Here is a 57,671-nt window from a genome sequence, read left to right as displayed (position 1 = left end):
CAGTTGGTTAGATAAGCTGGGAATCGAACCACAATTTAAGAATGGTTTGCGAGTCACTGATGCTGCCACAATGGATGTGGTGGAAATGGTTTTAGTTGGTCGAGTTAACAAAGAAATTGTCGCGCTAATTAACCAAGCTGGTGGATTGGCTGTAGGACTTTGTGGTAAAGACGGTAATCTATTTACAGCCCGTCCCCAAGGTCAAGAAGGCATCGGTTTTGTGGGGGAAGTCAGCAATGTGAATATCAAGATTTTGGACACCCTCGCTAGCAATGGTTATATTCCGGTAGTGTCCAGTGTCGCGGCAGACGAGACAGGGCAAGCTTATAACATTAACGCCGATACTGTAGCTGGAGAAATTGCTGCTGCACTAGGAGCAGAGAAGTTAATTTTACTAACCGACACCAGTGGAATTTTAAAAGATTACAAAGACCAATCTACTTTGATTCCGAAAGTAGATATTCGTGAAGCCCGCGAGTTGATTGTCAATGGTATAGTCAGCGGTGGGATGATTCCGAAAGTGAATTGCTGTGTGCGATCGCTTGCTCAAGGAGTCCGTGCAGCACATATCATCGATGGTCGCATTCCCCACGCCCTGTTACTAGAAATCTTTACTGATGTTGGGATTGGGACGATGATTCTCGGTTCGCAGTTTACATCGTAGAGGAAGAGGAGCAGGGGAGAATGATTTGTAACTGTAATTTTGTGTAAATTAAGATTCGTTTTTTGCTCGCAGGCAAGTCTTTTTTACTCGTGAGCGAGTCTTTGATACTGGTGAGCGAGTCTTTTTTACTCGTGGACGAGTCTTTGATACTCGTGGACGAGTCTTTGATACTGGTGAGCGAGTCTTTTTTACTCGTGGACGAGTCTTTGATACTGGTGAGCGAGTCTTTGATACTCATGGACGAGTCTTTGATACTGGTGGACAAGTCTTTTTTACTCGTGAATGAGTCTTTGATACTCGTGGACAAGTCTTTGATACTCACCTCCCCTGCCCCCTATCCCCTGCTCCCCCTGCCGCCCCTGCCCACTGCCCCCCCCTAGCGGGGATAGGTAATAATAACCCGCGATCGCCCACTGCTAAATGGTGTACGACGCCATGAATTATTTATAATCACCGGATTAACTACAGTTGAGTCTCGAATTGTCGGATTAATCAAAGTTGGATTAATCAGGGTGGAATTATCTCACGTTCTGCCTTACCTGGGAAAGTAAGAATCGGGCTGCCTTACCTGGGGAAAGTAAGAATCGGGCTGCCTTACCTGGGGATAGTAAGAATCGGGCTGCTTTACCTGGGGATAGTAAGAATCGGGCTGCTTTACCTGGGGAAAGTAAGAATCGCGCTGCCTTACCTGGGGATAATAAGAATCGCGCTGCCTTACCTGGGGATAATAAGAATCGCGCTGCCTTACCTGGGGATAGTAAGAATCGGGGAAATTATTGCGTTGTGGCATTAGTCCCGTTGCTGGGTCTACAGGCATAGGTGTGGGAATCGGACTACCATAAATAAAAGAACCGGCAGCAGGCGATGTCTGACGACAAGCTGCTCCGCAGCTACGCCTGACTCCATAACCACCATCAATCACTCTCACACGCTGGGCAGAAGCTGGAGCAATGCTTACACCCATAACTGCTAAAGTTATACCTGCTAGGAGCCAATTCAGTTGTGAATGCTTGATTTTCAACATATTTTGCTCACCTGCATTTGATAGCGAAATTTTTAATCAGAAAATAGTCACAGCTACTTAGTTAAAATTTTAGAAGTTTATCCACTTTCAGATTGCCAGCTTTTGAAAAGATTCCAAAAAGATTGCTGGCATTGGCAAAATTAAAACAGTGCTGATTTTTTATAGAAGACGTGAGTGCAGAAAGTTTAGAAATTGCTAAAACCCGCTACCAAACTGGTAAAATTGCCTTTGAAAATGGGCAATACCGCGAAGCCGTAGAAAATTTAGAAAAGGCTAGCGCCCTGTTAGCTCGTAATTCTCGCCTTGGGGGCGAAGTAGAAATTCATCTAGTGACAGCTTATGAAGCGGCTGGACGCACGGATGATGCGATCGCTCTTTGCGAAAGACTCAAACGCCATCCCTATTTTGAAACCAGCAAACAAGCGCGACAGATGCTTTACATCTTAAAAGCACCAAAGCTGAAAAGACCGAGCGAATGGATGACCCAAATCCCTGATTTGGGCACATTACCCGATAATGAACTCAAAATTTCTATTGCTGCTAAACCTACTAAATCTTCTGTGCAGCAGAAGCCTAAACGTACGGAGCCAGAATTTGTTGACCTCAGTCAGGTCAATACCAGAGATAATCGCTTTATCTGGGTGGCGCTAATTGCCATTGGTTTAACCATCTCATACTTGGTTTGGTTGAGTTTTTCAGGAACCCCTGTCTGATACCAATTTTGGATTTTGGATTAAAATTCTTTACCAAAATGGTGTTCCAGGAATCTCAAACAATACGAATAAGTCAAGATTGGTTAAAAACTTTGACTTTGGGGAGATTTATAGTTATGAATTCTTCAATTTTCGGAAAGATTTTCTTGTGGTTAATCAGACCATTTAGTTTTGTGTTGGCAAAGATTAAATTTCTCTCACCACTGAATGGTCGAAATCGAATCAACCGCGTTTTTCCCATCCGAAATCCTACTCTGTGGCTAGTCCTGTTAACATCCCTGCTACTGTCTGGCTGTGTTAAGTACGATGTGGGGCTTAACTTTGATAACTCAAATAGTGGTGAACTAGTACAGCATATTAAGTTGGGAGAACGGCTAACCAGTTTTAGTGGCGATTCTGTGTACGAATGGATAAACAGCATAAAGCGCCGCGCCCGTAAACTTGAGGGTAAAGCACAGCGAGTTTCCACTGAAGAAATCATCGTCACAATTCCTTTTAGTAGTGGTAGTGAATTGCAAGAGAAGTTCAACGAATTTTTTAACTCCCGTGTTAATCAATCATCTGAGTCTGTGCAGAGCAAATCTGACTCAGAACTGCCGAAAATTGAATCAAACGTCCTCTTGGAGGAGAACAATTTTTTACTTTTAGTCCGAAATCGGTTGATTTATGATTTGGATTTGCGATCGCTTTCTCTAATTGCCAGCAAAGGTAACGTCCTGGCTAATGCTGGTTCAATTCTCGACTTGGAATTTAGTTTGAAGACTCCTTGGGGAGCCAAAAATATTCAACTAACTGAAACTGCGATTGCGCCTGAAAAAAATGGCAATCAACTGGTGTGGAAACTCCAGCCTGGTGAGCTAAATCACATAGAAGCTGTTTTCTGGCTTCCTAGTCCCCTTGGTATTGGTGCATTGTTAATTATCTTGTTTGTCTGGGGAGGATTGTACTTGAGATACAATTTCATGCCAGATCCCAGAATTCAGTTTCCTGCTAAAGCAGCAGCGATCCAGGAACAGTAGATTATTCATCTGTTTAATATTGTCAGCGAAGCCGATGCATTCTCCATCGGCTTTTTTACACAGAAGCGCTGCGGAATGCGGAAGCGATCGTGGACTTCGTAATTTGCGTAATCTGGCGCAGAAGTACACAAGACAAAAGCCTTGAAAAAGCTGGTATTCAAAAACTTTCTCTGTTTGACATGGAAGAACTTTCGGTGTGGATGGAACGTTCGCTTTGAATATTGCTATGTTCTCGTTGTTCGCTGCCATACCAGCGTTCAGCTAGTGCATTGAGTTGATGAAGCACATCAATTAATTCTTGACCACGTTCTGTCAGACCGTAAGTTACTTGGGGTGGAACAGTTGGTTCATAGTGGCGATAAATAATTTCTGCTGCCTCAAGCATCCTCAGTCTTTCCGTCAGAACTTTCGTGGAGATGCCCTCGACTAGATGCTTCAATGCACCAAAGCGAGTAGGCCCACGATTACACAACACCCACAGTATATACATTGTCCAGGGCCCTGATAGTAAAGACATCAGTATACTGACAGGGCAAGCATCATGATTTTTAGAGACAGACATCGATAAGTTAGCCAAAATTTTCCAACAGTTACTTTATGGTAACTACTTTACTTTAGTAACTAGTTACTTTTAGTATAGAATGTGATGCTTTGAACTTTAGACTCAAAAAAAGTCAAAGCAGTAAATCCTAGCTAATCAGGAGATATTTGGTGGTAAACATTCTACATATTGATTCCAGCCCCCGTGCTGAACGATCGCACTCAAGAGAACTATCTAAGGAATTCGTCAGTGGTTGGAGGGCAGCGCATCCTGAAGACGCGATCGCCTATCGAGATTTAGGGCATTATCCGGTTCCTCACGTTGATGAAGCTTGGATTGCAGCGGCATTTTCACCACCAGAAACCCATACCCCAGAGTTAACTGAGGCAATTAGGATTTCTGACGAGTTAGTAGATGAATTTTTCGCTGCCGATCGCTACGTCTTTGGAGTGCCAATGTATAACTTTAATATACCTTCCACTTTCAAGGCTTACATTGACCAAATCGTTCGGATTAACCGGACTGTTGCTTTAAATGATCAAGGTTTTAGAGGATTAGTCGAGGGTAAAAAGGCAGTTATCATTACAGCTAGCGGCGGTGACTATAGTGCAACATCCCCTGCTGCTGCCTATAACTTCCAAGAACCATACCTGCGGGCGATTTTCGGGTTTATTGGGGTTACAGACATTCAATTTATTAACGCTCATAGCATGAACAATAGTGATGATGCCCGTACCCAATCTCTATCAGAAGCACGGGCAGCAATTCAAGATGCGATCGCCCAGTGGTAAGCAGGATAACTGGAAAAGGGAGCAGGGGAAGTAAATTCTCCATTGTCTCCCTCATCCCCCTCATCCCTTCACGGTGACAACCGCTCAATATTCCAAGTGCCATTATCTAAACGGCTATAGAGCAAGCGATCGTGCAGACGACTGGGGCGGCCTTGCCAAAACTCAATTTCTGTGGGGATCACTCGTAAGCCTCCCCAATGAGGCGGTCGGGGAATCTCCTGATTTTCATATTTGCTCTTAAACTCCTGCAAGCGTCGCTCCAGAACTTCTCGGCTTTCTATCGCCTCGCTTTGATTAGATACCCACGCACCCAGGCGACTGTTGGCAGGGCGACTGTCAAAATACTGGTCAGACTCAGTTTCGGAAACTTTCTCCACATACCCCGAAATTCGGACTTGACGTTCCAGTTCTGCCCACCAAAAGACTAAAGCCGCCTGGGGATTTTCTGCCAGTTCTTGTCCTTTGTGACTGTTGTAGTTGGTGAATAAGACAAAACCCCGTTGATCAAAATCCTTGAGCAGCACCATTCTCGCCGAGGGCTTACCGTCTGGGGTGGCGGTAGCAATGGTCATCGCATTGGGTTCAGGAAGTTGTCCTGCTAGAGCTTGATCGAACCATTTTTTAAATTGGATAAAAGGATTGAGGTCTACTTCGAGTTCGCTTAAACCTTCCAAGGTGTAATCCTTGCGAAGCTCGGCTACGGTTTTGTCCATTGTGATTTGTTTCCTTGCGATCAGTCTTTGTTAAAAATATCTATGATGATGATCAGTGCCATCAAGAATTTTATAAATTCTCTCAAAAAATATATAAAATAGGTTGCATAAGATGCGCCGTTCGGCCTCCCTTCAACGCCTGTTAATTTATGGTCTAAGCGGTCCAATTATCGCTCTCAATGTCTGGCTACTGTCGGTGCTTTTTCGCTATTTCCAGCATCCGATTACCGTCTTGAGCATTGCGGCGATTCTGGCTTTTCTACTAAATTACCCAGTTAAGTTCTTTGAACGGGCTCGGATCACGCGCACTCAGGCGGTGATCATAGTTTTACTTGCAACCTTAACCCTGTTTGGGATTCTGGGTGTCACCCTAGTGCCGTTGGTGATTAACCAAACAATCCAGCTATTAAATAACATCCCTGATTGGTTAGGTGCCAGTCAAGCAAACTTGGAGCAGTTTGAGATGCTGGCAAAACAACGACGTTTGCCAATTGATCTGGGGGTTGTGACCAGTCAAATCAATGCCAACATTCAGAATCTGGTGCAACAGCTAGCTTCTGGGGCAGTGGGATTTGCTGGAACACTCCTCTCAGGATTGCTTGACTTAGTGTTAGTTATTGTGCTTGCATTTTATATGCTTTTATATGGCGATCGCGTCTGGTATGGTCTGATCAATCTTTTGCCCTCTAATATTGCAGATCCTCTTACCACATCCTTGCGCCTAAATTTCCAGAACTTCTTCCTCAGCCAGTTGTTGCTAGGATTGTTCATGATGCTAACCTTGACGCCAATTTTCTTAGTGATGAAGGTACCCTTTGCCCTGTTATTTGCCATATTAATCGGTATCTCAGAACTGATTCCCTTTATCGGGGCGTCTCTAGGCATTGCTCTGGTGACAATTTTAGTACTGCTGCAAAATTGGTGGTTGGCAGTTCAAGTTGCCATAGCGGCAATTATCATGCAGCAGATCAAAGATAACTTGTTAGCTCCCAGGTTACTAGGCAATTTTATCGGACTGAATCCGATCTGGATTTTTGTGGCTATTTTGATGGGATTTGAGATTGCTGGGTTGTTGGGGACGCTTGTTGCTGTTCCCATTGCTGGTACTATTAAAGGCACTTTCGATGCGATTAAGAGCGGCAAGTCAGGTGACTTTCTCTCAACTGTGATCATTGCTCGTGACTCGCCCCACGATTAAGACGGCAGGGGGGCAAAGAGGCAGGGGGAGAACCCCATAAATAAATTTAGTTGCTCTGAAAACTTGGACGTATTATTTAGGAGTGTGTTGCATCTCGAAATAAATATTTTTCTTTTGAGGATAAATAAATTTAGGCGCTTGAAAAGACAGTGATTGCTGGGGAATTCCAGAATCTTTCTCCCCTGCCCCCTGCCTCTTTGGTCACCCACAAGGGATGAAAGCGCGTAGCGGGACGTTAGTCCGGTATGAACCAAAAGATTTTTTAATCTAAAATATAAAATCTAAAATCTAAAATTGGTATGGTCAAAAGTTGCACATTCTGATCTCACAATTCACAATGGTGATTGATTGCAAATTTCAGGGGATACTGCCAGCAGGCAATTCCTGAATAAAAGAAGCGCAAGGGAATTCATAAAGTACACGCTTTGCCAATAGTCAATGAGTTTACTGTTGAATTTACGGTCTTTTGATTCTCATTAATTAACTTAGAACCTGTTGATGGAAGCTTCTGAGCTATTAGAAACAATCACACTCCTGATTTACCAAGCTGAACAGGGAGAAATTGACCCTTGGGATGTCCAAGTGATTGAGGTGATTGACCGTTACTTAGAACTGATGGCACCGGAGGCAATAGGAAGAGGTTATGAAGCGGACTTGTCTCAATCTGGACAGGCCTTTTTGTCAGCATCAATGCTGGTATTATTCAAAGCTAATACATTGATGCAATTGTCAACAGTAGGAGATGTCCAGGATAGTGTAGTAGATGATGCCCTACTGGAAGATGAAGACGGAATATCACATCCGGGTCATCGTCTACCATTAGAACGGCAATTGCGTCGTCGTCCAGCGGCAATGCCGCCACCAAAACGTCGAGTGACTCTGCAAGAGTTAATCGAGCAATTGCAGATTATGGCGAACCAGCTAAAACTAGTAGAAAAAGTCAGTAAACCTATCCGTCTGAGACGTCAGCCTAGCGTCCAAAGTATGCGGGAGGCGCTGGAGTTAGCTCACCAGGAAAATCTGACGGAAGTAGCTAGGGAACTTGAGCAGGTATTGAATTTATCGGCAAGGGAGCTAAATTTAGAACAAAATTGGTTGAATCTAGAACAACTTGTAGAGTTGTGGACTCACACAAAGCTTCTCAATCAAAATGGGTCTGGACATGAGTCTAAACACAGTCATTTAGTTAGCGTTTTCTGGGCGCTACTACTACTCTCGGCTCAATCGAAAGTAGAGCTATTTCAAGAGGAGTTTTACCATGAGATTAAAATTCGCTTACTTGCAGATTCAGCTAACTCCTGCAAACCTTTTGAGCACCCGATGAACTAAGAAAGCCAAAAGTAGCCCTACAGATAATTTACAGATTTTTGATTCAGCCCCAAAATCCGAGTAAATTGAAAAGATAAGCGATCGCTTGTCATCTAAGTATACCTATGGTTGCAATAACCACTAATTCCTGTTATCCCTGTTTTGAGGGATAACTTAGAGCAAAAATAAAAACTGATGATTAAGTATCACTCGATAAAAGTAAACTGGCTTGTGGTTGAGGAATAAATTTTTATGAAAGCGATGATTCTCGCGGCTGGCAAGGGGACTCGCGTGCGTCCGATTACCTATACAATTCCCAAACCGATGATTCCCATCCTGCAAAAGCCAGTGATGGAGTTCTTGCTGGAACTGTTACGCCGACATGGATTTGACCAGATTATGGTCAACGTTAGTCATTTGGCTGAGGAAATAGAAAACTATTTTCGTGATGGTCAACGATTTGGGGTGCAGATTGCCTATTCCTTTGAAGGCAAAATTGATGACGACGGGAAACTGGAGGGAGAAGCAATTGGTTCAGCTGGAGGGATGCGCCGCATCCAAGACTTTTCACCCTTTTTTGATGATACCTTTGTGGTTTTGTGCGGTGATGCTTTGATTGACTTGGATTTAAGTGCGGCGGTTAAATGGCATAAAGCTAAAGGGGCGATCGCTACTATTATTACGAAATCTGTCCCCAAGGAAGAAGTTTCTAGCTACGGTGTGGTTGTGACTGACGAAGAGGGTCGTGTCAAAGCTTTCCAAGAAAAACCTTCAACTGAAGAAGCCCTTAGCACCAACATCAACACAGGTATTTACATCTTTGAACCAGAGGTGTTTAATTATATTCCCTCTGGTGTCGAATATGACATTGGTAGCCAATTGTTTCCCAAATTGGTAGAAATCAAAGCTCCTTTCTACGCCATTCCTATGGACTTTGAATGGGTAGATATTGGTAAAGTACCAGACTATTGGCGGGCGATTCGCGGTGTACTGCTGGGTGAAATCAAAAATGTGCAAATTCCTGGTCATGAAGTCGCCCCTGGCATCTATACTGGCTTAAATGTTGCCGTAAATTGGGACAAAGTGGATATCACAGGTCCAGTTTACATTGGCGGTATGACCAGAATAGAAGACGGAGCTAAAATTGTCGGCCCAGCGATGATTGGCCCCAATTGTTGGATATGTAGTGGCGCAACAGTTGAAAACAGCGTGATTTTTGAATGGTCGCGCCTGGGGCCAGGAGTCCGGTTAGTCGATAAGCTGGTGTTTGGACGTTATTGCGTGGATAAAACTGGCGCTGCGATCGATGTTCAAGCGGCTGCTTTAGACTGGCTGATTACCGATGCCCGTCAGACGGTGCCATCACATACCCCTGTTGAACGACAAGCGATAGAGGAATTATTGGGGACAAACGCAAATTAAAGTTATGAGTTAGGAGTTAGGAGTTAGGAATTATAAGTTATAACCTTTATTCCTAACTCTAGCCCGGGTTTTGGTGGTTGCAAGTATGCTGAAACCTTTGTTATGAAGTTCAATTTGGTTTTGCAAGTCCCATATGTATTTTTTTTGACCGCCCAAAAACTATTAACCTCTCGTTCCTATTGCTCTGCATAGGAATGGATTTGGGGAGGCTCTGCCTCCTTGGACTATAGGCAGAGCCTCGCTTATAAGCATTCCCATGCAGAGCATGGGAACGAGATCATGTCATATTGACAGGGTTACTCTTAACTCCTGACTCCTGTACAGACGCGATTAATCGCGTCTCTCCTCACTCCTAACTCCTAACTATTTAAATACGTATATCTTCTGAGACTCTGCTCGTAGGTTTGCAGCAGTCGCTGAGATTCTGCTAGGGTGATGCGCTTTTCTTCTAATGCTTGCTCGCAACGCTGGCGAATCTTTTCCACCATATCTTCGGAGTCATATTGGACGTAGCTCACCACTTCGCTCATGGTGTCACCTTTGACAACGTGTTCAATTTGGTAGCCTTTGGGCGTCAATTGAATGTGAACGGCGTTAGTATCGCCAAATAGGTTGTGCAAATTGCCCATGATTTCTTGGTAAGCTCCATTCAAGAACATCCCCAAATAATAGGGTTCTCCGGGCTTGTGGGTGTGCAATTCTAAAACTGACTTGACATCGCGCAGGTCAATAAAACGGTCGATTTTACCATCACTGTCGCAGGTGAGGTCTGCTAAAATTCCTCGCCGCGTTGGTTCTTCATCCAAGCGGTGGATTGGCATGATCGGGAATAGCTGATCGATCGCCCAGCAATCTGGTGCCGATTGAAACACTGACATGTTGACGTAGTAGATGGAAGCCATAATTTTCTCTAGGTCTTCCAGTTCATCGGGTACGTATTCTTGCTGTCTAGTGATGTTGAGAATTTTTTGACAACAAGCCCAGTAGAGGCGTTCGGCCTTGGCTCGTTCTCTGAGGCGTAAAATTCCCAAGTTGAAGCGGCTGATGGCTTCTTCTTTGAATTGTGCAGCGTCATGGTACAACTCTTGGTAATTTTCTTGGTTGATGGATTGGAAGCTTTCCCAGAGATAATTAATAATTGGGGATTCTCCCTCTTGTGGAGGTTCTGGGGCGTCGAGGGGGACATCGCTAGTACTGAGAACATCAAAAATTAGCAGCGACTGATGGGAAGCGAGCGCTCGTCCACTTTCGCTAATCAGTGTTGGTACGGGAATCTGCCGTTCAGCACAGGTATCTTTTAACTCTGCCACGATGTCGTTGGCATAGTTCTGCATGTTGTAATTTTTCGATGCATAGAAGTTGGTTTGGGAGCCATCATAATCTACACCCAAGCCGCCACCAACATCAAGGTATTTCATATCTGCCCCTAGCATCGCCAATTCCACATAAATGCGGCTGGCTTCTTGGATGGCATCTTTAATCACATTAATGGCAGAGATTTGTGAGCCGATGTGGAAGTGCATCAACTGCAAAGAATCGAGCAGGTTAGCTTCCCGTAACTTGTCAACAGCCTCGATTACCTCAGGCATAGTCAAACCAAATTTAGCGCGATCGCCACTAGAGGCTCCCCAACGTCCCATGCCTTGGGTACTGAGTTTAGCACGAACCCCCAAAATCGGCTTAATACCTAACTGGCGATTGGCATCAATCACCAAATCAACCTCTTCAATCTGTTCTAGGACGATGATTGGTGTTTGCCCTAGTCTTTGGGCTAACATTGCCGTTTCGATGTATTCTCGGTCTTTGTAGCCGTTGCAAACTAACAATGCTCCTGGTGTATCCAGGACAGCTAGAGCAATCATTAATTCTGGCTTGGAACCGGCTTCTAAACCAAATTGATGAGGCTTGCCAAATTTCACTAAATCCTCAATTAAATGCCGTTCTTGGTTGCATTTAACGGGAAACACGCCCCGGTAGACGCCAGGGTAATTGTAGCGGGCGATCGCTTTGGCAAAACAAGCGTTCAACCGCTCAATCCGGTCTTCCAAAATATCGGAAAAGCGAATCAACATGGGAAGTCCCAAGTTGCGCTGCTTCATGGCGTTGACCAATTCAAACAAGTCTAGAGAACCCCCGCGATCGCCCTTGGGTGCAACAGTAACGTGTCCAGCAGCGTTAATCGAAAAATAGGGTTGTCCCCAACCTTCAATCCGGTATAAGGCTTCGCTATCCTCAATTTTCCAGGAGTGAGGTAAATCTCCTGTGGTAGTAATAGGTGGTAATAGCTTTTTCTGTTTATGATTTTTCACTTCAGATTTATGTCCATTGGCCGGTACTTGTACCACCTCGTCAGATGTAGCAGTTGGCTCAACACCCATTTCTTCCTAACCTCAGTTTTTCTACCCACGAATTAACAATTTAGCGCATTCATCTGAGAACGGATATGCACCCAAAGATAAATTCTGAGATAAACTCTGATTGGTCAGTAGTCAGGAGTCACGAGTGCAAAACCCTTGCACAAAGGACTATTGAGTAGATAAAAACTTTATTAAGCTTTGGGAGATGACAATGGAGCGCACATTCTTAGCAATTAAACCTGATGGAGTACAGCGGGGATTAGTGGGGGAAATTATCCGTCGCTTTGAAACTAAAGGTTTTACCCTAGTTGGTTTGAAGTTCTTGAAAGTCAGTCGAGAATTGGCTGAACAACACTATGATGTTCACCGGGAACGTCCCTTTTTTACTGGTCTAGTTGAATTTATCACTTCTAGCCCAGTGGTGGCGATGGTATGGGAAGGTGATGGTGTCGTTGCATCTGCCAGAAAGATTATTGGTGCGACGAACCCCTTAACAGCAGAGCCAGGAACGATTCGAGGTGATTTTGGCCTGAATATTGGTCGCAACTTGATTCACGGTTCTGATGCTCCAGAAACCGCGCACCAGGAAATAGCCCTATGGTTTAAAGATGAAGAATTAGTCAATTGGCAACCACACTTAACGCCTTGGTTGCACGAGTAATTGAGAGTTAGGAGTTAAAAGTGAGGAGTTAGGAGTTAAAAATTCATAACTAACGCTGTGTGCAACTTTTACTCAAACCTAACCCCCAACCCCTTTCCTACAAGGGAAGGGGAGCAAGAATCAAAGCCTCTCACCCTGTGGGGAAGAGGAATGGAAGCGGGGTTTTAAGAATTAAGTTGTACATCGCGTTAATTAATAACTCCTCACTCCTCACTCCTCACTCCTCACTTACTTCGAGACTTCGCTCTTTTCCGGTTCTACTTGGGGCAATTCAGTGCCAATACGTTTGGAAAATCCCCAGCCTAAAATTAGGAAGATGGCAGGAATCATTATCCATTCTGGTGGAACTAAACTATCGTTCACCACTTTCAACAACAAGCGCAAGCCTACCAACGCTACAGTTACATAGCCTGCATCTTCTAGGTTTTCATATTCGTCTAGCCAACGGATAAACAATCCCGCCATGAATCGCAGCGTAATAATCCCAACTGTTGCACCCGTCAGCACCAGCCATTTTTCTTGAGAAACTGCGATCGCAGTTGTCACGCTATCCAAAGAAAATGCCAAATCTGTAAATGCAATCACGGGTATCGCTTGCAACAATGAATTAAAACGTGGTTCGTGATGCTGCTCGTCTTCATCTTGTTGAGAGGTAAAGTGTTGCAATACCAACCACAGCAGGTAAGCAGCACCCAATAATTCAAATTGCCAGAATTGTTGTACCCAAGTAGCCGTGAGAATCAGGGTAATTCGCAGCACATAGGCAACGACTAAACCAAAGTTGAGGGCCTTACGCTCAAGTTCTTTGTCTTCCAGCCCTTGAGCGATCGCAGCCAGAGCGATCGCATTGTCGGCAGATAACACCGCTTCTAAAAATATCAGGATCAGCAGAACTATTGGGGCTTCAACGCTGAAATGAAAGTTGAGGTAATCAAAAATTTGGTCTAGCATTCCGGGTTTCTCAAGCAGAAAAAATTAAAATTTGACAAGAACAGAGATTTGCATGTTAAAAAGCGCAATAAATTGCTACTCTAATTCAGCTTAACGTGGTTGTGGTGGATTTTGAAGGGGGTTGATATGTGTGCGATCGCCCTACAAGTGGGATAATTTGCGTATAAGTCAATACACCAATATTTTTAACATCTTGCTCAATGCGATCGCAATGGACTGTTGTCAGTTCCCATCTAGAATTAGCTTATGAGAACAAAAATATGGTAATAGTTTATGAATATTTACTTAACTACCGAGCTTGAGGAGTTCATTCAAAGTCAGGTTGTAAGCGGGAAGTACACCTCATCAGAAGAAGTGATTCTTGCAGGTATTAGGCTGTTAGAGGAACGGGAAGGTATTTATAAGGGTCGATTTGAGGAACTGCAAAGGGAAATTATGATTGGGGTTGAGCAACTCGATCACAAAGAACGACTCGACGGTAGAGAAGTAATCGAGCAACTGCGTCAAAAGAACCAAGCTTTGAGAAAGACTCAGGCACAATAATGAGTTTATATTTTCTATCACCCTCCAAGCGCTATAAGCTCAATTAGGTGAACGTAACTTTTCTGGATTACTGATAGTATGGATAACACACTTCTACAACGCATCACTCATAACCCTGATATCTGCCACGGCAAACCCTGTATTCGAGGACTTCGTTATCCAGTTGAGTTTATTTTGGAACTACTCAGTTCTGGTATGAGTACTGAAGAAATATTGAAAGATTATGACGATTTAGAATCTGAAGATATTTTGGCTGTCTTGTTATTTGCTGCTCGACTCAGCCAAGTCAAAAGCATTCATCGAATTGCCTCATGAAATTTCTTGTCGATGCTCAGTTGCCAGTTCGTCTTACCCGTTTTCTGGAAGCTTCAGGTTACGACACACTCCACACCAGAGACTTGCCAGGGGAAAATGCTACACCAGATATTGAGATTAATGCTGTATCGATTAAACAAAATAGAATTGTAATTACTAAAGATGTGGATTTTGTCAACTCTTTTTTAACAGTTCAGCAGCCTTATAAACTACTTTTAATTACGACAGGCAATATTAAGAACTCAGAATTGGAATCCTTATTTATAGCTAACTTCCAATCTATAGTTGAATTGTTTAAGCAGCATTCCTATATTGAAATAAGTCGAGATACTATTATTGTACATCAGTAGCAACCGTAATAATCCTATTTAATTTGTGTAAACTACGAACCATAAAGATGATTATTTAATATTTTATCGCCCAATTGCAGAGGGGATGGAAATTGTGCGAGTAGTGAGTGGCTACCGCGATTTAGAAGCGCTATTTTTAGATGATGATTCAAGGTAATAATTTTCAGTCTATTAAAAAACAAATTTTGTTACAGTAGGCTTTAGCTTCCCGTTCTAGACGTTTAATCTCTCTTTGCCACGACTCAAGCCTGTGTTCTCGCTGTTGCAATTTATCTGCTGTCGAGTTTCTGGAAGGCTGGGTATTTGGATTAGGCAGAATTCCATGATTTTTAAGCCAAGTGGGGGAAAATTCCTGCCAAAGATAAACATGATCGTGTCTATCGCCACCCAGACAGCGAATCCGTTTGACTGAAAGTGTAGATTCACCAAAAAGGATTTGCTCATTTCTGGAATTTTTCGGAAACAGGCGCGTCTCACTACCGCCTCCACGAAAGAATTCAACTACAAACCACTCACCAAAATCGAATATACAGACCTCTGTCGGGTCGCTACCATCATCCTCTAACAGATCAACATCACCTTGGATTTGATACCCGATGGCAATTTGTGATGTTTTAGGTAACAAGATGCGAAGCCGTTCAAAGCGGTTACTGTAATTAGCCCAAAAGTCTCTGCGTCTACGTAGCTGATTTGACTCAAAGTCTTGTAAATCGAGCTTGTTCAATATTAGATTTACTAAGTTTTGGAAGTCACCATAATTGATACCTCCAATCCACTCTCGAAGTTTTTGCCTTGCTGGATCTGAAATTTTATACCAATTATTCCCATTTCTATAGTTATTTCGCAACCAATCAACCAGTAAAGAATGGTTGGTTGCTATATTATTGGAAACCTTAGTGAGTAAATAATTCACAGCTTTTATTTGCTGACTATCTAACATTTCATCCAAACATAGTAATAGCCATTGTACCTGCTGATGATTTGGAGAAGTAATTGTAGTAAAATACGGGGTTATATCTTCTATGAATTGGCTAAATAATGGAAGATAAGCAGGTAAAATGTCTCGGATGTTGTTTAGCAATCCAGTTCGATTAACACGCTTTTCGCAAGCAATTTTTGCCAATTCTCTACCGACTTGTGTACTGCGAAGCGCTCGAATAATTTTAACTGGTAGTAGGTGACTAACTAAGTCAGAATTAGTAAAAATATCAAAAGATTCAGCTATAGACTGTGCTAACATCTGTTCTTGCCGATCACCATAATAAAGAGCTAAACGCCACAATAAGTGATGTTGCAACCATAAATTAGAAATTGCTACGTTCCAAATAGCTGCTGATGTTTTCCCGGATCGGTCAATATTTTGCTGATCCCACTGTGCTTTAGCATGGATGCAGTAAATCCAGTCTAACTTACTTACTTGATCAGCCTTACCCTGTTCAATAGCTTCCAATACTTTATCAACACTTGGTATTGATATTGTTACATCTGGTAAGTTACTTGCAAGCTGAATAAGTTGATTAGGACTACACTGGGGAGTTTCAGGTAGGGAAGGAATGGAAAACTGAAAATTCAAGATTGTTTCTCCTTTAAAGAGATGTTTTAGCGATATCTTTTTTTGACTCATCACTGCGAAACTGAAAACGGAAAACTACCTTGCGATCGCCTGGATTGTCACGTTTCTTGTCAGATTCAATTTCTCCACGACCAGCAGCTAATATTTTCTGGCTCAAAGGTGCCTTGGTAGGGAAATTCATGTCATAAAAAATATATTTATAAACTGATGCTGATCGCAACAAGCTTAGTTGTAGATTAGTTTTATCGTCTCCATCTGAGCTAGTGTGACCTTCTATAACTACGCGACTAATTTCCTGCTCAAATTCTGGTTTTGAGAAAATAACCCCACTGTAAACGGGAATAAAGCGGTGTAGAAAGGCTTTACCGTCTGGTTTAAGCTCGGTACTTCCCTTGGCAAAAAGAATTGATTCTTGGATACTTACATCCCCAGTTTCTGGGTTAACTTTGACATTGATATTGTTGCTTTTCATTTGTCCGACGACATTACCAATTACTACCCGTTTTGGTACATCCTTTTGTGCAAGCTGGAGTAGTACAGTGATAAATAGTAAAGCAAAAAACATTAGTAAACTAGACATCAGATCGGCAATAGACAGATAGAGACTAGAGTCATCATCCTCTATAATCTCTGCATTAATTTCACCTTTGATAAAATCATCCATGATTGATTCCACCATTACTAAATTGGTGGTTATCAAGTGCAGCACGCAGCACTTCTGCTGTCTGTAGTAAACGTCCGCAAACCCTAGACATAGAAGTATCTGCTTCTTGGAAAAAGCTTAACTGTGAATCAACACTCCTTTGCATAGAAACTTCAAGATGACCCTGCCAAGACTGAAGGCTATGGTCAAATTTTTGATTCAAATCCCTGTATGAATTGTCCACTCTTTGGACTTCCTGACCAATACCACGAGCAAGATTTTCTAGTTGAATTAGTCGGTGTGCATCGTTAAAAGGTTCCTAAAAGGCCAATAGCAGTACACAAGGTTGTCACAAAACGCAGGGAACTTCGAGGTATTGGACGGGCTAAAATAGATGGATAATTTATAAGTACGAACTTGCCATTCTTTTGCGCTTGTTGATTAATTCTGCTTAGATCATCGGTTCCTAAATGGTCTCTTAACCAGGAGGAAACTTTGTCTAAAAGCTTTACATTTTTACCCTTTTTCATCAAAAATTTAATTGCGGCTTCAGTTGTGCCACACTCTGAGCGCCAATACTGCCATAATGTGTAAAACTCGATGATAGTTGCGACTATTAACACAAAAGCAATTGCCCAATGAAAAGGTTCGTTATGCCAAATAATGTTCCAAACTTTTGCCATTTCGACGCTGCACCCCTCTTGTTTATCTTGGTTATATCTTTTTAAATTGCTGTAATTCTTTATCCGCAAGAACCTCTTGAGCTACCCGCATTGGCAGATGTTCTGCATCCAGGCGGTCTCCTATAGGTTTTCGGAGACGTAAGCTGTAAAGTGGTTCACCTTCTGATTCTTTATCCTCAATTAAATAAACCTGTTCTGGTGCATAGCTTCGCAACAAACGCACCTGCAAACAGGTTTTTAAATCCCGTGAAGAAATAGATAGGGGTGAATCTTGTCCAAATAATTCACGAGCGACTTTCCAAGCGTGGTTAACCGCCACTATTTCGTTAACCAATTTTTCCACTGAGGGATACAATAGTTTCGCAGTTTCACTAATCAATGCTTTTGACCTACTTGCCTGAGCTTCAATAGGTCTATAGTTCCCAAAACTGAAACTTATTTAACTTTTCTTGGTAAAGCTATATTGAGAAAAGTAGTTTTTGATGAAAAACTACTCTTTGGGCGTTGAAAAGTTGGCAGTATCACTAAATGTATTGGCACATTCCATATTTTACTGTTTATGCCTGTAAAGAAGAAAACAAAGCCTGCGTAAGCAGGCTTTGTTTCTAAACCAGTAGATTATAGTTGAAGGGCAATTTAATCTCCCACTACGCAACTAGAAATGTCACAAAATCTCTGCCAATTTTACCAGCAGATTATTTGCTAAATCCACTAACCTAATATCATCTGCATCAACACTATTCCCTTCACCAGCTAACAACCTTTTCACAGCAGATAACCTGTCATTGGTTTCAAAAATTCTCCAAGATTCTTCTAAGTTTACTGCGAAATCAAATAGCGATCGCTCTCCTAAATGCTGTCTTACCTTAACAGCTACACTCTCATCACTTACCAAAAATTCTTTAATAGCATCTAATCGAGAATTACCTAATATTTCATCATGTCCCCAGGTTTCTAGCCAGTCTCCATCTACATCTTCAACGTAAAAATTTACAAAATTAACCCCGTAAGTTAGCCAGTTTTGCTGCATTTGTCGCGCTGTTGCTAAAGCTTCAGCAAATGCATCTACTTGATTGTTGCAGCTGTGAGTTTCTCTTTTATTAACCATAAAAGCTGTAATTAGCAGGTAGGTATGTATGCTGGAATATAAATCTGGAACATCAAATGGAAGTTCACGAAAATTTTAAATATTTGCCACCAGAAAGATAATCACTGTTATACAGTGCCACGTTGACTAACTGGTTAACAAAATTAGCATCCTTGGGATTGTAACTTAAGAACAGTCCTCTCTCTATTTCCCACGATCGCAGTGTATTTTGCCAAGCTTGGTACTTTTGGTAATTAAGTTCTTCAGAGACACTGGTAACTTGAATGCACAGTGGTTGATTGTTACGACTAACAATTAAATCTGTTGCCATTGAAAGGTCGGCAATATAACGCTGCCAAAAACTACCTTCACGCTGAACAATATCTTGGGCTATTGATTTAATTATATCATCATCAACCTGATTAAATTCGCCTCCCATCAATTTTTGTTTCCAAATATAAAATTTGGAGTCACTTGCATTAATCCATCTAGGAAAAAGATAACTATACCAATATCTTTCAATCGGTGTCATTTGATCGAACTTTGCTTTTTGTTCTTCTTCCGAAGGTAAGGATTTCACTATCAGCCAAATTGTAGAATCCGTAATCACCTCTAAGAGAAATGCAATCACAAAAGGTTTTGCAGTCAGGGAACCTGGCTTGATATTCTTTACCCAACGATTGATTTCGTCTAATCTTCTCGCTAAATCAGGATCTATCGAGGAGGCTTGCAGGGTAAGGGACTTTAGCTTATCCTTAATCTCTTTTGCTTGCAAACGATGCCCTACTTTCAGAAGATAATGCTTTTTTCACACACTTATAACTAGATTTTAACTTGAAAATGTCTTTAGTTAATTTCCTGATGTCATTAAATATTCTTTGGTTCAATGCCCTGTGTAAGTAAAACCTCCCGCAATCGAACAATTTCTTGCTCTGCTTGTTGGGCACGTTCTTCTGCCCATTGGGCACGTAAACTTTCTTGTTCAGCTAGTTCTTCAGATGATAATATTAATTGATTTTCAGTAGTGAATAATCTTAATTTACCTTCATAAACTCCCAAGTAAAGTTCTAACTGCTAGCTCCACAAACGTCCATCAGTGGTGGGTTGAATTTCTTGATACTTACCATCAACTAGATGAAATCCCTGAAACTCCATTGTTACAGAGTCAAACCAGAAATAATCTGGTGTACGGAAGGTATCCTGGTAAACTTGTTTTGTTAAGCTTTTATCAACTGCTGCCGTTGAATTTGACAAAATTTCCCCAATTAAGTTTGGATATTTGCCGTCTTCTTGCCAAACTACCCAACTTCATACGGTCTTTTTTCTGAGTTCGCAAAACTATAAAAAAGTCTGGATCACGGAAATGTTATGATTTTTTCTGATTAGGACTGTAGTAAATCGTCAAATTGCCAGAAGCATAGAAATCTTGCCTTTCTCGCCACCACAATTTGAGTATGCGAATCAGCAAATCGATTTTGTCACGGTGCAGGTCACTTTCTAAGGGTAGTTCGTCACTAAGTATATCACCATGAGGAAATACAACTTCGTCCTCTGAAATACCATTAAATATGAATTTTAAGGTAGCAGGTTCAGACATCAGCGATCGCCCCGCGATTTCCATTCATTTTACTGAAAATTTGGTAACTTGCAGACGCTTTTAAAAACTTGTAATAACTCAGTTGCACCTGGAGATTCATTCAAATTTAATAATGGCATTAACTGATAGGTTGGTTGCTGGTCACATCTTAAATAAACAAATTGATAACGCAATCCGTTAGTTACCAGTCCCCAAACAGATGGTTGTTGATTTAAACTTTTAAAAGCATAAGTGAGTAATTGAGGTAAACCCTCACTCACTTCGATCGCACTGTTTTTCGTTTCAATTATTAGAACCCAAAAAAGCGGCGCAATATTACTTTGAGGACTGTTGATTGCTAAGATATCCATCCGTCCGGTAATTCTTCTGTCTTCATCTTCGACTGCGATCGCAATGCTATCTTCCATTGTCAACCGAATCGGCACATCGTAAAAGCCAGCTAACCGCATCAAGGGTGCAATTGTTAATAATTTTACCAAACCCTCGGAAATTTTACCTGCATTTAAGTAACGCTCAAAGTCGCTTCTGATTCGCAATAAATCCTGCTGTTCAAACTCAGAGAGTGGTTCTAGACTTAAGAAGTCTGTAAATGAAGCATTTGAAAGCTTTTCTAGTTTAAGAAAGCGATGAACATCGTTGAGAGATAGGCTGCTAGCTTCGACGATGAGTGTCATAGTTTCAGGCGTTGTTTGTGAAGACTATTTACATTTTGCAACATTCTTAGTAGAGACGGTAACATCTTGATATTTAAATCCAATATACAAGGGGCATTCCTGGTTTATAGTCCAAAAAAGAAGATATATTTCCTATTACTCCTTGCTTTATAGGTGTTACAGACAAGCTTTTACTCTTTAACAACCTGTCAGCAATATCTAAAGTTTCTTGAGGCAGGGGATGACAAGATAACTTCTTCCCAATTAAATCTAGGTGAAAGTTTGATTCTGGCAATAATAACGGTTTACGCACCCTATTATCAACTACAAGCGGTATAATATGTGCTTTACACCACACTTATATCTTTTCATGGCAAAATATTCTCAGGCTCAATGACCTATAGATATCACACCTTTTTTTATTGCTTGGTTTTGGTTGGTGTAAGCTAAATACCTTGCAATTTCTATTCAGCTTCAGGAAAATTTAAACACTGTCTGGCACAACTAAGCTAAAAATAGTTTTCAGTAACAATACCGTTTGCAAATGTAATCATGTCTCAACCAAGTATAGAATCAATCCCACAAGAGAACCGCCTCTTTCATCCTGCCTCGGAATTCTCACAGAATGCCCATATTAAAAGCCTGGATGACTATCAGCGTCTCTATGCTAAAGCCAAAGCCGATCCGCAGCAATTTTGGGCAGATTTGGCTACAACAGAATTAGAATGGTTCCAAAAATGGGATACAGTATTAGACTGGCAACCGCCTTTTGCAAAATGGTTCGTTGGCGGTAAGATTAATATTTCTTACAACTGCCTTGACAGACATCTCACAACTTGGCGTAAGAATAAAGCAGCATTGATTTGGGAAGGAGAACCAGGAGATTCGCGTACCCTTACCTATGCCCAACTGCACCGGGAAGTTTGCCAGTTCGCCAATGTATTGAAGCAACTGGGTGTACAAAAAGGCGATCGCGTTGGTATTTATATGCCGATGATTCCCGAAGCTGCGATCGCCATGTTAGCTTGTGCCAGAATTGGCGCACCCCACAGTGTGGTATTTGGTGGTTTTAGTGCCGAAGCTTTGCGCGATCGCTTAATTGATATTAAAGCTAAACTGGTAATTACAGCTGATGGTGGTTGGCGCAAAGATGCGATCGTTCCTCTCAAGGAACAGGTAGATAAAGCCTTAGCTGATGGTGCTGTTCCCAGTGTAGAAAATGTCCTGGTTGTGAAGCGCACCGGACAAGAAACTTATATGCAGTTGGGCGGACGCGATCATTGGTGGCATGATTTGCAAAAAGGAGTATCAGCAGATTGTCCCGCCGAACCAATGGACAGCGAAGATATGCTGTTTATCCTCTACACTTCAGGCAGCACCGGCAAACCGAAGGGGATAGTGCATACAACTGCTGGTTATAATTTATATACCCACATTACCACCAAGTGGATATTCGACCTGCAAGATACAGATGTATACTGGTGTACCGCCGATGTAGGTTGGATTACTGGACACAGCTACATTGTCTACGGCCCTCTTTCCAACGGTGCAACGAGCCTGATGTATGAAGGTGCGCCCCGTGCTTCTAATCCTGGTTGTACATGGGATGTGATTGAAAAATACGGTGTCAATATTTTTTATACTGCACCTACGGCAATTCGAGCATTTATTAAGATGGGAGAACAACATCCGAATGCGCGAAACCTGTCTTCGTTGCGTTTGCTAGGAACTGTCGGCGAACCAATTAACCCGAACCCTTGGATGTGGTATCACAAAGTAATTGGTGGTGAACGTTGTCCAATTGTTGATACCTGGTGGCAAACGGAAACAGGCGGAATCATGATTACACCCCTACCAGGGGCAATTCCCACCAAACCGGGTTCAGCAACTCTTCCCTTCCCAGGAATTATCGCAGATATCGTAGATTTAGAAGGAAACACCGTACCCAATAATGAAAGCGGTTATTTGGCGGTGCGACATCCTTGGCCAGGAATGATGCGGACAGTCTACGGCGATCCAGAACGCTTCCGCCGCACCTACTGGGAACACATCCCGCCCAAAGATGGTAACTATACTTACTTTGCTGGTGATGGCGCCAGACGCGATGAGGATGGTTACTTTTGGATAACGGGTCGTGTGGATGACGTACTGAATGTGTCAGGCCATCGGCTTGGTACAATGGAAGTAGAATCAGCCTTGGTTTCTCACCCAGCGGTTACAGAAGCGGCGGTAGTGGGTAAACCAGATGAACTTAAGGGTGAAGAAGTAGTTGCTTTTGTGACTCTAGAAGGCAGTTATCAGGGAAGTGAAGAACTGAGTAAAGAACTCAAACAGCACGTTGTCAAACAAATTGGTGCGATCGCTCGTCCGGGAGAAATTCGCTTTACCGATGCTTTGCCTAAAACGCGATCGGGTAAGATTATGCGCCGATTGCTGCGGAATCTAGCTGCGGGTGAAGAAGTATCTGGGGATATTTCGACATTGGAAGATAAAAGCGTGTTGGATAAATTACGGCAAGGTACGTAAATAATTCCATGAGCCTAGTAGGGGCACATATATCTGCGCCCCGTCTATCTTGTGATGCATTACACGCTAACGCACCTCAATTTATTATAAAGATTAGAACATTATTGAGGCACTCAGGGCGATGAAGTTGAAGCACAAACTTAAATCAGCATTTGTTCAATCTTTTAGTGGCATGACGCTAAGTATCATCACTGGAATGGGGATATCACCACTAGTGTTAGCGGTTCCAGCAAAAGTTTCTTTGCATTCCCCTGAACAGTATGCACAGAGACAACCACAAAAACTAGCACAGTCTCAAGCTCCAGACACAGGATCAACAGAGCGATCGCAGATGATGCAACAAGCCAATGCTTCATTTAATCAGGGAGACTTAACAGGTGCAGAGGAAAATTTACGCAAGTTAATTAAAAAATTCCCAGACGATGCTTTTGGACGCTTTCAACTGGGAAATGTGCTTTTTCGGCAAAAGAAATCAGAAGAAGCAATTAGCTCTTATCGAGAAGCCATTCGCATCCAGCCAAAATATGCTCTAGCCTACAATGCGATCGGTATTGTTTATGCTAGCGAAAGTCGCTGGGAAGAAGCCATTACTGAATATAAAAAAGCTCTAGAAATTAATCCTAATTATGGCGAGGGGCTGACTAATTTTGCACTAGCATTGTGGCAAACAAATAAAAAAGATGAGGCACTATCTTCTCTACAAAAAGCTTTAAATATTTTTAAAGCACAGAATAGAGGTGAAAAAGTTAACCAAGTCGAACGAATCTTGCGAGAGATCAAAACTGGTGATCAGCCTAGTGTTTCATGAAAATCACATTATTCAGTGGTAAAAGTTAAGAAGATTTGCTGACGATTAGCTTTAAGGATGCTTTGCCAGTAATGCGATCGGGTATTATGCGGCAGTTGCTGCGGAATTTGGCATCTGGTGATACTTTGACGTTAGAGGATCTCAGTCTGTTGGATAAGTTGTGCGAAGGTGCGTAGTTTAAATAAGTTTCAGATAACTGTGTAAAATCTGTATGGGGTGGGCAAAATTGCCTACCCTGGATTGTGTGAATAAAATTATTTCTGCTGGAATTCCTTTTACCTAGTTGATTCTCAAGATATATCACAATCGGGGTTTTGAGCTTAACCGACAATCAACTCGGATTAGTACCTCATAATTAAGGAGGGTTAAAAACTGATGACGACGAACCAAAAGAAACGTGTATGCAAGTAAGACAAGAAATTTTTGATACATATTGGCGATTTGCAACTATGCGCCAGGAAGTATTTTTCAACAAAATTAACAACGTACCACCACCCTGGACGACTGACCCGATTATTAATATTTATAAATTTTGTAATGCATATCGAGCAAGCGATCGCGTTTCACAATATTTGATCAAAAACGTAATTTACGATGAGAATAGGAGCAAGAATGAAGAAGAAGTAATTTTACGGATTCTACTATTTAAAATCTTTAATAAAAAAGAAACATGGGAATATTTAGAAAACAAAATAGGAGACTATATTACACTGTCTAATTTCGATCCAAATACATATTCAGAAATATTACAAGAGGCTATGAATCTTGGATATGTCATTTATACCAGTGCATATATGTCTTGTGCTAGCAAAGAGTTTGGTTATGATAAAAAACACCAAAATCATTTGGCATTAATTGATAAAATGGTTGTCCAAGATAGGGTAATTAATCGCATAGTCAAAGCCAAAAATTTTGAAGCCGTTTTTCAGATAATTCAAGAATATCCATTGCTAGGTAAGTTTATGGCTTACCAATTAGCAACAGATATTAACTATAGTGAAATTATCAACTTTGACGAAAACAGTTTTACTATACCAGGCCCCGGAGCCGAACGTGGTATCAGCAAGTGTTTCGTTAATATAGATGATAAAACATACACTAACATTATTCATTGGATGACTGAAAACCAAGAGAAAGAATTTCAAAGGTTAGGGTTAAATTTTCAATCACTCTGGGGTCGTCCGTTACAGGCTATAGACTGTCAAAATCTGTTTTGTGAAACTGATAAATACTGCCGAGCAGCATTTCCGGAATTGAAAAGTAATCGCAAAAAGATAAAATCAAAATTTACTGTAACGCCTCAAGCAATTGATTATTTTTATCCGCCTAAATGGTGTATTAACGATAAAATTAAACAAACAAAAATTCCCACCCTTACAAATTGCTAATTCACAATTACTAAATAAAAATTATCAGCAATTATGCTTGAAATTATATTTTATCTTATAAATAATATCTGAAATTAAAGATAATATATCAAAATTACATTCTGTGCTTATTAAGTGGTACAATCATCACTGTTCAGCAGTACTCATTTTTCCATTTAAAAGAAGGATAATCTAATGAAGCATACTACAATTTAGCTATTGTTTAGCATATTCTAGATGAATTACTGTAACTTTATACCTATCGATGTATTCTAAAAAAGCTATCATTTTAATTACTCATCTGAAGGTGTTGTGCAGTTCACAGTCCGTCTAATAACCAATGTGAGGGTGTTAAATATAAAATTGTTAGTTTAACTATCTAGTTACCTCAATATAGGGAGAGAAACTGGCTAAATTTGAAGAACAAAATCAGTCAAAAGTCATGTCAAACAACCTAATTTCAACTGAAGAATTAAATGCCTATCAACGTTTACAAATGAAGCATGATGAAATTTATCATCCTGAAATTGTTGCACTTGGCATTTGCCGGCGAATGAATCATATTGCGCTGCACCTCGTTAAATATCTCGGAATTCTTTCGTCTCTACCTGTTTCAGCAGAGGAAAATAGGAGGGTATTTATTGATTCATTTATAATGATTGTCTCTGCAAGTAACCTATTAGGAATTTATTTAGCAGAAGAGTTGGTGATTGATGGAATAAATTATATTGACGGTAATTTCATTGATGAATATATTCGGCTTCTTGCTGAATTAGCTAAGGCTTGTGAAGCAACAGATCACCAAGAAGATTACCCCATTAGAGCAACCTGGAATAAAAATATACGAAGGTTTTTTTTCCTTCTCGTTCGTGAAGCACATTCACGAAATATTTTTATTTTGGAAGAGTCTAGTAGGCGTTTAGGTTCTGTAGAAATAAAACATTCACTCAACGATATCTTGCAGGTGAAAAAATGAGTTTTTGGTCATCACAAACTTTGATGTCTCATCTTCCTAGTTTAATTGAACCATTTAATGCCGATCAAATTGAGTCTGCATCGTATGAATTGTGTATGGGGGAAGAAGTTTATATTTCAGCCCTTCCTGATACACCTTTGAGAGAGCGAAAAAAAATTATTCTTAGAGATAAAGAAACTGTTCCTATTCCTCCAGGGCAGTTTGCATTTCTGATAACTTCTGAAACAATCAAAGTTCCAAACAATGCACTTGCGTTTATTTCAATGAAATTTAAATTTAAATCAAATGGGCTGATTAATGTTTCAGGTTTTCATGTCGATCCTGGCTATAGTGGCAAACTAATTTTTGCTGTTTATAATGCTGGTCCTCTTAACTTTAATATAGGAAGAGGTGAGAGGGTTTTTTCTATATGGTATGCAGACTTGGATAAAGATGACGAAAATCCCCGAAATAAGGTAGGTTATGATTCAATTCCCACTGATTTAATGAATAGTCCTGATTTAGTTTCTTCTCTTCCTTATTTAGTAAAACGTTTGGATGATATGGAGAAAAAAATAGAGAATTATTCTGTTAAACAGGCTTTTGTCTTTACGATTGCTATTGGTGTTATACTTGCTTTTGCAAAGGTAGTAGTGGATAGATTTATACAGCCATGACTCAATATGGTTAAATCTTCTCTTGCCATCTATTAATTTTAAATTGGTGAAATGAATCCAAACTGTGGCTATATACTTACACGAAATAAGTACAAGTTTGCGAAATATCAAGTACTTTAGGATGAGAAAGCTTGTTAGATTTATTAGGATAATAAATGAAATACAAATATAATCTTGGTTAGAAGGGCGAATAAATTAAACTACTGGTTTTTCCTATTATGCAACGCTTCTTAAACTACCTCTTGTTGTTTTTGAGTTAGATACATTGCAATTCCTTTCTCGTAGTAAGCTGCTTCATTAATAAAAATAGGATAAACGGTAGACTCTCCCTCATAAAAAATATCTTTTCCTTCAAAAGTCAGAAACATTGGATCACCTGGATTCAGAGGTTCATAATCTCTAAACTGAAGCTGCGGATGAATCATGGCTTGAATTTCCCCGCCGTAGGCATCGCTTCTAGGATAATCGATAGTCTCAATGTATTGATAGAGTGTAAGCGTGCTGTTTATCTGCGGAATATTACCTTGATTGCACCCTTCAAAATAGTCTATAATTGCATAAATAAGCTGCTCTGTTTGCTGAAACAATTCTGCATTTAAAATATTCTGAGCCACAGCACCAACTTCTATAACAAAACCTAATTCGCACAAAGAACGGAGAAAACCACTTTCTCTAGATTGTTGATTAACAAAAACCTTTACCATCGGATTGATAGAACTTAAATAAGCGCCTAACCGAAGTAAGAAAGGATGCAGATCACAAAAAATCAGACTTAAACCCATGTTGGCAGTTGTACTGTGCAAATCAACAATTACATCCACAAAGGGCTGATTTTGCGGTTGCAGTATCTGTTGGATTGCTTTTGCCCGTGTATCTTCATAACTTGAAAGTTGCTGATTTTGTAAGCCTTGATTGGTGAAGCAACGATTTAAATCCTTGTCAATGTATCGTTTGCCTTCTTCAATAGCTTTGAGATTGCCAAGTAATGCCAGAGTTTCAAAACTTGCTCTGTTGATTAAATTAGGATACTGCTGAAACCTTTTGACTAGATGTATTCCTGTTAACTCATTACCGTGGTTTCCTCCAACGATCGCAACTCGTTCAATCTGACTCATAACTACCTCATATCTAAAAAACTTGTCAAGTGGACGCTATAATGCCCAACGCCAGTTGTTTTACTTGGAGAAACGCCAGGACTGCACTGGCTCCCCTACGGTTATTGAGAATAGTGCAAGATACAAGATAAAAGTATAACTGCTGCTGACGAAATCTTGTCAGAGAGTGACGCGATCGCTCCATATTCGAGCCAAAATGTGATAACTGTTAAGCTGTTAGCTTTAGCACAAAAGGGGAGGAAATTTATGGAGCATGACTTTCAAACAATCGCTGAATTTTACAAAAACGCCCTCCTCAACGATGTCCTTCCATTTTGGGAAAAATATTCTCTCGATTGGCAGCAAGGCGGATATTTCACCTGCCTCGATCGCTACGGCAAAATTTATGATACAGACAAATTCATCTGGCTGCAAAACCGCCAAGTGTGGACTTTTTCTATGCTTTGCAACCAGCTAGAAAAACGCGAAAACTGGTTGAAAATTGCCAGCAATGGCGCTAATTTTCTCGCCAAACACGGCAGAGATAGTGATGGGAACTGGTACTTTGCCCTCACCCGTGAAGGTAAACCACTAGTTGAGCCTTACAATATCTTCTCTGATTGCTTTGCAGCGATGGCATTTAGTCAATATGCACTCGCTGGCGGCGAAGAATGGGCAAAGGATGTGGCAATGCAGGCTTATAACAACGTATTACGCCGCAAGGACAACCCGAAGGGCAAATATAATAAAACCTATCCCGGCACACGCCCCATGAAATCATTGGCTGTACCAATGATTTTAGCCAACCTGACTCTAGAAATGGAATGGTTGCTGCCAAAGGAAACACTAGATAATGTCTTAGCTGAGACAGTCCGCGAAGTGATGACCGATTTTCTCGACCAAGAACGGGGACTAATGTCCGAAAACGTTGCCCCTGACGCTTCCCACATAGATTGTTTTGAGGGACGGCTGATTAACCCAGGTCACGGTATCGAAGCTATGTGGTTCATCATGGATATCGCCCACCGGAAAAACGATACCAAAACTATTAACCAAGCCGTTGATGTGGTGCTAAATATCCTGAATTTTGCCTGGGATAGTGAGTATGGCGGATTGTATTACTTTATGGATGCAGACGGTCATCCCCCACAGCAATTGGAATGGGATCAAAAGCTGTGGTGGGTTCACCTAGAGTCTTTGGTTGCATTAGCAATGGGCTATCGCCTGACTGGGCGTGAGGTATGTTGGGAATGGTATCAAAAAATGCATGATTACACCTGGTCACACTTTGCTGATTCAGAATACGGAGAGTGGTTTGGCTACCTCAATCGGCGTGGGGAAGTATTGTTGAACCTTAAAGGTGGCAAATGGAAAGGATGTTTTCACGTACCGCGGGCATTGTACCTTTGTTGGCAGCAATTTGAGGCGATCGCTACTTCTTTGCAATAGATTTATTACAAAAATTCATGTTCATAACCACAACCGAAGCTGAGGTAACGACAGCTTCAGTTATTGCGATGCCTGCGGCGGTAAACAACGCAGTCAGTTTAATCTCGATCAGAGCACCATCTGCACGATTTAACTCATCCTAATATAAGAAGCATTGTTCTCGAATTAAATACGATACAGAATGATTTAATTAAAGGTATTGCCCAAACAAAAAACTTTTAATATGAGAAAACTGTCTGTGATTCTCCCCTTAGCTATTTTAGCTTTTGGCAGTGTAGTTGTTAAGAGCCAAGAAATCTCCTCACCCAATACTTACACTAAATCTGTTACCCGTGAAGTTTTAGCGAGTGGTTATCCTACTCAAGATCAAAAGCAGATTCTTGAGCTTGTCCGCTATACCATCGCACCAAGAACAAAACTCCCTACTCATACTCATCCGGGAATGCAGATTGCACGAGTAGAGGCGGGAACTTTAACTTTTACTGTTTTAGAAGGAAAAGCTAAAGCAACGAAAGCTAACGGCACAGAATTGATTCTTCAAAAAGGGAAAACTATACAGCTTACAGTTGGAGATTCTTTAGTTGAATATCCCGGAATAGTTCATTATGGAGAAAACCAAACAGACAAGGCGATTATTCTGTTGGCTGCTTCTCTATTTAATGCTAATCAACCAAAAGCTATTTTAATCAATCCTCAAAACAGATGAATTTGATGATAGATTTCGACTTTTGTTAGAGGTTTACTCATTAGTATTTAAAACAATACGCTTGGGTTAAGAAAATTTTTCCTTCTCTTTATTCTCTCTGTGTAGCGCCAGTTGCTTCTCCTGTCGGAGATGCTCTTGCTAGCAATATCTCCGTAGGGGTACAAGTCCGGGAACCGCGAGGGCGCAATGGCTTCTCTGCGTCTCTGTGCTTCGTTAAAAAAAATGACTTTTACAAAGACTGCTAACCTTAACCCAAGCGTATTAGTATTTGAAATAGCATCATACAGATGACGATATGAGTCGCCAGAGTTCTCAGCAAAGTACCATCGATCTGTCAGACTTTAATCGTATTAACCCTCTCAAGTTAAATGTGGAAGAGCTTATCAACTTTGCAAAGTATCATAGAAAACTGAAGATTTAAATAATATTTTAAAGAAGGTTTTACAATCTGCTTATTATTCTAACTCAGTGTCTTCATTATTAATTACAGACTAAATTCTGCTGCGCCATCCTCATCCACATCTGCATCCTTACCCATAGAAGTAGGTTTAAATTTAGAGCCATGAATTAATTCAGCAAAAGCAATTCCTGGATTTTGGTGAAGAATATTCAGCACACTCATAAAATCTCGCACAATTTCCCCTGGTGTCAGTAATGCTTCTGCACCCAAGCGATTAACAATTTCTTGGACAAACTCCTTCAACTCGCGATTTGTCAAAGTCTGTTCATACCCAAAATTGAGTGCATGAATTTCAGCTAAACGTTGCAAAAGCGTCAAGATTTCTCCTTCACTCAATGGGTTCAATCGAATTACTGGCCCCAAATACTCCTGAACGCCAGATTGTGCAACAAAACGGCTTTCCTTTGTGCGTCTTTGCCAAGCTTGGTCTGCAAAAAGTCCTCGTTTGGGATCTTCTAAAAATTTAGTTGTTCCACCAATAACAATACCAAGATGTTCTGCTTTACATTGCATGGTATCGTTAAACATTGCTAAAAGTCTATTATAGTTCTTTTCCCGCGTGACTGTAGTAGATATTTGATATAAATGTACAGCTTCATCAAGTATAATTAACAGTCCTTTATAGCCAATTTCAGCTACAAATTTAGCAAAGAGTTTGATGTAATCATACCAACTATCATCATCAATAATGACGCGCACTCCTAAAGCTGCTTTTGCCTCAACTTTAGTAGTAAATTCTCCACGTAACCAGCGCATCGCCGCATTTTTTAAATTATCATCATCCAATCGGTAGCCACGCCAATAAGCGATTATAACGCTACCAAAATCAAATCCATGAACTAAGCCTTCAATATACTGAACTACTTCCCTAATTTTCGATTCAACTTGGTCATCAAAGCCATCGTCATTCGGACGCATTCCACTTTCTTTAACCACTTCTTGTTGAATTTTATTAATCCATCCTTCTAAAATTGAGACTAAAGCACCACCATCAGGACGAGTTTTTGTAGCTAAGTGGCTCATTAATTCTCGATAGGTGGCTACACCTTCATGGTTGCTTCCTGCTAATCGACGTTCAGAGGATAAATCAGCATCAGCTACTACAAAACCTTGCTCCATAGCATGGTTGCGAATTAGTTGCAGTAAAAAACTTTTCCCAGAACCGTAGTTACCAATTATGAAGCGAAATGCTGCTACACCTTCTGCAATATCATCGAGATTTTGTAATAGGCTTTTTAGTTCTTTTTCTCGACCTACTGCTATATGTTCAACTCCCATTCTTGGTACTACCCCCGCACCAAGGGAATTGATTAAAGCAGTGGAGATTTTTTTCGAGATTTTGAGCTTTGCCATATATTACACATCACTTTATTCTAAATGCAGAAGCACGCAGTAAGTAGGTGAGGCACATATTCACCTTACTACTAATCTGACGACAGCAATAATAATTTAATTTGACGAAGCATGTCTAGCCATAAAATCTTCATCCATTGCAATCATTTTTTTGACATACATCATATGCTCAGGGTAAACTTCTGGAATTTCTAAATCTGAATTAATAATTAATTCACCAATAGTATCATTTGCCTGTTCATTTATAGAATCGATTAACAGATTCGGCATAGTGATGTTTGCTTCGGCAATTTTTTTAATAGCAGCCTTGGGATTATCTTGTTCGACTATAGCTTTTAATACTTCTAGTTCAGATCGTGGGAGATTTTCTAAAAAATTAGTCCATTCTTCAGGTATATTCTCTGATGTATCAACTTCTGAAGTGTCTGTGATTGCTGTAGTTTCCATTATTTCAGAAAAAGGAAACAATTCAGGATCATCTTCCTGGGAATTATCAGATAAAGGTTCTTGATTGAATGTTTCTATTTGTTGGAGTAATTCCCAAACTTGATTTTGTAATGAGTCTCGTTCTTCTTGTAATAATGAAACCTGCCCTTGTAACTCCTGTAATTCAGCTTTTATTTCTCCTAGCTGGGTTTGTGAAGAATTCAGGATAGCTTGGATATTTTCTCTTTCAGTTTTTGTTGCTACCAGCAATTGATTTTTTTGGCTTGTCTCAACTTCTAGCTCTTGAATTGCAATTCGCATTTCGTATAGTTTTTCTTCTAATTGGGGTTTAAGTCTGCCTAAAAGAGTTAAATTGCTTTCAACTTCTTGTTTTTCTTGCTTAAGTTCGGAAATTTGACTTTGCAACTGAGTAATTTCAGTGCGAGAGCCATTGCAATTTGACTCTAGACGGCGCTTCTCTGCTGTGAGAACAGAAAAAGCATTGTTTAATTCTGCTTGATTTTTATGCAAGTTATTAATTTCAGTTTGCAGATTATTGATTTCAGTTTCTAACTGCTTTTTCTGCCCTGCAAATGTTCTTAATTCTCGATGTATACTATCCCTTTGGTTACGGCTTTCTGTGACTTGATTTTGCAGTTGTTGTGACTCTGCATATAATAAATTATGATGTTCTTCGATTTGATTAATTTCTCTGACAACACGAGCCTTCAATCCCTCCATTTCTTTAATTCGCTTGCGGAGAGAACCTAAAACAAACATTTCATAATTTCTGCGTCGCTTATCTACGAATAATGCTGCTGCATAGATAATAACGGCAGTAATTACACCTGTGATAAAGGCTTTATTAAAATCCCAGTTTGGGACGAGGCTAAGGCCAAAACTCACACTAAAGGCAACTATCCCTAAGATAAATCGATTGCTGATCATTACTGATTGCATATTGCTGGTTTTTAGCGTAGTTAAATTATCAGAATAAGTAGCTCTCATACTAATTTATAATTCGTAATGACGCTCACAGACTCGCTAACGAGCGAACGCGAACAGCGTCTCCCCTTCTCACATTGCCAGAGGCTAGTGCCTGCCGGAGGATGCCCAAAGGGCTGTAGGAGAAGAGAAGGCTTTACGCTACACTAACGTAATTAGAATACACAGAGAATAATACTTACTAAAAAAGAGTTTCAATCTGTTGTTCTGTTTGCTGAAACAAGACATTTTTCCCAATTTTGGTATCATAGTCGTTCTGAAATCTCTAGTTTTAGTTACTAATACATAACATTGTTCTGTAAGTAACAAAAAAGTGCAATCATTAATGAACTAATTTTAATCAGAAGTGTTGGATGTATCCTTATTTACATTAAAGAGTCTTAAATCTGCTTTTAAAAAATCTACAAACTGCCGTGCTGTGCGTCCAGAACGACCATTATGGCGAGTTGCCCACTGTAATGCTTGAAATTCCAAATCTTCTTGAGTAATATTAATTTCAGCTTGTGCGGCTAGATGTTGTACAATCTTTAAATAAGTTTTCTGATTGGCTGGTTCAAAGGTCAAGGTTAAACCAAAGCGATCGCTAAACGAAAGTTTCTCCTGCATCGTATCCCAGGCATGGATTTCCTCATTATCCTTAGGTGCAGGTCTATCCACATGAAACTCCCGAATTAGGTGGCGGCGGTTGGAAGTAGCATACACAACTACATTTTTCGGCCGTGCGGTTAAATTACCTTCTAAAACTACCTTGAGGGCTTTAAAGGCATCATCATCTTCTTCAAATGAAAGGTCATCGACAAAGATGATAAATTTTTGTGACACTCCCCGTAAATGTTCCACAATTTCTGGTAAGTCTTTTAAATCAGATTTTGACACTTCCAACAAGCGGAGGCTGCGATTACTATATTCATTCAACAAAGATTTCACCAAAGAAGATTTGCCAGAACCTCGACTACCGTAAAGTAATACATGCAATGCCATCTCTCCTGATAATAAAAACTCTGTATTTTTTAGCAAAGCATCTCTTTGAGGCTCGTAACCTACAAGCGCACTCAGCTTAACTGGGTCAGAATACCGAATACCGATAAACTGCCCAGCTTGCCAGCGTAAAGCGCGATATTCTGCAAATAAACCAGAGCCACATTGCTGATAATAAGCCGCTAACTCTTCTACAGCATCACCCCAATTATCTAACTCTTGTAGATATGTAGTGAACTTTGTCTCTACTCCTATCAATTCTTGCTCTTTATACCACACTACTGGTGAAATCGGCATATGAGCTACGCCTTGTATCCACTCACTCAAAGAAGCGCTGCTACATTTATAGAGACTTTGCAATATTTGTAAATCATGCTCAACTGCTGCTACTAAAGCTGGGGGCAAATCTTTAAATTCTCGCACTTCAGCCAGCCTTGTAAAAGGATTCTTAGAGAAGAGAAGTTGAGTAATTAAATAGTCTTCCCAGTTTTGATTTCTAGCAGCCAAAGCGTGGAAGTAACTGCCGTAGGCTTGGAGGCAACCGCGTGCATCGGCGTCAGTGTAACGTATAGCTTGCAACAGTTCCAGAAATGCCATCCCCACTTCGCCTTGCAGAACAGACTGGTAGAGTAAAAGTGAGGCTGCTTGGCGTTGGAGATATTGAACCTTTGTATATGAAGAAATATTTGTCATTGGCATCACTTAATTGTCCATCAATAAACTGTGTGGTATAGCTAAATAACTATGGTAAATTGTCTGCTGACCCTGGCAGTAAAGTCAAAGTCTACATAGGTTTTAACAATGAATTTAAGTATAATTGCTGCTCTTGCCTACGGCGTATTAGCGATTGTTGGTGGCATTATTGGCTACATTCAGGCTAAAAGTAAGGTTTCACTCCTAAGCGGTAGTATTAGCGGTTTATTACTAATACTTGCCGCTTACTTTCAATTCCAAGGACAAACCTGGGGTTCGATTTTAGCTGTGTTAATTACTGTTGTTTTAGTAGTCGTCTTTGGATTTCGACTGGCTAAAACACGCAAGTTTATGCCTGCGGGATTAATGACGATTTTGGGTATCTTGGCATTGGCGGTGATGGCGAATCAATTTGTGGCTTTAGGGACTTCCAGTTAAAAAAACATCGCATCGTAGGGGCGCAAGGCCTTGCGCCCCTACAAATGTACAAATAATTTTGGATAATTTATTTTTTGTCAGTCCCTTAAGGTAGCATCAGTCTCTAAGCAATAACTACCCTGCTGTTTTTTGTCACGCTTAGAACTTACGCAAAAATCGCCAAAAAGTTTAATTTATCGAACCGCGAAGACGCCAAGGACGCCTTCTCTACAAGAGCTTCTCTACGAGAGGCTGCGTCAACGCCAACGCAAAGCGTCTCGTAGTGAAGAATCGTAGAGTGTGCGTAAGTTCTAACGATATTAAGGCGTTCTTCCAGAGGGAGGTGATAATTTGCAGCAGTGAATTAACCAATCGAGTGTTCCTGTGTTTCTGCAATAGTGTACTTAATACAGTTTTGCGTAAAAGCGTAGCGTTTTCAATGCAGGGGAACGCATTAACATTCCAAGGGAATGCATTAACATTCCAAGGGAATGCATTGGCATTGCGTTAAGATGCATTAACAATACAAACTGACGCATTAATAATGCAAGCTGACACATTAACAATGCAAGCTGACGCATTAATAATGCAAGCTGACACATTAACAATGCAAGCCGACGCATTAACAATGCAAGCTGACGCATTGGCATTACAGGGCATTGCTAAATTTAATTCGCTATGAATCTAATGAAATGCTGTAATTAGCGCAAAATCTGGTCAATCATCCGGTTCGCCTGGGAACCATAACCGCCCCCAAATAAATTGAAGTGATTCAAAATGTGATACAGGTTATAGAGCGTTTTTCTCTGCTCATAGCCTGGATCTAAAGGAAAGACTTCGTTATAACCTTTGTAAAAGGCTGCGGGGAACCCACCAAATAATTCTGTCATGGCAATATCAACTTCGCGATCGCCAAAATAAGTTGCTGGATCAAAAATCACGGGTTCTCCTGAGGCTGTACACCCAGCATTTCCGCCCCATAAATCGCCATGTACTAAAGAAGGTTGCACCTGGTGCGGCAATAGTTCCGGGATAGCTGCTAGTAATTTTTCTTCTTGGGGGAAATTTCCTCCTCGTCGCCTTGCCAACTGAAATTGATAACCCAGGCGATGTTTAATATAAAATTCTGTCCAGTCTGCTGTCCAAGTATTGATTTGGGGCGTTGAACCAATAGTATTGTTAATTTTCCAACCAAAACCTTCACTACTGCTAGCTTTATGCATCGCCGCCAACTTGCGCCCCATCTCTTCCCACGAATTGCTGTTACCGCTACCAAGTTCTAACCATTCCAGCACGATGTAGCTAGAATTCTCAGCTACACCCCAGCTTAGAGGTTTGGGGACGCGAATACTAACTGTTGCTAGCATTTCTTTTAAACCCATTGCCTCAGCCTCAAACATCGCAACTTGGGATGCTTGGTTAATCTTAAGGAAGTAGGTTATCTCACCATTGGAGATAGCATAACCTTGGTTGATGCACCCGCCACCAACCGATCGCCGTTGCTGACTCTGAAATTTTTCGCCAGTCACCTGGCTAATATGAGCATCGATTTGAGTCCACATGATTAAATTGGGGAGTGGGGATGAAAGAGCAGGGGAGCAGCGCAGCACGGGAGCAGGGGGAGCAAGGGAAGAAGAACTATTGATTAATGCCCAATGCCCTATTTTCTAATTTATGGCTTGACGACAACTACACCATAAGCATTTGGGGAAAGATACTCTTTGGCTGCTTGCATCAAGTCAGTTGCATCTTGGCTCTGAATATAATCTGGGTAGTTAAAGGCGGGTTCTAAATCTCCCAGCAAGGACTGATAGTAACCATACAACCCCGAGCGATCGCTTGGTGTTTCATTGCCAAATATAAATCTGTTAGCTACTCGCCGCCGCACACGGGCAATTTCTGATTCTGTGACTAACTCGGTTTGGACTTTGCGAATGTGTTGAGCGATCGCATCCTCTACTTCTGCTAAATTTTCCACTGCACATTTAGCTGAAATATAAAATGTCCCTTGCAGCTGATTGCTCATATTGCTCACAGAAATTGAAGAAACCAATCCCCGTTCTTCTCGTAAATCCCTCACCAGTCTTGATGTCCGTCCATGTCCCAAAATTCCTGCTAAAACATCCAGTCCATAGGTGCGATCTAACTGAGTCATTCCTGGAACCCGCCAAACCATCACTAGCCTTGCTTGCTGGAGACTTTCATCTACAAATTCTCGACGGACAATTTCTGTAAATGGTGACTCAGGATTTAGTGTTGAGGGCTGAGTGGGGAGTGGAGAGTGGTGAATTTTATTAGCTTTTGTAAATCCTTCAGCAACGGTTGCAATTAATTCTTCCACAGGCAAATTGCCCACAGCTACAGCAGTAATTGACTGGGGTTGATACCAACTAGTGTGAAAATCTCGCATCTGTTGGGGTTTAAGTTCGGCAATCACCGATTCCGGCCCCAATACCGCCCGGCGATAAGGTAACTCGGTAAACGCTGTCTCCATCACCCGTCGAAATGTCCGCCGTTGGGGATTATCCTCTGAACGCCTAATTTCTTCTAAAACTACTAATCGCTCCCGTTCAAAAGCATCATCAGGAATACTAGCATTTGATACTACATCTATTTGTAGTGGAGCCAGATCGGCAAAATCTTTGGGCGCAGTGGTTATGTAGTAATGAGTATAGTCTTGGCTAGTAGCGGCATTGGTAACAGCACCCCGTTCTTCAATTCGCCGTTCAAACTCGCCGCTAGCCAGTTGTTCTGTTCCCTTAAAAATCATATGCTCTAAAAAGTGAGCCATACCGTTAATGGCATCAGGTTCTACCGCTGAACCAACTTTAATCCAGACGTTGAGGTTTACAGCTTCAACTGGCATCTGCTCCGCGATGATTGTCAAACCATTGGGCAACTGATGCACGGTTGGGGTATTAAGACGAGGAAATTTCCGTAGGGTTGAAGTCATTGCTACTTGTGTGAGGAGCTATGTTACTTCTTTATCTTATCCGTCACCGAAAATTATATAAGAAATACCTCTAAGAGGTTTTACTACGCAAAACCTGTCCCTCTATGACGAGCGAGAGGGACAGACTTCGATATACAGCATGATTGCAACTTGGTGAGGTACAGATAATTTTAAGGGCACAGCAGTGCTGTGCCCCTACCTGTGTACTTCATTTACCTGCAATCTGCTGTATATTTCTTCCTTCTCTTCCTTCTCTACGAGACGCTACGCGAATGCGTTCAACTCTTGGAGACGCTACGCGAATGCGTTCTTTGCGATTCCTTAAAATTGATTTTGACAAAGAGTTAAGCCTTAACCCAAGCGTATTGGGACAGACTTGAACTAAAGTTCAACACAGAAAGAGGTTCGTCGAACTAACGAGGGTAAGGGTTATTGAAGGTTTCCCAAGCAGCAGTAGCCGCCTTTTGCAGGCGAAAGCTGAAGTCTACTAAGTCTTTCATCATTAAGTGCCAGTTTCTCTCAGCTTCATCCTGAATTATCGCCCAAGAGTCTTCTAAGCGATCGCGTTCTATCAGTTTCCTGTCTTCAATTAATTCCCGTGCTTGTCGCACAGCTTTCAAATAGGTTTCACGGGTGAGAGTACCTGCTGACTCTGCTTGGCTGCGTCTTTCTAGTGCCTCAATCAGCGCTTTGGTTTCGCGCTTCACTTCATTACTTTCTCCAGCCATTTCGGTTTCTACTAATTCGTCGGTTTGAGGACTAATTTCTACAATTACTATGGATTCGGTAGATTCAATTATTGTCGTTTCAAAGGATTCGATGTTGTTAGGAGTCATAGTTAAAAATCCTTAATTACAATGCTTACTCTCGGATGAAAACTGCACCCTATAACGATAATCATTAGTCATAGCTGATGGAAGCAAATGACTAATGACAAAAATTTAATAAGCTTTTGTTGGTAGTTGTTGCTCTAATTTAAGCAATGCTGCAACTCGCACCTCTGTAGCAGGGTGACTGGAGAACAAGTTACCTAGAAACTGTCCAGAGATAGAATTGATAATTAATAACGGCTCAAATGCTGGATTAGCATTTAAAGGCATCTGCCTTGCTGAGGCTTCTAAGCGTTGTAATGCCCTGGCTAAGGCACGGGGATTACCAGTTAATCTAGCCGAACCTGCATCAGCAGAGAATTCTCGTGTGCGCGAAATTGCTAGCTGAATAATCGTCGCAGCCACTGGCGCAAGCATTACTGTTAACAAAACTCCCAAAGGATTTGCCCCTCTGTTGTCATCTCGTGAACCACCGCCAAACCATAAGCTGTAACTCACCATTTGCGCTAGGAATGAGATAGCACCAGCAACAGTAGCAGCAACAGCTTGTGTGAGGGTGTCACGATTAATAATGTGGGTAAGTTCGTGGGCGATAACGCCTTCGAGTTCGTCATCTGGCAATATATTCAAAATGCGTTCGGTGACAGCAACAGCAGCGTTTGCTGGATCGCGTCCTGTAGCGAAGGCGTTAGCACCTTGGCTTGGAACGATGTAAACTCTGGGCATGGGAATATTAGCGCGATCGCTTAATCTCTGCACCATCCGATAAAGTCCTGGTGCTTCCCTTTCACTCACAGGCTGGGCGCGGTATACTGCCAGCGCAATCTTATCTGATTGATACCACGAAAACAAGTTTGTTACTGCCGCCAAGCCGATTCCGATGATCAAGCCACTACTACCGCCAATTACCCAGTAACTAATTGCGATCAAAAGACCACTTAGTGCAGCTAGCAAACCAGCCGTTTTCAATTGATTTGTCATATTTTTGCTCTCCTGCTAATGCTGTGGAAATTTTCTAGAAAACAGCATTACTTAAGCTACATTTTGATTCTATCCAGCTAAACTTAGATATATGGTACAGAAAACCTATCAAAGAAGTACGGTTTTCCTACTTAACTTTTATAAATACTAATTTAGTTGTTTTTGATAATTGTTCTATTGGTAAAAAAAATATATTAATCGATAATAAAAAGACATCTATCTATAGTAGTAAATTGTTTATCCAGGCATAAATTACAAGTGCGATGCCTACGCCGGGCTATGCCTACGCCATTAGGGATTTCTAAGAAATAAGTTATTCAAAAAACAAACCGCAGAGGCGTAGAGAAGCCTGTGTATTACGTATTTTCCCACGGCAGTCGCTTATGGGGAGCCAATACATCTAAGAGTTGTAGCAACTGGCGCGATACGGAGAAATGAGAAATAGAGAGGGTTGTTGGATCAGTTTTTTGGACGTTTTTCTATTTGGAAGTCCCTTAATACAGTTGGCGTAAAAGCATAGCGTTTTCAATGCAGAGGGACGGATTAACATTGTATCGGGATGCATTAGCATTGCAGGGGGACACATTAACATTGCATCGCCATGCATTGGCATTGCAGGGAGACACATTAACATTGCATCGCTATGCATTGGCATTGCAGGGAGATGCATTAGCATTGCAAGGTATTGCCAAATTTTATTCGCTACGAATTAATGAAATGCTGTACTTACTTTAGATGCAGACACTTATAACGATTCCCGCATGGGTAAGGTACAGAAAGAATAATTAACCACAGATGAACACAGATACAAGGTAGGACACAGCAATGCCGTGTCCCTCATTAAATGAGAATCGCTATATACAGGTTTTGAATTTATTCCTTGTGCTTCATACACCTGTTAGCAAAAATGGTATCCTTGATTTACAGCTATTGTCAGGTAAATAGACCACGCGGTAGGGGTGCAAGGCCTTGCGCCCCTACGACAGATGTGGTTCAAATACTTGAATTCTGCTGTAAAGTTAAATCAATGGCGATGGAGCTCGCCGAAACCGCCTTTCCAGTCCTAAAAACTATCACTGAAAGGCTGATGGCTCCTACTTTCTCCGCTGACTGCGGGAGAGTAGGGCTTGGCTAAATGCATTACCTGACTCCCCTGTAGAAAGCGTAAGTCTACAAATCGCACCTCAAGGAGTCATGGTATGAAACACTTTCGTCAATTTGAACCGTTTATTGCATTACCACACCTAATTAAGTGGTTGCCTATTTCCGTTGTGGTTGGCATTCTTGCTGGAACAGCTTCTGCGGCTCTTTTAGCATCATTAGAATGGGCAACTGATTGGCGAGAATCGCATCGCTGGATTATCGCTTTGCTGCCCCTTGGAGGCTTCTTGAGTGGTTGGATTTATCATCAATTCGGTCGGACTGTAGAAGCTGGAAATAATCTTTTACTTGAAGAAATCCATAACCCCAAAAATGTTATTCCCTTCCGTATGGCTCCTCTTGTTTTATTAGGAACAGACCTTACACATTTATTTGGAGGTTCAGCCGGTCGTGAAGGTACAGCATTGCAAATGGGCGCTTCTTTGGCAGATCAGTTAACTAAAATATTACATTTTCAAGGAGCCAATCGGCGAATTTTATTAACGGCAGGTATCAGTGGGGGATTTGCTTCAGTTTTTGGTACTCCCTTAGCTGGAACCGTATTTGGTCTAGAAGTTTTAGCGATTGGTAAAATTAATTACGACGCTCTTTTCCCTTCTTTAATTGCTGCGATCGTTGGAAATCAAGTAACCTTACTATTGGGTTTGCATCATACTGCATACCGACACGCTCCCACTATACCGACGCTGACAATTTGGGGGTTGATTGCTGCCATTATCGCAGGTGCAATCTTTGGAATTGTAGCGAGATTCTTTGCTCAAGTAACTCACAAAATTGGTCACTTCTTTAAAGCAAAGATATCTTATCCTCCAATGCGTCCTTTAATAGGCGGTGCGATAATAGCAGCAATTGTTGGGTTAAGTGGTACAACTAAATATATTGGACTTGGTATCCCTACTATCGTTGATTCTTTCTCCACTCAGCTACCTCCTTGGGATTTTGCAGCAAAATTTGGTATGACTGCTCTAACTTTAGGAGCAGGTTTTAAGGGAGGAGAAGTGACACCTTTATTTTTTATTGGTGCAACTTTAGGTAATGCTTTGTCATTGCTTTTAGCATTACCTGCACCACTGTTAGCAGGGATGGGATTTGTGGGTGTGTTTGCAGGTGCAGCAAATACGCCTTTAGCATCAACCTTAATGGGAATTGAATTATTTGGTTTAGAATCGGGAGTATTTATTGCGATTGGCTGTGTAGTGAGCTACCTATTTTCGGGTCATTCTGGAATTTATACTTCACAGCGTATCGGGTTGAGTAAATACTCTGCTGTATATTTAGAAGAAGGGGTAACTTTGGCTAATTATGGACGAGAAAAAGTTAAGCCAAAAATTGATTTACCCGATGATAGCGAAGAAGGAGGAAGTAATTCTCAGGAATAATTTATTGATGCAATTAATGGATAGTTGGGAAAGTGCTGTATATGAGCAGGATCAGGCTTTAACACCAAAGATTGACATAGCGACTGAGATTAAAGTCTTACAGACTCGAATGGTTTATCTATTAGAGTTATTCAGCAAATTGTTTTAAAATTTTAAAAAAGCAAGGAATATGATATTTAGTATGATTACTTTGTTCTGAATAATATCTTCCTATTTCTAACAATAGTTGATCTTTAAATGTCTCAACTGAAGAAGTCCAGTCAATTGGTGGTTGAATTTGGTTCCAGTAATACTTAGCTTTATTGAATGTCAATAAAGCTAAAATTAACTCATTCTCCTCTGTATTATTTTGAGCGTTTTGAAACTGTTCTTTCCATGAATTTCTCAATTTATCTATTGCAGTACAATCTAATCCAGAGCAATGACTAATGCGATTAGATACTTTTGATAAATTACTTTTTAAATCAGAATCAGTAATGATCGCATCTGCCATACTCAGATAAATCTCTCTAAGTAGTAGAGATTTACTATCATAAAGTGTAGAAAAAGTATCAAATATTGGTTGTAGTTCAGGTATGATAAAATATGCTTCTTTATGTATTAAACCCGTAACCCATATACGATGCTGTTTGGCATTTTCTTCATTTATATTGAGTTTTTTATAAAGATCGCAGAAAATTGCTTCTGTATCTGAAAAAGTATAACTATATTCTTTTGTTATATTTTGTGTTTGTAGATCAACATCTACTATTGCAAAAAGTTTTTCTAAACTTAAATATGAATTATTATTATTTTCATCATGCAACTTTGAAAGAGTAAAATATGTATCTAATACATCTTTACGATCTCCGCAGTTAAAAAACTCTGGTCGATATTGACTCCATAGTTTTGGAACACACGCCTTGTAAAAGTTGGAATCTGGCATCTGTTCCATCTTGCTATATGACTGAGGTGACGGTCTGCCTTCGGTGTCCCAAATACCACCTTCGCCTTCGCACAGTACAACGATCTTATTTTTAATTCTACGAGAGCTAATGATTATTTCACAATGTTGTTTTAGTTGTTCTGGCTTAAGACTCATATTTAATTTTTAGCTTCTGACTTTAAAAGTTTTGGTTCTAGTTCCTTAACGTGAGCAGGTGTAAGAGCTTGACATAACTCGTATGAGTGAGTTGCAAGAATATATTGATTACTTGGCGACCATTGGTTGATATCTGCAATTATTTGATATTGCCAATCTGGATGAAATGCTGTTTCAATTTCATCCATTAGTACAATCGCATTTTCTATATTATGGTACTTTATCCACATATAGATACTCAATCTTTTTAACTCACCATGACTGAGGTCTTCGGGATATAGTTCTAAATCATCTTTATCTAATTTAAAACTGACACCTGATAAATCTGTATCTACATTTATTTTTTTATTCAACAATATTATATTTAAATCATTTATTAGGGCTTTGTAGCTATTACCATACTCACCTTTTTTGATAGCTTCTGCAAAGTCTTTGTCTCGAGCAGACTTAAAGGCTTCAATAAGGATATCTACAGCCAGAAAATCATACGTAAAAAAGCCTGGTAATTTAGATTTGGCTAATTTAAGCTGGGAATAGTAGTCAGTTTCATTATCCTGCTTTTTAAATAATAGTTTTCTAGATTCTTTAGAATTAAAAAGAAAAACTTGTGTAGAAGGAGCCGCAAGAAATATTTTTTGTGATAACTCCTTCATGAATATTTCTACTTTGTTCATATCTATGTTATTGATACGGCAAAGTAAAACTTCCTCTTCATCTTTATTATCATTAGCTGAATAATTACAAATATATAGTAGTTTTTCTGATTGCAAATATTTTAAAACTCTTTGTGAAATACGGTAAAGCTGCTCACGTTGTTCATAATATTTTTCCAGATTTAATTTAGATATATCGAGTCTTGTTTGAACTTCATCTTGAAATCCTTCTATAGCTATATTTGCTATTGCTAATCTTAGTTTAGGAGTTCTAAATTCAAATTTTTGAAGTTCTAACACTAACTCTCTAAATATATAATTTTTCTCCTCATTACTCTCAATTTTTCTCACACTATCTAATCTATTAATAGCTTTCTCTAAACCCTGTATTTCCTTTTCAGTAATTGAAATCTTCTTGATAATTTTCTCTAATTGATTTGAAGCAGAAAATTGTAGATAGTTATCATTATCAACCTCGGTCTTCTCTTTTGATATCAATAGCTCCCTCAAATAAGAGTCATTATAAGATAAAAATTCAAGTTGTACAATTTTATCCTCATTCCAGATATCAATTATGGCTAATACTCTTTTATTAGAATTGTTATTAATCGTAAATCCATAAAGTATATTTTTTACAAAATCTTTTTTGTCAGAATCAGTAGAACAATGCAATAAAATAAAAATTAATTGCAAAAGTGTACTTTTGCCACCACCATTTTGACTTCCAAGGGGGAAAATACTAGGAATAAATTCTGGTTCAAAAGTTATATCAACGTTCTTTAAAATGCGAAAATCTGGAACTTGAACTCGTAGTAATTTCATAAAAAGCTCCTATTGCCAACTTGATACTAACTATCTTGATTCTCAAATAGGGTGGGCAGTGTCCACCCTAATCTTTGAGACTTCCAGATTGAGTTTAACTAAGATAGTCAGACTTAATGCAAAAAATGCCTTACACCTTAAACTTCTCGGTAATCCGCTTCATCGCCTCTTCGACATTCTCCCGACTGTTAAATGCCGAAATGCGGAAGTAACCTTCACCCGCAGCACCAAAGCCAGAACCAGGTGTTCCGACAACGTTGACAGTTTGCAGCAGCTTATCAAAGAATTCCCAACTGGATAAACCATTAGGCGTTTTCACCCAGACATAAGGTGCATTCACGCCACCATAAACTGATAATCCGGCAGTTGTGAGTTTCTCACGGACAATTTTGGCGTTTTCTAGATAGAAACTAACCAATCCCTTGATTTGTGCTTGTCCTTCTTCAGAGTAAACCGCTTCGGCTCCCCGTTGGACGATGTAAGGAACGCCATTAAATTTGGTGGACTGGCGACGATTCCACAGTTTCCATAGTTCCACGTCGGAACCATCGGCGGCTTTTCCTGTGAGTGTCTTCGGTACAACGGTTAACGCGCAACGGGTTCCTGTAAAGCCTGCGTTCTTAGAAAAAGACCGAAACTCGATCGCAACTTCTCTTGCACCTTCAATTTCATAAATTGAGTGGGGAATCGATGGATCGGTAATGTAAACTTCGTAGGCTGCATCAAAGAAAATAATCGAGTTATTAGCTTTGGCATAGTCTACCCATGCTTTGAGATATTCTTTGGTAGCAGTTGCGCCAGTTGGGTTATTAGGAAAGCAGAGATAAATTAAATCGACTTTCTTTGAGGGAATTTCGGCGGTGAAGTTGTTTTCAGCCGTAATCGGCAGATAAACTAAGCCCTCAAATTCGCCTTTGTCGTTGGCATCCCCAGTATTTCCCACCATAACGTTAGTGTCTACATACACGGGATAAACAGGGTCAGTAACGGCAATTATGTTGTCATGACCAAATATTTCTAGAATATTGCCCGTGTCGCACTTGGAACCGTCGGAGATAAAGATTTCTGAGGCATCTATCTCGGCTCCCCGCGCTTGGAAATCTTGAGTTGCAATTTTTTCTCGTAACCAAGCGTAGCCTTGCTCTGGGCCGTAGCCTTTGAAGGTATTGCGATCGCCCATTTCTTCCACAGCTTTAATCATAGCTGTGCGGCAAGCCTCCGGCAGAGGTTCGGTAACATCACCAATGCCCAGCCGGATGACCTTAGCATCAGGATTCGCTTCAGCAAAGGCATTCACCCGCCGAGCAATTTCTGGAAACAGATAACCCGCTTTCAGCTTCAGGTAGTTGTCGTTAATAGTTGCCATATGTAGATTATCAAAAACGCCCTCAAACAGCTTACTGCTAATTTATAAGGGCGATAACTTTGTTGTGTTGCTAGGAGTGGGGAGACAAGGGGACAAGGGAGACTACTAAACCCAATACTGCGACATCGGCTTCATCGAGCGAAGTCGAGATGTTCAGTACAAGTGCCCAATACTTCTCTATGAGAGGCTGCGCCAACGGCTTCTCTACGAGACGCTCTTGCGTTCGCTCAGTACAAGTGCCCAGTGCCCCATAATCAAATATTTATCGGCTGTTTATTATTTTCTGATGTGTAATAACTGTTGCGATCGCCAATTTGGAACTGCGTGAGTGATTCTTGACCTGTAATTAATCTTGCTCCGCGATTACGGGTGAAATAGTTCCATGCCCACTGAATCATTACTACTAATTTGTTGTTAAATTCAATTAAGAAGTAGATGTGAATCAATAGCCAAAACAGCCATGCAAAGAAACCTTTTAGCTTGATAAAGCCCAAATCTACCACAGCAGAATTGTGTCCAATCATCGCTAAACTACCCCGATCAACATAAGCAAAGGGTGACAAACTGTTACCTGTAAGCCGCTTTTGGACTAGCGCTGCTACATATTCACCTTGTTGCTTTGCTACAGGTGCAACACCAGGTAGGGGTTTACCATTTTGATGAGAAAAATTTGCTAAGTCGCCAATTACAAAAATATTGGGATGTCCCTTAATACTCAAGTCAGGTTCGACAATAACGCGTCCAACGCGATCGCATTCGGCATCTGTGCGTTCTGCTAGCACTTTTCCCATTGCTGAAGCTTTCACACCTGCTGCCCATAATACTGTTTTTGAGGCAATCTCTTTAACTTCATCGCCTTGTTTGAGGGTAACAATATCATTTTCAATATTCGTTACTAGTGTTTTTGTCTGGACAACTACCCCCAACCGCGTCAGGGATGCTTCCGCTTCTTGTGATAACTCTGGTGCAAAGGGTGGCAGAATGCGATCCAGCCCTTCTAATAGCAAAATCTTGGCTTCCGATGTGTCGATGCTGCGGAAATCTTCTGTGAGAGTTTGATTTGCCAATTCTGCGATCGCGCCAGCCAATTCTACACCGGTTGGGCCACCACCGACAATTACAAAGGTTAACCAGGCACGGCGTTTTTCTGGATCAGTTTCTTTTTCTGCGGCTTCAAAGGCCGTAAAAATCCGGCTACGCATTTCTATGGCATCTTCTACGGTTTTCAAGCCGGGCGCGAATTCTTCCCAGTTATCTTTGCCAAAGTAGGAATGCTTCGCACCTGTGGCAACAATTAACGTATCGTAAGCTATTGCTTCGTCGCCCACAGTCACTTGTTTTGCTTCTGGATCAATATTATTCACCTCTCCTAGCAGCACTTTGGTATTCTTGCTCTTGCTGAGTACAGAACGCAACGGTGAAGAAATATCAGCAGGAGACAAAGCACCCGTAGCGACTTGGTATAGGAGGGGTTGAAATAGATGAAAGTTACGTTTATCAATCAGAGTAACGTTTACTGCTGCCTTGGCGAGTGTTTTTGCCGCATACAGTCCACCAAAACCACCGCCAACAATAACTACTTTATGAGGTGGATTATTGTCAAGTGAATTTACCATAAGAAATATTATCCTGTGTTCCGACTATTGTAACTATTCTTAACAAATTTGTATCAAAATTGTCATCATACATTTTGTATTGTTTTTTACATTTGATTGAAGATTAAAGTAATCAAAACAACAGGATAAACAGAAATTTTCAAGATGGAGGCTCAGACAATAAGATTTGGCAATATTTGAATTAATTTTTACTTATGTAAATTTATCAAAGGTAGATGTATGATTTATGCAAGTTCACTCAGAACTAGTTGATTCTGGTGTTTGTGTTAAACGTAGTGAATGAGTTCGCCGCCAACGAGTAAAGCCATAAATAAGAGCAGTAAAAATTAACAAATAGGGACTGTAAACAATTAACCAAATACTCAGCTTGAGTAAGCCAACGGAAAATGCACTCAAAGAGTGGGTGGAGTTGTTCCAAGTTTCCTGAACTTGCAAACCAAAAGCAGGTTGGGGACTGGTGCTAGAAACTGCTGCTTCTAGGTTCAGGGTAATAGTGGAATAAGCAACTTGATTTTGTAGGCTTTTGAGTTGGGCATCAATTTGTTCTATTGTTTGCCGGACATTACTCAGTTCTTGGGCAACACTAAGTACATCTCTAACAGAACCCGCCCGATCCATAATCTTTTGCAAATTGGCTTCAGTTTTCTGCAAATTGGTTAATCTAGCTTGGAAATCCACCAGGCGATCGCCCACATCTTCGGCAGTGATATTGCGACTATCGACAGTGCCCAATTTAGCTAGTTGTTCTAGAGTAGGTTCTAGCTGATTCTCTGGTATCCGCAATTGTATTGTTGCTGTGTAACGCGGGTTGTCGTTTTTGGGTTGTTGTTGTTTCAACCCGATTAAATCTCCTTGCTGTTGATTGATAATTTGCGAAATGGCATCAATAGTCTGATCTACAGAGTTGACAGTCAAAGAGATTGCTGCCTTTTTGATGAGTTGAGGACGAGAACGCGCTATTGGTGCAGCTTCTGCCTTTTGGGAAACACTGTTTTCACGAGCAGGTGCAGATGCTGGATTTACCGCGTCATTGGCTGCAATTTGAGGTGCAGCCTTATTTGCCGTCTGTTCGGAAGAGGCGCAACTGGTGAAAATCATCCCTCCCAATAACGCACTTATAAATAAAGCAGATGTGTGCGGTAATTTAGTCGAAGCGTACATAATCTACCCCCAGATGGATGAAGTTAACCCCAGTATTGCCCACATAAAACTCAAAGCCTGTATTGTTGCGATTTATGTAACAGAGATCAAGAGTGCTGAGTTTGGTAAAGTAAATCCCCATGCATAACGTAATTACGAATTGTTAATGGTTCATAGTTCATCTGTAGTACTCAATTTGGGGTACAATCAAAAGCCTGTAAATTAATGACGACGCTTGCTGACAGGAGATGCTTCTATGGCCCGGATGTATTATGACGAAGATGCCAATTTAGACCTTTTGGCTGGAAAAACTATTGCTATTATCGGCTATGGTTCCCAAGGTCATGCCCACGCTCTCAATCTCAAAGATAGTGGTTTGAATGTGATTGTGGGATTATATCCGGGTAGTAAGTCAGTAGAAAAAGCTGAAGCAGCGGGGTTAACTGTGAAGAATGTTGCAGATGCTGCCAATGCTGCTGACTTAATCATGATTTTGTTACCTGATGAAGTCCAAAAAACGATTTACAAAAACGAGATTGAACCCAATTTAGAAGAAGGGAATGTGTTAGCCTTTGCCCACGGTTTCAATATTCACTTTGGGCAAATTGTACCACCAGCTAACGTAGATGTGGTGATGATAGCACCCAAAGGGCCGGGGCATATAGTCCGGCGGACTTATGAACAGGGTGAAGGTGTACCAGCGCTATTTGCAGTTTATCAAGATGCCAGTGGTCAGGCACGCGATCGCGCGATGGCATACGCTAAAGGTATCGGTGGTAGCCGCGCTGGTGTTCTCGAAACTACTTTCCGCGAAGAAACCGAAACTGATTTATTTGGCGAACAAGCAGTATTGTGCGGTGGTTTGAGTGCTTTAATCAAAGCCGGATTTGAAACTTTAGTAGAAGCTGGTTATCAACCAGAATTGGCTTATTTTGAATGTCTGCATGAAGTCAAGCTGATTGTTGACTTGGTTGTAGAAGGCGGTTTAGCCAAAATGCGCGACAGTATTTCTAATACGGCTGAATATGGCGATTATACCCGTGGTCCGCGGATTGTTACCGAACAAACCAAAGCTGAAATGCAGAAGATTCTCAGCGAAATTCAATCTGGACAATTTGCACGGGAATTTGTTCTGGAAAACCAAGCTGGTAAACCAGGATTTACCGCCTTGCGTCGCAAAGAAGCTGAACACAAAATTGAGGAAGTTGGCAAAGATTTACGCGCTATGTTTAGCTGGTTGAAAAAAGCTTAAGCAAAAGAAAGACAATTATCCAAACCCTACTTCCATTCCTCTCCCCGAAAGGTCGAAAGGCTTTGAATTTCACCTTCTTGCGTCAGGAAGGGAGTCAGGGGGTTAGGTCTTTGATGACTTTGATTGATTTCGCATAATACTTTTCAAACATCCTCTTACAGCTATTTTCAGATAAATAGCTGTAACTTATACTAATTAGCTGTAAGGTTGCATAGAACAAGAGGGTTAAAGCCCTATTACAAGGACACAGGGATGAAAAAAATTTTTAATTTCTGTTTCGAGGTTGAATTTTATCTAAAAATCGCGATTTCTTGTACAATTGTTCAGCAAATATTTTATTGGCTATTATACAATCTAGAACTCAACTTTATAAATCAGGTTTTGTTATACTGGCTTGTTGGTTCTATCTCATTTTATAGCATTGGTCTTTTAATCGAAAAGGTAATTAAAAACAATGATAATTTGAGAGAGAAACTAACTGTCAGAGTTAAGAAAGTCAAAAAACAACCATTTCCTTCCTTTACTGCTAAAGGCATTATTACTGGAGAAGTAAAAAGTTTCATAGCAGCTTTAATTATCCTCTATTTAGCTCCAGAGGTAAATAGAGGAAATAGTTTGCTCTTAAACTTTGGATGGTTTTTGATGAGAATAATTGCTGCTGATTTCTGTTTTTACGTTTCCCATTCGCTACTTCACAGAAAATTCTTGCAGAAAATACATCTGAAACATCATGAGTTTGCCGACTCATCAAGTTTTGTTGCTGGACATAAGAGTTTAACTGAATATATTATTATTACTATTACAGACCTTTTGCCTATTTTTATATTTGGGTATGATATAACCCAGTTATGTGCTTGGACTATTATAGGCAATGCTTACAACCTAGAAGGTCATAGTTCCTTATCAATATTTTTTGTCTCATCAGATTTTCACGATCTTCACCACAGTTGTTTCAAGGGAAACTATGGGATTCAAGGATTTTGGGACAGGTTATTCAATACACTAAATCTTCCTACAAAGAAGCCAGGAATTATCTTTCCTGTAGCTTCTTTGGAGCATATCACTATGAAGTCGTCTAGTAATTTGGATTAAGTATAGCAATCCGATTTGATTGCGTGAAAAAATCTAAGTATATGTAGGGGAGCCAGCCGTTTGGGCGGGTTTCCCGACTTGAGCGGACTGGCGTTGTGTTATCGCCCTTGAGTACGGCACTTAGAATCAGAGGTGGTGCGTTAGCCTTTGGCTAACGCACCCTACGTGTATTTCAAAAATCAAATATCAGTCCTATAGCTTAGAATCTGACACTTCTTAATTAGGCAAGATTGTCAAATTAATTCAGACTTCTGAATTATGTTTCATAAATTACCACCCCATTGTTCCGGCACTACCTTTAAATGGCCCGACAATATCAGCAGTAATCCATCCCCCGTAGAAATCACCAGGTTGAGACATAACTAGCTGATCATTTACATAGCAAGCATCCATTAAACTAGGGTAAAAAGCATAATATTCTTGAATCGTTACAAAATCAGGTGTGGGTTCCAAATATCGCCAAGCAGCGTTATTTATATACTTATCACCGATGCTTAATATCATAATATTGACACTTACCTTTCCATTCACACCAGGTTTTTTTAGGTGTTTCTATCAGATATTCTAGTTTAATGTCTTCAGAAGGAAGGTAATAAACAGGAGGATGGCTAGTTTCTAAGACTCTTTTAGCTTTACTTGTTTCTGCTAAAACAATACCATTACAAATCACCCGAATTGATTTGTTACTATCTTCTAAACGAGCCGGACGGGGATAATCCCAAACTGATTCTTGACCGGGTTGTGGTAGGATAGGATTTGGTTTCATTCTCAATAATCTCCTTGCAAATCTTGAGCAATTCTAAAACCAGCGTGTTGATAAAAGTAGGGACGAAACCAGTTGCGATAGGTTGGTGATGCCATTGAACCATTAGTAGCCCAAGAACCGCCGAGCATCATCTGATGTTTGCCATCAAAAAAGGGTGCTGCTTGATCTTCGTAAAGCGGGTGAGGTTCAAATCCTGGTAGGGCGTTGAAAGTGTCCCCTAACCATTCCCAGACATTTCCTCTGAGATCATAAAGCCCACAAGCGCTATTAGCTGGTTTGAACATTCCCACTGGGCTGGGGGAAATGAATTGTAAGTTGAGATTAGAGTTAGTTGATAAGTGGTTATCCTTACAGGTAAGTAAAGCTTGATTCCATTCGGCTTCACTCATCAAGCGGATTTCTGAGCCTTGAGAGCGACAAAATGCGATCGCTTCGTAGTAATTGACTTCCACAGGCCAGTCTAGGGGTAAGTCTATTTCGTCGAATGTGGCTCGATAGCGGTAGCCATCCTGCAAAGGTATCCAGAATTTGGGATGTTGGGCATTGTAGAGTTGCTTCCAATCCCAAGATTCAGCATTCCAGTAGTCTGGATTGTTGTAACCACCAGCTTGAACAAATTTTAGATATTCTCCATTAGTGATTAGATATTGACTAGCTAAAAACGGTTTTACTTCAACAGTGCGATCGCCATATTCGCTATCCCAACCGAATGTAAGATCATCCTTGGGTTTTCCTAGTTTCACCACACCACCTGGAACCCGGCGCATTTCATTGTTGGGAATGTTCCCCTTGCTAGGTGCATAATTCCAGCCTTGGGGACGTTCTAGGCAATCAGTAGGCAATTGACGCACCAGCATCGAAGAGGTTTCAAAGTGAACGCGACTATGTTCTATTCCCATCAACAAAGCCCAGAAGGGATGCTGTTGATGAATCGGGAGATCCAGGGAAGTATTTTGAATCACCTTTGTAATAGCTTCTCGTGCCTTGTCTCGATATTGCCAAACTTTTTCTACATCAGGCCAGCTAACTCCTTGCATAGCTGCGTCGAGTTCTGTCGGTGTTTCTGGATTAACTCCGATTTCAAATAGGGTTTCGTATTGGGAATTAATTCGAGCTTTGATTAAACCAACTCTAATTAACTTGTTGATGAAAAAAACAGCTGAGTGACCAAGATAAAAAATTAGACGGTTTCTTAAAGGATCAGGGTTAAAATAAAAAGTTTCTTCCCTGACCAAACTTTTCATGAGTGTTTCTTCAAGCTCCCAAGAATTTTGAAAGTAGTTGAGCAGGCTTTGTGAACTGCAATCATTCAGTGTGGGGACTTGAGTCGATGTCAGTTTATTTATCGTTGAAACTAAAGGCATGATATTTTTGACAGGATATTAACTGCACAAATTACATAAACTACAATTTATTACAGAAATAAGTGTTGTTTATCACATTTTCTCTTGTGTCGTCATGATCAGCCAATTTGCTCAATTTGTAAATAGACAAAGAATGTATTTTAAAATACTTAAACTACGGCTTGCCAGAATAATATCAATAATGAATTAGCGTTCAATTACTTATCTTAACTGAGTTTCAGATGATTTTTCTGGAGTGGAAACATAGCACTTCTCGTTTGTATGCAATACACTCTCACCTTTCTCCTAAAAGGAGAGAGGCTTTCCTCGTTCCCAGCCAGAGTCTGGGAATAGCTATTGTGAGGCTTTGCCTCCTAAATTTGCGGCAGAGCCACTTTTAATGCATTTCCAGCCAGAGGCTAGAAACGAGAATTTTCTCTCGTGTTTTGGCTTAAGTTAACACGCAGAAGCAATATTCCCTACAAGTGGTCTGTATTCCATGCAAATCAGAAGCGCTATATTACCCGAAGACTTATTGATAATAATTAAATAAAAGTGTGGGGAAGTAGTTAGGCAAAGCTCCGAAGGCAGCGGTGAAGATGTCAGCCAAAGCGTTTTCATCCCCGTTAGGGGAAGTGGTTATGGAAAGTCCTTTGGCCTGTCGGGAATTAAGGTTAAATCAATCGTGCAGTGATTAACAAATCGTTTGTGCATAACTAAATGTTATTGATAAAAATTTGGAGTATATGGAGGCTGGTGCTAAAGGAGAGATTTAGCGTCAACCTCCTCACAATCCATCTGCACCACACAATTTCTTCCTTGTGCTTTTGCCTGGTAGAGTCCCTGATCAGCAGTAGCAATTAAGGTTGCGGGAGATAATTGGCTATGAGGAGTGATGGTTGCCACACCAAGACTTAGCGTAATGAATTGACTGACCTGAGAATGGGGATGAGGCTTTTTTAACGCACTAACATTGTTCTGAATATCTCTTGCAACTGCAATGGCCGATTCGATATCAGTATTTGGTAAAATAACTGCAAACTCTTCTCCACCATAACGAGCAACTAAATCAGCCGGGTGTTTAACTGTCTGAGAGATTGCCTTGGCAACCTGTCTGAGTGCATCATCTCCTGCCAGATGTCCATGCGTATCGTTGTAAAGCTTAAAGTAATCGACATCGCACAAAATCAAAGATAACGAGGCTTGCTCTCGTGCCAATCGTTGCCACTGTGCGTTGAACGTATCATCAAAGCAGCGTCGATTTGCCACTTGGGTTAGACCATCCGAACAGGCAAGGCGCTGTAATTCATGATTTGCTTGTTGTAATTGGTGGTAAAGTTCTGATTGCTGAATAGCGATCGCAGCTTGACCTGCTAACTGGTTAAACAAGTTAATCTCCGATTGCTGCCATTGTCTGACATGATGGCATTGGTGAGCGATCAATAGTCCCCACAAACCATCTTGCTGCAAAATGGGCACGATAAGGTATGCCCTGATTTGCATACTTCGGAGGAACTCAACATGACACGGTGATAGTCCGGGAGATTCAATGTCTTCGATCGCTCTGGTGTTACCTTGTTGAAAGTAAGCTACACGGCTAGGTTGAAAGCACGTGTCTATGGTGTATCCCTGAATAGACATACACCCTTCTGCTAAGGATTCTACAGCGACTAAACCACTCCAGTCTGCCTCAAACTGATAGATCACCACTCGGTCTACCTCAAACAGTTGTCGCACTTCGGCTGCTGTGGTTTGCAAAATCTCGTCTAACTCTAACGATTGTCGAATGCGTTGCGTCACAGCTGTGACAATTCGCTCGGACTCGCTTTGGTGTTGGACATGCTGCTCAACTTGCTTACCATCTGCCGATGCTACAGTTAACGCGATCGGATCAAAGTGAGGAGTTGTAGTGACAGGCACTTCACTGGGTTTACCAATCAAATAGCCTTGAGCAAAAGTTGCGCCTCGTTCTCGCAGCCAGTTCAGTTCCTCAATGCACTCAATCCCTTCAACGACGCTGTGGATATTTAACTTTTGAGTAATCTCCAGAAGCTTCTCTGTAATCGAAGCTTTGTAAAGGTTTTGATGCACATCTTGAATTAACTCTATGTCCAACTTAATAAAGTCTGGACGTAACTGATGCAGCAAGTTTAGGCTGGAATAGCCAGAACCGAGGTCATCAAGGGCTATTAAAAAACCAGCATCCCGGTAGTATTTGAGCACTGTCTTGAGATGGTCTAAATCTTGAAGATTGTCTGACTCCACGACCTCAAAAATAACGCGCTCATGGGAGATGCCTGCTTGATCAATTGCCTCTACCGTACTACGTAGGCAAAAAGCTGGATCATAAAGTGCCGTTGGTGCAAAATTGATGAAGATGTGCCCGCTCACTTGATGGCGGCTGAATTGAGCGATCGCGCTCAGGCGAGCAACTCGGTCGAGTTGTGGTAAGAGTCCAGCTTCAGTTGCTAACTCCAGAATTGGTCCCGGTAGCACTAAATTGCCTTGTTCATCCAGCCCCCGCAAGAGTGATTCATATCCATAAATCTGCGATGTATCCTTAATTGAGACAATTGGTTGGAAGTAACTGGTGAATCGTTCCGTTGCCAGCATTTCAACCAGCCAGTCGGATTGGTTGAACTTAATGAAGCGTTGTAATGAGGTTATGTCACTAAAATCGTGGAGTTGAGGTTGGATAGCACCTTGAAGGAAAAGGACTTGCGTCTCTTTTAATTCTCTCGGTGCAAGTAGTTGGGCCAGGCTACGGGCAATTTCTTGTGACTGTCCCGGTCTACAGTCCAAACTCAGACCTGGACGCTTGTGCATCAGTTCAAACTTCAGGGCAAACTGCTGTAGGTAGGAGGTGACTTTTTTCAGTGTATGGGGAACGGGGAACCAGAGAAAGAGCCTGCCTGCCTCCTTAGTCCGGCAGCGTGCAACATTGCGACAAGCACAGGTTTTGGAGATAGCACATATTTGGCTCATAACTAACTAATCTGCTCAATCCGATTTCTTTTATTATTCCCACTATTTTTAATCTAAAAGATAAACTACACTTCAAATAGATGAAGATTTGATGAGTTTAATTAATTGAATAATTTAGTTGAGCAGGTAACTCACCAACACATCCATAAGGTTATACTAAATGCTTAAGTAGTTACCGATCTATTTTATGCAATACAGCAATTAACCAGGAGTTATATTAACAATTTAAGTTACCAGATCAAGGCAAATATCAGTCAGAATAGGAATAACTTTTAGCTGGATTAATTAAGAGTAAGTATATTAATTAAAAAAGAATCTAACCTCAATAAACCAATGCGCTTAGGTTAAGGCTTGATCCTCCCTAACCCTCCTTTTTAAGGAGGGAATTAGAGCAAGCGTATTGCTTAATAAACAACAAAAGCTCTCAAACAAGTCAATAAGGGACTTCCAAGGAATAAATTACTCAAAAAAAATTATAAGCTGACATTTAAAAAATAATGATAATCATTATGAAGGGGTGAGAGGTGGTTG

Annotated in this window: 55 protein-coding genes, 2 pseudogenes and 1 riboswitch (1 of these 58 running past the window's edge); of the genes and pseudogenes, 26 read left to right on the top strand and 31 right to left on the bottom strand. The window is 40.8% G+C overall.

Features of this window, described 5'->3' with window-relative positions; all coding sequences use genetic code 11:
- Both argB and V7K49_RS12085 read left to right on the top strand, forming a co-directional pair.
- Positions 1-664: the 3' portion of an acetylglutamate kinase gene (argB, locus tag V7K49_RS12090; RefSeq protein WP_273768860.1), read on the top strand. 233 nt of this gene lie to the left of the window's left edge; only the last 664 of its 897 coding nucleotides appear in the window; its start codon lies off the left edge, out of view; it ends in the stop codon at positions 662-664.
- An 89-nt stretch (positions 665-753) separates the two neighbouring features.
- On the top strand, positions 754-1,044 hold the full coding sequence (locus tag V7K49_RS12085) for a hypothetical protein (protein WP_335205686.1): 291 nt from the start codon (positions 754-756) through the stop codon (positions 1,042-1,044).
- 155 nt (positions 1,045-1,199) lie between these two features.
- On the opposite strand, the gene V7K49_RS12080 is transcribed toward V7K49_RS12085, so the two are convergent.
- The gene (locus tag V7K49_RS12080; protein WP_335205685.1) at positions 1,200-1,688 is read right to left on the bottom strand and encodes a hypothetical protein; all 489 of its coding nucleotides are present in this window, start codon (positions 1,686-1,688) and stop codon (positions 1,200-1,202) included.
- 170 nt (positions 1,689-1,858) lie between these two features.
- On the opposite strand from V7K49_RS12080, the gene V7K49_RS12075 reads away from it, so the two are divergent.
- Together V7K49_RS12075 and V7K49_RS12070 are read left to right on the top strand one after the other, a co-directional pair.
- The gene (locus tag V7K49_RS12075) at positions 1,859-2,401 is read left to right on the top strand and encodes a tetratricopeptide repeat protein (RefSeq protein WP_335205684.1); all 543 of its coding nucleotides are present in this window, start codon (positions 1,859-1,861) and stop codon (positions 2,399-2,401) included.
- Between the two features lie 116 nt (positions 2,402-2,517).
- Positions 2,518-3,420: a DUF3153 domain-containing protein gene (locus V7K49_RS12070; protein ID WP_335205683.1), complete on the top strand. Its 903-nt coding sequence runs from the start codon at positions 2,518-2,520 to the stop codon at positions 3,418-3,420.
- A gap of 157 nt (positions 3,421-3,577) precedes the next feature.
- Here the strand turns inward: V7K49_RS12070 and V7K49_RS12065 are convergent, their stop codons facing one another.
- Complete coding sequence (locus V7K49_RS12065; protein WP_335205682.1) at positions 3,578-3,937, bottom strand: winged helix-turn-helix transcriptional regulator; 360 nt, start codon at positions 3,935-3,937, stop codon at positions 3,578-3,580.
- Positions 3,938-4,131: 194 nt separating this feature from the next.
- On the opposite strand from V7K49_RS12065, the gene V7K49_RS12060 reads away from it, so the two are divergent.
- Entirely contained in the window at positions 4,132-4,752 is a 621-nt protein-coding gene (locus tag V7K49_RS12060) for an FMN-dependent NADH-azoreductase (RefSeq protein WP_334867570.1), read from the top strand.
- A gap of 68 nt (positions 4,753-4,820) precedes the next feature.
- Here the strand turns inward: V7K49_RS12060 and pdxH are convergent, their stop codons facing one another.
- The gene (pdxH, locus tag V7K49_RS12055) at positions 4,821-5,465 is read right to left on the bottom strand and encodes a pyridoxamine 5'-phosphate oxidase (RefSeq protein WP_335205681.1); all 645 of its coding nucleotides are present in this window, start codon (positions 5,463-5,465) and stop codon (positions 4,821-4,823) included.
- Between the two features lie 112 nt (positions 5,466-5,577).
- Between pdxH and V7K49_RS12050 the strand changes: the two genes are divergently transcribed.
- From V7K49_RS12050 to V7K49_RS12040, 3 genes are all read left to right on the top strand, one after another.
- Positions 5,578-6,663 (top strand): AI-2E family transporter, encoded by a 1,086-nt coding sequence (locus V7K49_RS12050; RefSeq protein WP_334867574.1) that lies wholly within the window; start codon positions 5,578-5,580, stop codon positions 6,661-6,663.
- A 498-nt stretch (positions 6,664-7,161) separates the two neighbouring features.
- Positions 7,162-7,992 (top strand): ScpA family protein, encoded by an 831-nt coding sequence (locus V7K49_RS12045; RefSeq protein WP_334867576.1) that lies wholly within the window; start codon positions 7,162-7,164, stop codon positions 7,990-7,992.
- 231 nt (positions 7,993-8,223) lie between these two features.
- Positions 8,224-9,393: an NDP-sugar synthase gene (locus V7K49_RS12040; RefSeq protein ID WP_334867578.1), complete on the top strand. Its 1,170-nt coding sequence runs from the start codon at positions 8,224-8,226 to the stop codon at positions 9,391-9,393.
- Between the two features lie 359 nt (positions 9,394-9,752).
- On the opposite strand, the gene speA is transcribed toward V7K49_RS12040, so the two are convergent.
- Positions 9,753-11,771 (bottom strand): biosynthetic arginine decarboxylase, encoded by a 2,019-nt coding sequence (gene speA, locus V7K49_RS12035; RefSeq protein WP_334867580.1) that lies wholly within the window; start codon positions 11,769-11,771, stop codon positions 9,753-9,755.
- A gap of 190 nt (positions 11,772-11,961) precedes the next feature.
- Here speA and ndk point away from each other — a divergent pair, with 190 nt between their 5' ends.
- Entirely contained in the window at positions 11,962-12,411 is a 450-nt protein-coding gene (ndk, locus tag V7K49_RS12030) for a nucleoside-diphosphate kinase (RefSeq protein ID WP_334867582.1), read from the top strand.
- Between the two features lie 228 nt (positions 12,412-12,639).
- Here ndk and V7K49_RS12025 read toward each other — a convergent pair whose 3' ends face one another.
- On the bottom strand, positions 12,640-13,362 hold the full coding sequence (locus V7K49_RS12025; protein WP_335205680.1) for a TerC family protein: 723 nt from the start codon (positions 13,360-13,362) through the stop codon (positions 12,640-12,642).
- Positions 13,363-13,635: 273 nt separating this feature from the next.
- Here V7K49_RS12025 and V7K49_RS12020 point away from each other — a divergent pair, with 273 nt between their 5' ends.
- From V7K49_RS12020 to V7K49_RS12010, 3 genes are all read left to right on the top strand, one after another.
- Positions 13,636-13,905, top strand: a complete 270-nt coding sequence (locus tag V7K49_RS12020) for a type II toxin-antitoxin system ParD family antitoxin (RefSeq protein WP_334867586.1) — start codon at positions 13,636-13,638, stop codon at positions 13,903-13,905.
- Positions 13,906-13,983: 78 nt separating this feature from the next.
- Positions 13,984-14,220, top strand: coding sequence for a DUF433 domain-containing protein (locus tag V7K49_RS12015; protein ID WP_334867588.1), 237 nt, complete (start codon positions 13,984-13,986; stop codon positions 14,218-14,220).
- Positions 14,217-14,570, top strand: a complete 354-nt coding sequence (locus V7K49_RS12010) for a DUF5615 family PIN-like protein (protein ID WP_334867590.1) — start codon at positions 14,217-14,219, stop codon at positions 14,568-14,570. The genes V7K49_RS12015 and V7K49_RS12010 overlap by 4 nt, the downstream gene beginning before the upstream one ends.
- A gap of 163 nt (positions 14,571-14,733) precedes the next feature.
- On the opposite strand, the gene V7K49_RS12005 is transcribed toward V7K49_RS12010, so the two are convergent.
- The 9 genes and pseudogenes from V7K49_RS12005 to V7K49_RS11965 all read right to left on the bottom strand — a co-directional run bounded on the left by V7K49_RS12005 (position 14,734) and on the right by V7K49_RS11965 (position 20,827).
- Positions 14,734-16,143 (bottom strand): EH signature domain-containing protein, encoded by a 1,410-nt coding sequence (locus V7K49_RS12005; protein WP_335205679.1) that lies wholly within the window; start codon positions 16,141-16,143, stop codon positions 14,734-14,736.
- A gap of 13 nt (positions 16,144-16,156) precedes the next feature.
- Positions 16,157-16,822 carry an OmpA/MotB family protein gene (locus V7K49_RS12000; RefSeq protein WP_335205678.1) on the bottom strand — a complete coding sequence of 222 codons (666 nt, stop codon included), beginning with the start codon at positions 16,820-16,822 and terminating at the stop codon, positions 16,157-16,159.
- Positions 16,800-17,030 carry a hypothetical protein gene (locus V7K49_RS11995; RefSeq protein WP_335205677.1) on the bottom strand — a complete coding sequence of 77 codons (231 nt, stop codon included), beginning with the start codon at positions 17,028-17,030 and terminating at the stop codon, positions 16,800-16,802. The genes V7K49_RS12000 and V7K49_RS11995 overlap by 23 nt, the downstream gene beginning before the upstream one ends.
- Positions 17,031-17,094: 64 nt before the next feature.
- Complete coding sequence (locus tag V7K49_RS11990) at positions 17,095-17,469, bottom strand: hypothetical protein (protein WP_335205676.1); 375 nt, start codon at positions 17,467-17,469, stop codon at positions 17,095-17,097.
- 31 nt (positions 17,470-17,500) lie between these two features.
- A complete protein-coding gene (locus V7K49_RS11985; protein WP_335205675.1) occupies positions 17,501-17,848 on the bottom strand; it encodes a hypothetical protein in 348 nt (115 codons plus the stop codon).
- Between the two features lie 285 nt (positions 17,849-18,133).
- Positions 18,134-18,577, bottom strand: coding sequence for a hypothetical protein (locus tag V7K49_RS11980; protein ID WP_335205674.1), 444 nt, complete (start codon positions 18,575-18,577; stop codon positions 18,134-18,136).
- 64 nt (positions 18,578-18,641) lie between these two features.
- Entirely contained in the window at positions 18,642-19,331 is a 690-nt protein-coding gene (locus V7K49_RS11975) for a hypothetical protein (protein WP_334723448.1), read from the bottom strand.
- A 92-nt stretch (positions 19,332-19,423) separates the two neighbouring features.
- A pseudogene (locus V7K49_RS11970) lies at positions 19,424-20,153 on the bottom strand (Uma2 family endonuclease).
- A gap of 29 nt (positions 20,154-20,182) precedes the next feature.
- A complete protein-coding gene (locus V7K49_RS11965; protein WP_335205673.1) occupies positions 20,183-20,827 on the bottom strand; it encodes a restriction endonuclease subunit R in 645 nt (214 codons plus the stop codon).
- A gap of 531 nt (positions 20,828-21,358) precedes the next feature.
- Between V7K49_RS11965 and acs the strand changes: the two genes are divergently transcribed.
- The 6 genes from acs (at position 21,359) to V7K49_RS11935 (ending at position 27,139) form a co-directional block, all read left to right on the top strand.
- On the top strand, positions 21,359-23,332 hold the full coding sequence (acs, locus tag V7K49_RS11960; RefSeq protein WP_335205672.1) for an acetate--CoA ligase: 1,974 nt from the start codon (positions 21,359-21,361) through the stop codon (positions 23,330-23,332).
- 121 nt (positions 23,333-23,453) lie between these two features.
- Positions 23,454-24,140 carry a tetratricopeptide repeat protein gene (locus V7K49_RS11955; protein WP_334867607.1) on the top strand — a complete coding sequence of 229 codons (687 nt, stop codon included), beginning with the start codon at positions 23,454-23,456 and terminating at the stop codon, positions 24,138-24,140.
- A 35-nt stretch (positions 24,141-24,175) separates the two neighbouring features.
- A complete protein-coding gene (locus V7K49_RS11950; RefSeq protein ID WP_334867609.1) occupies positions 24,176-24,316 on the top strand; it encodes a hypothetical protein in 141 nt (46 codons plus the stop codon).
- A 225-nt stretch (positions 24,317-24,541) separates the two neighbouring features.
- Complete coding sequence (locus V7K49_RS11945; protein WP_334867611.1) at positions 24,542-25,528, top strand: nucleotide kinase domain-containing protein; 987 nt, start codon at positions 24,542-24,544, stop codon at positions 25,526-25,528.
- Positions 25,529-25,949: 421 nt separating this feature from the next.
- On the top strand, positions 25,950-26,483 hold the full coding sequence (locus V7K49_RS11940; RefSeq protein ID WP_334867613.1) for a hypothetical protein: 534 nt from the start codon (positions 25,950-25,952) through the stop codon (positions 26,481-26,483).
- Positions 26,480-27,139, top strand: coding sequence for a dCTP deaminase domain-containing protein (locus V7K49_RS11935; RefSeq protein ID WP_335205671.1), 660 nt, complete (start codon positions 26,480-26,482; stop codon positions 27,137-27,139). The genes V7K49_RS11940 and V7K49_RS11935 overlap by 4 nt, the downstream gene beginning before the upstream one ends.
- Positions 27,140-27,369: 230 nt before the next feature.
- Here V7K49_RS11935 and V7K49_RS11930 read toward each other — a convergent pair whose 3' ends face one another.
- Entirely contained in the window at positions 27,370-28,254 is an 885-nt protein-coding gene (locus V7K49_RS11930) for an aspartoacylase (protein WP_334867617.1), read from the bottom strand.
- 246 nt (positions 28,255-28,500) lie between these two features.
- Between V7K49_RS11930 and V7K49_RS11925 the strand changes: the two genes are divergently transcribed.
- Together V7K49_RS11925 and V7K49_RS11920 are read left to right on the top strand one after the other, a co-directional pair.
- Positions 28,501-29,682: an AGE family epimerase/isomerase gene (locus tag V7K49_RS11925; protein ID WP_335205759.1), complete on the top strand. Its 1,182-nt coding sequence runs from the start codon at positions 28,501-28,503 to the stop codon at positions 29,680-29,682.
- 223 nt (positions 29,683-29,905) lie between these two features.
- Positions 29,906-30,388 carry a cupin domain-containing protein gene (locus V7K49_RS11920; RefSeq protein WP_335205670.1) on the top strand — a complete coding sequence of 161 codons (483 nt, stop codon included), beginning with the start codon at positions 29,906-29,908 and terminating at the stop codon, positions 30,386-30,388.
- A gap of 484 nt (positions 30,389-30,872) precedes the next feature.
- Here the strand turns inward: V7K49_RS11920 and V7K49_RS11915 are convergent, their stop codons facing one another.
- The 3 genes from V7K49_RS11915 to V7K49_RS11905 form a co-directional block, all read right to left on the bottom strand.
- Positions 30,873-32,201, bottom strand: coding sequence for an ATP-binding protein (locus V7K49_RS11915; RefSeq protein WP_335205669.1), 1,329 nt, complete (start codon positions 32,199-32,201; stop codon positions 30,873-30,875).
- Positions 32,202-32,297: 96 nt separating this feature from the next.
- Positions 32,298-33,635 (bottom strand): tellurite resistance TerB C-terminal domain-containing protein, encoded by a 1,338-nt coding sequence (locus tag V7K49_RS11910; RefSeq protein ID WP_335205668.1) that lies wholly within the window; start codon positions 33,633-33,635, stop codon positions 32,298-32,300.
- A gap of 333 nt (positions 33,636-33,968) precedes the next feature.
- Positions 33,969-35,309 carry an ATP-binding protein gene (locus V7K49_RS11905; protein WP_335205667.1) on the bottom strand — a complete coding sequence of 447 codons (1,341 nt, stop codon included), beginning with the start codon at positions 35,307-35,309 and terminating at the stop codon, positions 33,969-33,971.
- Positions 35,310-35,411: 102 nt separating this feature from the next.
- On the opposite strand from V7K49_RS11905, the gene V7K49_RS11900 reads away from it, so the two are divergent.
- On the top strand, positions 35,412-35,741 hold the full coding sequence (locus V7K49_RS11900) for a TMEM14 family protein (RefSeq protein WP_335205666.1): 330 nt from the start codon (positions 35,412-35,414) through the stop codon (positions 35,739-35,741).
- A 680-nt stretch (positions 35,742-36,421) separates the two neighbouring features.
- On the opposite strand, the gene V7K49_RS11895 is transcribed toward V7K49_RS11900, so the two are convergent.
- The 5 genes from V7K49_RS11895 to V7K49_RS11875 form a co-directional block, all read right to left on the bottom strand.
- Positions 36,422-37,282: a fructosamine kinase family protein gene (locus V7K49_RS11895; RefSeq protein ID WP_335205665.1), complete on the bottom strand. Its 861-nt coding sequence runs from the start codon at positions 37,280-37,282 to the stop codon at positions 36,422-36,424.
- A gap of 110 nt (positions 37,283-37,392) precedes the next feature.
- Positions 37,393-38,673 (bottom strand): M16 family metallopeptidase, encoded by a 1,281-nt coding sequence (locus V7K49_RS11890; RefSeq protein WP_335205664.1) that lies wholly within the window; start codon positions 38,671-38,673, stop codon positions 37,393-37,395.
- Positions 38,674-38,881: 208 nt separating this feature from the next.
- Complete coding sequence (locus tag V7K49_RS11885; protein WP_335205663.1) at positions 38,882-39,013, bottom strand: hypothetical protein; 132 nt, start codon at positions 39,011-39,013, stop codon at positions 38,882-38,884.
- A 73-nt stretch (positions 39,014-39,086) separates the two neighbouring features.
- On the bottom strand, positions 39,087-39,509 hold the full coding sequence (locus V7K49_RS11880; protein WP_335205662.1) for a hypothetical protein: 423 nt from the start codon (positions 39,507-39,509) through the stop codon (positions 39,087-39,089).
- A 105-nt stretch (positions 39,510-39,614) separates the two neighbouring features.
- The gene (locus V7K49_RS11875) at positions 39,615-40,484 is read right to left on the bottom strand and encodes a zinc metalloprotease HtpX (RefSeq protein WP_335205661.1); all 870 of its coding nucleotides are present in this window, start codon (positions 40,482-40,484) and stop codon (positions 39,615-39,617) included.
- 528 nt (positions 40,485-41,012) lie between these two features.
- On the opposite strand from V7K49_RS11875, the gene V7K49_RS11870 reads away from it, so the two are divergent.
- Both V7K49_RS11870 and V7K49_RS11865 read left to right on the top strand, forming a co-directional pair.
- Entirely contained in the window at positions 41,013-41,219 is a 207-nt protein-coding gene (locus tag V7K49_RS11870; RefSeq protein ID WP_335205660.1) for a hypothetical protein, read from the top strand.
- A 285-nt stretch (positions 41,220-41,504) separates the two neighbouring features.
- Positions 41,505-41,588, top strand: a riboswitch (Fluoride riboswitch).
- Positions 41,589-41,683: 95 nt separating this feature from the next.
- Positions 41,684-43,024 (top strand): voltage-gated chloride channel family protein, encoded by a 1,341-nt coding sequence (locus V7K49_RS11865; RefSeq protein WP_335205659.1) that lies wholly within the window; start codon positions 41,684-41,686, stop codon positions 43,022-43,024.
- Positions 43,025-43,151: 127 nt separating this feature from the next.
- Here the strand turns inward: V7K49_RS11865 and V7K49_RS11860 are convergent, their stop codons facing one another.
- The 5 genes from V7K49_RS11860 to V7K49_RS11840 form a co-directional block, all read right to left on the bottom strand.
- The gene (locus tag V7K49_RS11860) at positions 43,152-44,105 is read right to left on the bottom strand and encodes a hypothetical protein (protein ID WP_335205658.1); all 954 of its coding nucleotides are present in this window, start codon (positions 44,103-44,105) and stop codon (positions 43,152-43,154) included.
- 2 nt (positions 44,106-44,107) lie between these two features.
- Positions 44,108-45,580: an AAA family ATPase gene (locus V7K49_RS11855; RefSeq protein ID WP_335205657.1), complete on the bottom strand. Its 1,473-nt coding sequence runs from the start codon at positions 45,578-45,580 to the stop codon at positions 44,108-44,110.
- Positions 45,581-45,710: 130 nt separating this feature from the next.
- On the bottom strand, positions 45,711-46,946 hold the full coding sequence (locus V7K49_RS11850) for an LL-diaminopimelate aminotransferase (protein WP_335205656.1): 1,236 nt from the start codon (positions 46,944-46,946) through the stop codon (positions 45,711-45,713).
- Positions 46,947-47,200: 254 nt separating this feature from the next.
- On the bottom strand, positions 47,201-48,562 hold the full coding sequence (locus V7K49_RS11845; protein WP_335205655.1) for an NAD(P)/FAD-dependent oxidoreductase: 1,362 nt from the start codon (positions 48,560-48,562) through the stop codon (positions 47,201-47,203).
- A 234-nt stretch (positions 48,563-48,796) separates the two neighbouring features.
- On the bottom strand, positions 48,797-49,723 hold the full coding sequence (locus V7K49_RS11840; RefSeq protein ID WP_334867659.1) for a DUF4349 domain-containing protein: 927 nt from the start codon (positions 49,721-49,723) through the stop codon (positions 48,797-48,799).
- On the opposite strand from V7K49_RS11840, the gene V7K49_RS11835 reads away from it, so the two are divergent.
- From V7K49_RS11835 to V7K49_RS11825, 3 genes are all read left to right on the top strand, one after another.
- Entirely contained in the window at positions 49,650-49,850 is a 201-nt protein-coding gene (locus V7K49_RS11835) for a hypothetical protein (RefSeq protein WP_334867725.1), read from the top strand. The two genes, V7K49_RS11840 and V7K49_RS11835, sit on opposite strands and share 74 nt — an antisense overlap.
- 90 nt (positions 49,851-49,940) lie before the next feature.
- Positions 49,941-50,954, top strand: a complete 1,014-nt coding sequence (gene ilvC / locus V7K49_RS11830; RefSeq protein WP_334867720.1) for a ketol-acid reductoisomerase — start codon at positions 49,941-49,943, stop codon at positions 50,952-50,954.
- A 252-nt stretch (positions 50,955-51,206) separates the two neighbouring features.
- On the top strand, positions 51,207-52,046 hold the full coding sequence (locus V7K49_RS11825; RefSeq protein WP_334867661.1) for a sterol desaturase family protein: 840 nt from the start codon (positions 51,207-51,209) through the stop codon (positions 52,044-52,046).
- 270 nt (positions 52,047-52,316) lie between these two features.
- Here V7K49_RS11825 and V7K49_RS11820 read toward each other — a convergent pair.
- From V7K49_RS11820 to V7K49_RS11810, 3 genes and pseudogenes are all read right to left on the bottom strand, one after another.
- Positions 52,317-52,812: pseudogene (locus V7K49_RS11820) on the bottom strand (DUF427 domain-containing protein).
- Between the two features lie 2 nt (positions 52,813-52,814).
- Positions 52,815-54,176, bottom strand: a complete 1,362-nt coding sequence (ovoA, locus tag V7K49_RS11815; protein ID WP_335205654.1) for a 5-histidylcysteine sulfoxide synthase — start codon at positions 54,174-54,176, stop codon at positions 52,815-52,817.
- 738 nt (positions 54,177-54,914) lie between these two features.
- A complete protein-coding gene (locus tag V7K49_RS11810) occupies positions 54,915-57,140 on the bottom strand; it encodes an EAL domain-containing protein (protein WP_334867665.1) in 2,226 nt (741 codons plus the stop codon).
- Positions 57,141-57,671: the final 531 nt, after the last annotated feature.

This window comes from Nostoc sp., assembly GCF_036919675.1.
Taxonomy (GTDB): domain Bacteria; phylum Cyanobacteriota; class Cyanobacteriia; order Cyanobacteriales; family Nostocaceae; genus Nostoc.
This window is presented reverse-complemented; position numbering and strand designations above follow the sequence as displayed.

Coding starts and splice junctions, on each gene's coding strand:
- V7K49_RS12080 (WP_335205685.1), bottom strand. CDS start 1,688: ATGTTGAAAATCAAGCATTCACAACTGAATTGGCTCCTAGCAGGTATA.
- V7K49_RS12070 (WP_335205683.1), top strand. CDS start 2,518: ATGAATTCTTCAATTTTCGGAAAGATTTTCTTGTGGTTAATCAGACCA.
- V7K49_RS12065 (WP_335205682.1), bottom strand. CDS start 3,937: ATGTCTTTACTATCAGGGCCCTGGACAATGTATATACTGTGGGTGTTG.
- pdxH (WP_335205681.1), bottom strand. CDS start 5,465: ATGGACAAAACCGTAGCCGAGCTTCGCAAGGATTACACCTTGGAAGGT.
- V7K49_RS12050 (WP_334867574.1), top strand. CDS start 5,578: ATGCGCCGTTCGGCCTCCCTTCAACGCCTGTTAATTTATGGTCTAAGC.
- V7K49_RS12045 (WP_334867576.1), top strand. CDS start 7,162: ATGGAAGCTTCTGAGCTATTAGAAACAATCACACTCCTGATTTACCAA.
- V7K49_RS12040 (WP_334867578.1), top strand. CDS start 8,224: ATGAAAGCGATGATTCTCGCGGCTGGCAAGGGGACTCGCGTGCGTCCG.
- speA (WP_334867580.1), bottom strand. CDS start 11,771: ATGGGTGTTGAGCCAACTGCTACATCTGACGAGGTGGTACAAGTACCG.
- ndk (WP_334867582.1), top strand. CDS start 11,962: ATGGAGCGCACATTCTTAGCAATTAAACCTGATGGAGTACAGCGGGGA.
- V7K49_RS12025 (WP_335205680.1), bottom strand. CDS start 13,362: ATGCTAGACCAAATTTTTGATTACCTCAACTTTCATTTCAGCGTTGAA.
- V7K49_RS12020 (WP_334867586.1), top strand. CDS start 13,636: ATGAATATTTACTTAACTACCGAGCTTGAGGAGTTCATTCAAAGTCAG.
- V7K49_RS12015 (WP_334867588.1), top strand. CDS start 13,984: ATGGATAACACACTTCTACAACGCATCACTCATAACCCTGATATCTGC.
- V7K49_RS12010 (WP_334867590.1), top strand. CDS start 14,217: ATGAAATTTCTTGTCGATGCTCAGTTGCCAGTTCGTCTTACCCGTTTT.
- V7K49_RS12000 (WP_335205678.1), bottom strand. CDS start 16,822: ATGGTGGAATCAATCATGGATGATTTTATCAAAGGTGAAATTAATGCA.
- V7K49_RS11990 (WP_335205676.1), bottom strand. CDS start 17,469: ATGGCAAAAGTTTGGAACATTATTTGGCATAACGAACCTTTTCATTGG.
- V7K49_RS11980 (WP_335205674.1), bottom strand. CDS start 18,577: ATGGTTAATAAAAGAGAAACTCACAGCTGCAACAATCAAGTAGATGCA.
- V7K49_RS11965 (WP_335205673.1), bottom strand. CDS start 20,827: ATGACACTCATCGTCGAAGCTAGCAGCCTATCTCTCAACGATGTTCAT.
- acs (WP_335205672.1), top strand. CDS start 21,359: ATGTCTCAACCAAGTATAGAATCAATCCCACAAGAGAACCGCCTCTTT.
- V7K49_RS11955 (WP_334867607.1), top strand. CDS start 23,454: ATGAAGTTGAAGCACAAACTTAAATCAGCATTTGTTCAATCTTTTAGT.
- V7K49_RS11945 (WP_334867611.1), top strand. CDS start 24,542: ATGCAAGTAAGACAAGAAATTTTTGATACATATTGGCGATTTGCAACT.
- V7K49_RS11940 (WP_334867613.1), top strand. CDS start 25,950: ATGTCAAACAACCTAATTTCAACTGAAGAATTAAATGCCTATCAACGT.
- V7K49_RS11935 (WP_335205671.1), top strand. CDS start 26,480: ATGAGTTTTTGGTCATCACAAACTTTGATGTCTCATCTTCCTAGTTTA.
- V7K49_RS11930 (WP_334867617.1), bottom strand. CDS start 28,254: ATGAGTCAGATTGAACGAGTTGCGATCGTTGGAGGAAACCACGGTAAT.
- V7K49_RS11925 (WP_335205759.1), top strand. CDS start 28,501: ATGGAGCATGACTTTCAAACAATCGCTGAATTTTACAAAAACGCCCTC.
- V7K49_RS11920 (WP_335205670.1), top strand. CDS start 29,906: ATGAGAAAACTGTCTGTGATTCTCCCCTTAGCTATTTTAGCTTTTGGC.
- V7K49_RS11915 (WP_335205669.1), bottom strand. CDS start 32,201: ATGGCAAAGCTCAAAATCTCGAAAAAAATCTCCACTGCTTTAATCAAT.
- V7K49_RS11910 (WP_335205668.1), bottom strand. CDS start 33,635: ATGAGAGCTACTTATTCTGATAATTTAACTACGCTAAAAACCAGCAAT.
- V7K49_RS11905 (WP_335205667.1), bottom strand. CDS start 35,309: ATGCCAATGACAAATATTTCTTCATATACAAAGGTTCAATATCTCCAA.
- V7K49_RS11900 (WP_335205666.1), top strand. CDS start 35,412: ATGAATTTAAGTATAATTGCTGCTCTTGCCTACGGCGTATTAGCGATT.
- V7K49_RS11895 (WP_335205665.1), bottom strand. CDS start 37,282: ATGTGGACTCAAATCGATGCTCATATTAGCCAGGTGACTGGCGAAAAA.
- V7K49_RS11890 (WP_335205664.1), bottom strand. CDS start 38,673: ATGACTTCAACCCTACGGAAATTTCCTCGTCTTAATACCCCAACCGTG.
- V7K49_RS11880 (WP_335205662.1), bottom strand. CDS start 39,509: ATGACTCCTAACAACATCGAATCCTTTGAAACGACAATAATTGAATCT.
- V7K49_RS11875 (WP_335205661.1), bottom strand. CDS start 40,484: ATGACAAATCAATTGAAAACGGCTGGTTTGCTAGCTGCACTAAGTGGT.
- V7K49_RS11870 (WP_335205660.1), top strand. CDS start 41,013: ATGCAGAGGGACGGATTAACATTGTATCGGGATGCATTAGCATTGCAG.
- V7K49_RS11865 (WP_335205659.1), top strand. CDS start 41,684: ATGAAACACTTTCGTCAATTTGAACCGTTTATTGCATTACCACACCTA.
- V7K49_RS11860 (WP_335205658.1), bottom strand. CDS start 44,105: ATGAGTCTTAAGCCAGAACAACTAAAACAACATTGTGAAATAATCATT.
- V7K49_RS11855 (WP_335205657.1), bottom strand. CDS start 45,580: ATGAAATTACTACGAGTTCAAGTTCCAGATTTTCGCATTTTAAAGAAC.
- V7K49_RS11850 (WP_335205656.1), bottom strand. CDS start 46,946: ATGGCAACTATTAACGACAACTACCTGAAGCTGAAAGCGGGTTATCTG.
- V7K49_RS11845 (WP_335205655.1), bottom strand. CDS start 48,562: ATGGTAAATTCACTTGACAATAATCCACCTCATAAAGTAGTTATTGTT.
- V7K49_RS11840 (WP_334867659.1), bottom strand. CDS start 49,723: ATGTACGCTTCGACTAAATTACCGCACACATCTGCTTTATTTATAAGT.
- V7K49_RS11825 (WP_334867661.1), top strand. CDS start 51,207: ATGAAAAAAATTTTTAATTTCTGTTTCGAGGTTGAATTTTATCTAAAA.
- ovoA (WP_335205654.1), bottom strand. CDS start 54,176: ATGCCTTTAGTTTCAACGATAAATAAACTGACATCGACTCAAGTCCCC.
- V7K49_RS11810 (WP_334867665.1), bottom strand. CDS start 57,140: ATGAGCCAAATATGTGCTATCTCCAAAACCTGTGCTTGTCGCAATGTT.